This is a genomic window from Citrobacter sp. wls613 (assembly GCF_005281195.1).
Classification (GTDB): domain Bacteria; phylum Pseudomonadota; class Gammaproteobacteria; order Enterobacterales; family Enterobacteriaceae; genus Citrobacter; species Citrobacter gillenii.
Window position 1 is genome coordinate 256,622 of record NZ_SZXN01000080.1, and the last position, 56,756, is coordinate 313,377.

60 protein-coding genes and 1 pseudogene (1 of these 61 cut by a window edge) are annotated in these 56,756 nt (G+C 52.1%); 38 read left to right on the top strand and 23 right to left on the bottom strand.

The features are described 5' to 3' along the window. Positions 1–72: 72 nt before the first annotated feature. Genes csgG through csgD form a run of 4 tightly spaced genes read right to left on the bottom strand, consistent with a single transcriptional unit; the run spans position 73 to position 2,418 of the window. A complete protein-coding gene (csgG, locus tag FDX01_RS20185) occupies positions 73–906 on the bottom strand; it encodes a curli production assembly/transport protein CsgG (RefSeq protein ID WP_096757595.1) in 834 nt (277 codons plus the stop codon). Between the two features lie 25 nt (positions 907–931). Further along, on the bottom strand, positions 932–1,345 hold the full coding sequence (gene csgF / locus FDX01_RS20190) for a curli production assembly/transport protein CsgF (protein ID WP_096757594.1): 414 nt from the start codon (positions 1,343–1,345) through the stop codon (positions 932–934). 25 nt (positions 1,346–1,370) lie between these two features. After that, entirely contained in the window at positions 1,371–1,763 is a 393-nt protein-coding gene (gene csgE / locus FDX01_RS20195; protein WP_115258887.1) for a curli production assembly/transport protein CsgE, read from the bottom strand. A 4-nt stretch (positions 1,764–1,767) separates the two neighbouring features. Continuing rightward, entirely contained in the window at positions 1,768–2,418 is a 651-nt protein-coding gene (csgD, locus tag FDX01_RS20200) for a biofilm master transcriptional regulator CsgD (protein WP_115258886.1), read from the bottom strand. 763 nt (positions 2,419–3,181) lie between these two features. Here csgD and csgB point away from each other — a divergent pair. The 6 genes from csgB to FDX01_RS20230 all read left to right on the top strand — a co-directional run bounded on the left by csgB (position 3,182) and on the right by FDX01_RS20230 (position 7,063). After that, positions 3,182–3,637, top strand: a complete 456-nt coding sequence (gene csgB / locus FDX01_RS20205) for a curli minor subunit CsgB (RefSeq protein WP_137400356.1) — start codon at positions 3,182–3,184, stop codon at positions 3,635–3,637. 40 nt (positions 3,638–3,677) lie between these two features. Continuing rightward, positions 3,678–4,133, top strand: coding sequence for a curli major subunit CsgA (gene csgA / locus FDX01_RS20210; RefSeq protein WP_115258884.1), 456 nt, complete (start codon positions 3,678–3,680; stop codon positions 4,131–4,133). Between the two features lie 60 nt (positions 4,134–4,193). Then, a complete protein-coding gene (csgC, locus tag FDX01_RS20215) occupies positions 4,194–4,526 on the top strand; it encodes a curli assembly chaperone CsgC (RefSeq protein ID WP_096757589.1) in 333 nt (110 codons plus the stop codon). 150 nt (positions 4,527–4,676) lie between these two features. Further along, complete coding sequence (locus FDX01_RS20220; protein ID WP_115258883.1) at positions 4,677–4,997, top strand: type 1 fimbrial protein; 321 nt, start codon at positions 4,677–4,679, stop codon at positions 4,995–4,997. A 100-nt stretch (positions 4,998–5,097) separates the two neighbouring features. Further along, positions 5,098–5,640, top strand: coding sequence for an O-acetyl-ADP-ribose deacetylase (gene ymdB / locus FDX01_RS20225; protein ID WP_117341753.1), 543 nt, complete (start codon positions 5,098–5,100; stop codon positions 5,638–5,640). Beyond that, on the top strand, positions 5,624–7,063 hold the full coding sequence (locus FDX01_RS20230; RefSeq protein ID WP_174361566.1) for a phospholipase D family protein: 1,440 nt from the start codon (positions 5,624–5,626) through the stop codon (positions 7,061–7,063). The genes ymdB and FDX01_RS20230 overlap by 17 nt, the downstream gene beginning before the upstream one ends. Positions 7,064–7,078: 15 nt before the next feature. Here FDX01_RS20230 and mdoC read toward each other — a convergent pair whose 3' ends face one another. Beyond that, positions 7,079–8,239: a glucans biosynthesis protein MdoC gene (mdoC, locus tag FDX01_RS20235; protein WP_137400357.1), complete on the bottom strand. Its 1,161-nt coding sequence runs from the start codon at positions 8,237–8,239 to the stop codon at positions 7,079–7,081. A 271-nt stretch (positions 8,240–8,510) separates the two neighbouring features. On the opposite strand from mdoC, the gene mdoG reads away from it, so the two are divergent. The 3 genes from mdoG (at position 8,511) to FDX01_RS20250 (ending at position 12,873) form a co-directional block, all read left to right on the top strand. Then, positions 8,511–10,046, top strand: a complete 1,536-nt coding sequence (gene mdoG, locus FDX01_RS20240; protein WP_137400381.1) for a glucans biosynthesis protein MdoG — start codon at positions 8,511–8,513, stop codon at positions 10,044–10,046. Next, positions 10,039–12,567: a glucans biosynthesis glucosyltransferase MdoH gene (mdoH, locus tag FDX01_RS20245; protein ID WP_115258879.1), complete on the top strand. Its 2,529-nt coding sequence runs from the start codon at positions 10,039–10,041 to the stop codon at positions 12,565–12,567. Before mdoG ends, mdoH begins: the two co-directional genes overlap by 8 nt. Positions 12,568–12,645: 78 nt before the next feature. Next, a complete protein-coding gene (locus FDX01_RS20250; protein ID WP_096759434.1) occupies positions 12,646–12,873 on the top strand; it encodes a YceK/YidQ family lipoprotein in 228 nt (75 codons plus the stop codon). On the opposite strand, the gene FDX01_RS20255 is transcribed toward FDX01_RS20250, so the two are convergent. The 3 genes from FDX01_RS20255 to FDX01_RS20265 form a co-directional block, all read right to left on the bottom strand. After that, the gene (locus tag FDX01_RS20255; protein WP_096757583.1) at positions 12,874–13,248 is read right to left on the bottom strand and encodes a MysB family protein; all 375 of its coding nucleotides are present in this window, start codon (positions 13,246–13,248) and stop codon (positions 12,874–12,876) included. 81 nt (positions 13,249–13,329) lie between these two features. Then, positions 13,330–14,550 carry a multidrug efflux MFS transporter MdtG gene (gene mdtG / locus FDX01_RS20260; protein ID WP_137400358.1) on the bottom strand — a complete coding sequence of 407 codons (1,221 nt, stop codon included), beginning with the start codon at positions 14,548–14,550 and terminating at the stop codon, positions 13,330–13,332. Between the two features lie 153 nt (positions 14,551–14,703). Continuing rightward, positions 14,704–15,624, bottom strand: coding sequence for a Kdo(2)-lipid IV(A) acyltransferase (locus FDX01_RS20265; RefSeq protein ID WP_117341757.1), 921 nt, complete (start codon positions 15,622–15,624; stop codon positions 14,704–14,706). Between the two features lie 221 nt (positions 15,625–15,845). Between FDX01_RS20265 and FDX01_RS20270 the strand changes: the two genes are divergently transcribed. Next, complete coding sequence (locus FDX01_RS20270; protein ID WP_137400359.1) at positions 15,846–16,898, top strand: rhodanese-related sulfurtransferase; 1,053 nt, start codon at positions 15,846–15,848, stop codon at positions 16,896–16,898. Positions 16,899–16,957: 59 nt separating this feature from the next. Here the strand turns inward: FDX01_RS20270 and FDX01_RS20275 are convergent, their stop codons facing one another. From FDX01_RS20275 to mdtH, 9 genes and pseudogenes are all read right to left on the bottom strand, one after another. Then, the gene (locus FDX01_RS20275; protein ID WP_096757579.1) at positions 16,958–17,533 is read right to left on the bottom strand and encodes a YceI family protein; all 576 of its coding nucleotides are present in this window, start codon (positions 17,531–17,533) and stop codon (positions 16,958–16,960) included. Position 17,534: 1 nt separating this feature from the next. Further along, the gene (locus FDX01_RS20280; RefSeq protein ID WP_117341760.1) at positions 17,535–18,101 is read right to left on the bottom strand and encodes a cytochrome b; all 567 of its coding nucleotides are present in this window, start codon (positions 18,099–18,101) and stop codon (positions 17,535–17,537) included. 262 nt (positions 18,102–18,363) lie between these two features. Then, on the bottom strand, positions 18,364–18,477 hold the full coding sequence (locus FDX01_RS20285) for a YceO family protein (protein ID WP_096757577.1): 114 nt from the start codon (positions 18,475–18,477) through the stop codon (positions 18,364–18,366). A 50-nt stretch (positions 18,478–18,527) separates the two neighbouring features. Continuing rightward, positions 18,528–19,646 carry an N-methyl-L-tryptophan oxidase gene (gene solA, locus FDX01_RS20290; protein ID WP_137400360.1) on the bottom strand — a complete coding sequence of 373 codons (1,119 nt, stop codon included), beginning with the start codon at positions 19,644–19,646 and terminating at the stop codon, positions 18,528–18,530. Between the two features lie 114 nt (positions 19,647–19,760). Beyond that, entirely contained in the window at positions 19,761–20,015 is a 255-nt protein-coding gene (gene bssS / locus FDX01_RS20295; protein ID WP_096757575.1) for a biofilm formation regulator BssS, read from the bottom strand. A gap of 341 nt (positions 20,016–20,356) precedes the next feature. Next, the gene (gene dinI / locus FDX01_RS20300) at positions 20,357–20,602 is read right to left on the bottom strand and encodes a DNA damage-inducible protein I (RefSeq protein ID WP_137400361.1); all 246 of its coding nucleotides are present in this window, start codon (positions 20,600–20,602) and stop codon (positions 20,357–20,359) included. Positions 20,603–20,676: 74 nt separating this feature from the next. Further along, a complete protein-coding gene (gene pyrC / locus FDX01_RS20305; RefSeq protein WP_096757572.1) occupies positions 20,677–21,723 on the bottom strand; it encodes a dihydroorotase in 1,047 nt (348 codons plus the stop codon). Positions 21,724–21,828: 105 nt separating this feature from the next. Continuing rightward, a complete protein-coding gene (locus FDX01_RS20310; RefSeq protein WP_096757571.1) occupies positions 21,829–22,389 on the bottom strand; it encodes a lipoprotein in 561 nt (186 codons plus the stop codon). A 115-nt stretch (positions 22,390–22,504) separates the two neighbouring features. Further along, a pseudogene (gene mdtH, locus FDX01_RS20315) lies at positions 22,505–23,713 on the bottom strand (multidrug efflux MFS transporter MdtH). 258 nt (positions 23,714–23,971) lie between these two features. On the opposite strand from mdtH, the gene rimJ reads away from it, so the two are divergent. The 4 genes from rimJ to murJ all read left to right on the top strand — a co-directional run bounded on the left by rimJ (position 23,972) and on the right by murJ (position 28,025). Then, the gene (gene rimJ, locus FDX01_RS20320) at positions 23,972–24,556 is read left to right on the top strand and encodes a ribosomal protein S5-alanine N-acetyltransferase (RefSeq protein WP_115258871.1); all 585 of its coding nucleotides are present in this window, start codon (positions 23,972–23,974) and stop codon (positions 24,554–24,556) included. 35 nt (positions 24,557–24,591) lie between these two features. After that, positions 24,592–25,242 carry a YceH family protein gene (locus tag FDX01_RS20325; protein WP_096757568.1) on the top strand — a complete coding sequence of 217 codons (651 nt, stop codon included), beginning with the start codon at positions 24,592–24,594 and terminating at the stop codon, positions 25,240–25,242. A 1-nt stretch (position 25,243) separates the two neighbouring features. Then, positions 25,244–26,167 (top strand): Gfo/Idh/MocA family oxidoreductase, encoded by a 924-nt coding sequence (locus tag FDX01_RS20330; RefSeq protein ID WP_137400362.1) that lies wholly within the window; start codon positions 25,244–25,246, stop codon positions 26,165–26,167. A gap of 322 nt (positions 26,168–26,489) precedes the next feature. Then, positions 26,490–28,025: a murein biosynthesis integral membrane protein MurJ gene (gene murJ / locus FDX01_RS20340; RefSeq protein WP_137400363.1), complete on the top strand. Its 1,536-nt coding sequence runs from the start codon at positions 26,490–26,492 to the stop codon at positions 28,023–28,025. 83 nt (positions 28,026–28,108) lie between these two features. Here murJ and flgN read toward each other — a convergent pair whose 3' ends face one another. The 3 genes from flgN to flgA all read right to left on the bottom strand — a co-directional run bounded on the left by flgN (position 28,109) and on the right by flgA (position 29,581). Further along, positions 28,109–28,531 carry a flagella biosynthesis chaperone FlgN gene (gene flgN / locus FDX01_RS20345; RefSeq protein WP_115258870.1) on the bottom strand — a complete coding sequence of 141 codons (423 nt, stop codon included), beginning with the start codon at positions 28,529–28,531 and terminating at the stop codon, positions 28,109–28,111. Positions 28,532–28,534: 3 nt separating this feature from the next. After that, positions 28,535–28,828, bottom strand: a complete 294-nt coding sequence (gene flgM, locus FDX01_RS20350; RefSeq protein WP_096757564.1) for a flagellar biosynthesis anti-sigma factor FlgM — start codon at positions 28,826–28,828, stop codon at positions 28,535–28,537. 93 nt (positions 28,829–28,921) lie between these two features. Further along, on the bottom strand, positions 28,922–29,581 hold the full coding sequence (gene flgA, locus FDX01_RS20355) for a flagellar basal body P-ring formation chaperone FlgA (RefSeq protein WP_137400364.1): 660 nt from the start codon (positions 29,579–29,581) through the stop codon (positions 28,922–28,924). Between the two features lie 157 nt (positions 29,582–29,738). Between flgA and flgB the strand changes: the two genes are divergently transcribed. From flgB to flgL, 11 genes are all read left to right on the top strand, one after another. Next, positions 29,739–30,155 (top strand): flagellar basal body rod protein FlgB, encoded by a 417-nt coding sequence (gene flgB / locus FDX01_RS20360; RefSeq protein ID WP_096757563.1) that lies wholly within the window; start codon positions 29,739–29,741, stop codon positions 30,153–30,155. A 3-nt stretch (positions 30,156–30,158) separates the two neighbouring features. Beyond that, positions 30,159–30,563, top strand: coding sequence for a flagellar basal body rod protein FlgC (flgC, locus tag FDX01_RS20365; RefSeq protein ID WP_096757562.1), 405 nt, complete (start codon positions 30,159–30,161; stop codon positions 30,561–30,563). 11 nt (positions 30,564–30,574) lie between these two features. Then, positions 30,575–31,273 carry a flagellar hook assembly protein FlgD gene (gene flgD, locus FDX01_RS20370; protein WP_115258868.1) on the top strand — a complete coding sequence of 233 codons (699 nt, stop codon included), beginning with the start codon at positions 30,575–30,577 and terminating at the stop codon, positions 31,271–31,273. A 26-nt stretch (positions 31,274–31,299) separates the two neighbouring features. Continuing rightward, positions 31,300–32,592, top strand: coding sequence for a flagellar hook protein FlgE (gene flgE / locus FDX01_RS20375; protein WP_115258867.1), 1,293 nt, complete (start codon positions 31,300–31,302; stop codon positions 32,590–32,592). A gap of 20 nt (positions 32,593–32,612) precedes the next feature. Next, positions 32,613–33,368, top strand: coding sequence for a flagellar basal body rod protein FlgF (locus FDX01_RS20380; RefSeq protein WP_096757559.1), 756 nt, complete (start codon positions 32,613–32,615; stop codon positions 33,366–33,368). Between the two features lie 13 nt (positions 33,369–33,381). After that, positions 33,382–34,164 carry a flagellar basal-body rod protein FlgG gene (flgG, locus tag FDX01_RS20385; RefSeq protein WP_045441663.1) on the top strand — a complete coding sequence of 261 codons (783 nt, stop codon included), beginning with the start codon at positions 33,382–33,384 and terminating at the stop codon, positions 34,162–34,164. A gap of 57 nt (positions 34,165–34,221) precedes the next feature. After that, positions 34,222–34,920, top strand: a complete 699-nt coding sequence (locus FDX01_RS20390) for a flagellar basal body L-ring protein FlgH (protein WP_096757558.1) — start codon at positions 34,222–34,224, stop codon at positions 34,918–34,920. A 12-nt stretch (positions 34,921–34,932) separates the two neighbouring features. Then, positions 34,933–36,030: a flagellar basal body P-ring protein FlgI gene (locus tag FDX01_RS20395; RefSeq protein ID WP_096757557.1), complete on the top strand. Its 1,098-nt coding sequence runs from the start codon at positions 34,933–34,935 to the stop codon at positions 36,028–36,030. Next, positions 36,030–36,980 carry a flagellar assembly peptidoglycan hydrolase FlgJ gene (flgJ, locus tag FDX01_RS20400; protein ID WP_137400365.1) on the top strand — a complete coding sequence of 317 codons (951 nt, stop codon included), beginning with the start codon at positions 36,030–36,032 and terminating at the stop codon, positions 36,978–36,980. Before FDX01_RS20395 ends, flgJ begins: the two co-directional genes overlap by 1 nt. 64 nt (positions 36,981–37,044) lie before the next feature. Continuing rightward, the gene (gene flgK / locus FDX01_RS20405) at positions 37,045–38,709 is read left to right on the top strand and encodes a flagellar hook-associated protein FlgK (RefSeq protein ID WP_137400366.1); all 1,665 of its coding nucleotides are present in this window, start codon (positions 37,045–37,047) and stop codon (positions 38,707–38,709) included. Positions 38,710–38,723: 14 nt separating this feature from the next. Further along, the gene (gene flgL / locus FDX01_RS20410; protein ID WP_115258863.1) at positions 38,724–39,677 is read left to right on the top strand and encodes a flagellar hook-associated protein FlgL; all 954 of its coding nucleotides are present in this window, start codon (positions 38,724–38,726) and stop codon (positions 39,675–39,677) included. A gap of 78 nt (positions 39,678–39,755) precedes the next feature. Here the strand turns inward: flgL and FDX01_RS20415 are convergent, their stop codons facing one another. After that, entirely contained in the window at positions 39,756–40,955 is a 1,200-nt protein-coding gene (locus FDX01_RS20415) for an MFS transporter (protein WP_137400367.1), read from the bottom strand. 111 nt (positions 40,956–41,066) lie between these two features. Here FDX01_RS20415 and FDX01_RS20420 point away from each other — a divergent pair, with 111 nt between their 5' ends. Then, the gene (locus FDX01_RS20420) at positions 41,067–42,002 is read left to right on the top strand and encodes a LysR family transcriptional regulator (RefSeq protein ID WP_170974789.1); all 936 of its coding nucleotides are present in this window, start codon (positions 41,067–41,069) and stop codon (positions 42,000–42,002) included. Positions 42,003–42,042: 40 nt separating this feature from the next. Here the strand turns inward: FDX01_RS20420 and rne are convergent, their stop codons facing one another. After that, the gene (gene rne, locus FDX01_RS20425; protein ID WP_137400368.1) at positions 42,043–45,333 is read right to left on the bottom strand and encodes a ribonuclease E; all 3,291 of its coding nucleotides are present in this window, start codon (positions 45,331–45,333) and stop codon (positions 42,043–42,045) included. A gap of 712 nt (positions 45,334–46,045) precedes the next feature. Between rne and rluC the strand changes: the two genes are divergently transcribed. Continuing rightward, positions 46,046–46,999 carry a 23S rRNA pseudouridine(955/2504/2580) synthase RluC gene (gene rluC / locus FDX01_RS20430; RefSeq protein ID WP_170974786.1) on the top strand — a complete coding sequence of 318 codons (954 nt, stop codon included), beginning with the start codon at positions 46,046–46,048 and terminating at the stop codon, positions 46,997–46,999. A gap of 82 nt (positions 47,000–47,081) precedes the next feature. Here rluC and FDX01_RS20435 read toward each other — a convergent pair whose 3' ends face one another. Further along, the gene (locus FDX01_RS20435) at positions 47,082–47,666 is read right to left on the bottom strand and encodes a nucleoside triphosphate pyrophosphatase (protein WP_096757549.1); all 585 of its coding nucleotides are present in this window, start codon (positions 47,664–47,666) and stop codon (positions 47,082–47,084) included. A gap of 197 nt (positions 47,667–47,863) precedes the next feature. Here FDX01_RS20435 and yceD point away from each other — a divergent pair, with 197 nt between their 5' ends. From yceD to tmk, 11 genes are all read left to right on the top strand, one after another. Continuing rightward, the gene (gene yceD, locus FDX01_RS20440) at positions 47,864–48,385 is read left to right on the top strand and encodes a 23S rRNA accumulation protein YceD (protein WP_115258860.1); all 522 of its coding nucleotides are present in this window, start codon (positions 47,864–47,866) and stop codon (positions 48,383–48,385) included. A gap of 16 nt (positions 48,386–48,401) precedes the next feature. Further along, positions 48,402–48,575, top strand: coding sequence for a 50S ribosomal protein L32 (rpmF, locus tag FDX01_RS20445; protein WP_003036242.1), 174 nt, complete (start codon positions 48,402–48,404; stop codon positions 48,573–48,575). 122 nt (positions 48,576–48,697) lie between these two features. Then, positions 48,698–49,777, top strand: coding sequence for a phosphate acyltransferase PlsX (gene plsX / locus FDX01_RS20450; protein ID WP_096759432.1), 1,080 nt, complete (start codon positions 48,698–48,700; stop codon positions 49,775–49,777). A gap of 77 nt (positions 49,778–49,854) precedes the next feature. Further along, complete coding sequence (locus tag FDX01_RS20455; protein ID WP_137400370.1) at positions 49,855–50,808, top strand: beta-ketoacyl-ACP synthase III; 954 nt, start codon at positions 49,855–49,857, stop codon at positions 50,806–50,808. A 15-nt stretch (positions 50,809–50,823) separates the two neighbouring features. Beyond that, positions 50,824–51,753 (top strand): ACP S-malonyltransferase, encoded by a 930-nt coding sequence (gene fabD, locus FDX01_RS20460; protein WP_096757546.1) that lies wholly within the window; start codon positions 50,824–50,826, stop codon positions 51,751–51,753. A 12-nt stretch (positions 51,754–51,765) separates the two neighbouring features. After that, positions 51,766–52,500, top strand: a complete 735-nt coding sequence (gene fabG, locus FDX01_RS20465) for a 3-oxoacyl-ACP reductase FabG (RefSeq protein WP_096757545.1) — start codon at positions 51,766–51,768, stop codon at positions 52,498–52,500. A gap of 155 nt (positions 52,501–52,655) precedes the next feature. Continuing rightward, positions 52,656–52,892, top strand: coding sequence for an acyl carrier protein (acpP, locus tag FDX01_RS20470; RefSeq protein ID WP_000103754.1), 237 nt, complete (start codon positions 52,656–52,658; stop codon positions 52,890–52,892). A gap of 85 nt (positions 52,893–52,977) precedes the next feature. Beyond that, positions 52,978–54,219 (top strand): beta-ketoacyl-ACP synthase II, encoded by a 1,242-nt coding sequence (gene fabF, locus FDX01_RS20475; RefSeq protein ID WP_115258859.1) that lies wholly within the window; start codon positions 52,978–52,980, stop codon positions 54,217–54,219. Positions 54,220–54,347: 128 nt separating this feature from the next. After that, positions 54,348–55,157, top strand: a complete 810-nt coding sequence (gene pabC, locus FDX01_RS20480; protein ID WP_137400371.1) for an aminodeoxychorismate lyase — start codon at positions 54,348–54,350, stop codon at positions 55,155–55,157. Between the two features lie 2 nt (positions 55,158–55,159). Continuing rightward, positions 55,160–56,182: a cell division protein YceG gene (gene yceG / locus FDX01_RS20485; protein ID WP_115258857.1), complete on the top strand. Its 1,023-nt coding sequence runs from the start codon at positions 55,160–55,162 to the stop codon at positions 56,180–56,182. Further along, positions 56,172–56,756 carry the 5' portion of a dTMP kinase gene (gene tmk, locus FDX01_RS20490; RefSeq protein ID WP_137362073.1) on the top strand. It continues 57 nt past the right edge of the window, so 585 of the gene's 642 nt are visible here — the first part of the coding sequence; its start codon is at positions 56,172–56,174; its stop codon lies beyond the right edge, outside the window. The genes yceG and tmk overlap by 11 nt, the downstream gene beginning before the upstream one ends.

The following is a 56,756-nucleotide window of genomic DNA, read 5'->3' on the forward strand; positions in this document are numbered from 1 at the left end:
CTTCGTTGACCAGTAAATAATAAAAAGCGTGAGGTTACCCTCACGCTTGTCGTTGTCTTTTCATATTCAGTATCAGGATTCCGGCGGTACCGACAAATGACGGTATTTAACCAGAATATCGTTATCGACCTGTTTCTTATCCTGCAAGTCCCATAATCCGCGATCAATCCCGTCGTTAATCAGGAAAATAACCCCAGTTTCAATGGCTGACATCAGGCACAGCATAACGGGTTCGTTAGAGGTATAACCGATTTCACCTTCCAGCAGACGTTGGTAATCAATGAAGCGGAATACCCCAGCCTGGACTTCATAGGAGAGAATGGTTTTGCTGGTGTTCACCGAAGAAAGGATTTCACCCGTGCTGACGTTGACCACACGCAGGTTGACCGCAATCTGATCAAGTTGGTATTGCGTGTCTGCGCCAATACCGAAATAACGCGCGCCAACCCCACCAGACTTAACGTTGCTTTCATAACCGATGATAGACCCTTCCACCATTACGTTTGCGGCGGTCAGTGACTGAAGCGGAATACGGTTATTTACAGCAACGGTACCGTTTTCTTGCGCAGCACGAATAATTTTTCGTTCGTTAAGCAAGTTCTGTAATCCCTGACGCTCCAGCGGTACAAACCAGCGAGAATCCTTCAATGCGGTGACCAGCATCGCCGTGGCACTTTGCGGGACAGCCGTTGAGAAGTTACTTGCCGGGTAAGGCTTAAATTGACCCGTTTCATCTTGAATGTTGTAAACCGAGACAAAAATCTTGCCCGTAGGCATTGGCAGGTGCGTCAAGTCTTTATAGCTTTGGGCACGCGGCATTAATGTCGGTTTAGCGGCTTCTTGTGGCGGGGCTGTTAAGCATCCGCTGAGTAAGAATATTGCAACCAAAATAAGTAAGCGCTGCATGATTTTTTCCTTTCGTAGCTATAGCTTAGAAATCGGCTGACTGTGTTTGTAAACCCGACACTTCTATCGTCGATGTTTTGCCCGTTTTCCTGTCTGTGACATTGAGTTGCAGCTGTCCATCTCGGTTGGCGATATCAATGATAAAATCATTGGTTACCATCCTGCCCGGCTTACCGGTATTAATATTGGTAAGCAGACCGCCGAGAATTTGTGACTGGATGGCCTGGGTAAAGTTGTCCAGGGCCGATGGGGTTTCAAAACCGAAATCGTCACCACTTGGATCTTTATACGAGTTTTGCGCCTGCGCACTGTTCAGCAAAAAAGCGCCGTTATTTGGGTTGCCACCAAAGTTTGGATTGCGGAACTGGAACGTCATGTTTCCGGCCCAACTTAATGGTGAAATTAGCATGAGCAAAACCACTGCATGTTTGACACGCATGAAAGCCTCCGGACAAAATCATGTTTTAGAATTCATCACGCGCTAAATCGCTTGTGCTTAATAGTGTTTGATCTATTTGCCGACGATTTAATGCATCTTCTGTTTCAGCCAGAGCGAAGACGACTATTTTGTCGAAGTCTCTTTTCGTCGGGAATAAAAAAGTCTGGAAGATAACGTCCTGATTGATCGTTATGGTGATCCAACTTCCCCAACGTGCACTGGGCCTTTCATTGATGGTTAAGTTTCCTGTGTACTCACTTTCCCACTTGTCGCTAAACGCACGATAAAAATCATGGCCGATTGAAGAGACAGTGTGGTCGGTTAACAGTCCGGGAACCTCCACTTCTACAGCGGCGTGTAGATTCCCGGCAGCAAGGAATAAATTTGCTGCCACAATCCAGTTCAAATAGCGTTTCATGGCATTATCGCCTGAGGTTATCATTGGCCCACGAGACCGCCTGCGTACGGTTCTTCACAGCTATCTTTTTGAAAAGATTATAAAGATGCGTTTTTACCGTATTTTCACTGATAAACAGTGAGCGTGCGATTTCAATATTTGAGGCGCCGATACGCAGTTTATTAAGGATCTCTTTTTCACGATGTGTGAGTAGTGCTGACTCTGTACTGTTATAACGATAGTTTCCAGAATGTGTGATCAGGTAGCTGGCGAGCTTTTGCGAGAAGTAGCATTCACCGCGTAAAACGCCTTGTAACCCGGCCACCACACGCTGTTCATCTTCTGCTACGTAAAATACACCATTGATATGCGGCCAGTTTTCAATATCCCGGTACGGATAATCATCGGGTGTATTCAACAATAACGTCTTTATACTGTTGTTTTTTCTACTTAAGTTATCTTGCCAGTAATGGATCAGCTTTTTATCTGCCTCCATCATATCCAGTAAAACAATGCAGCTGGAGGAAATATCGTCCAGAGAACGTTGAATATTATGCAGTTTTCCGGTGAGCGCCAGCGATTGCTTTAAATGTTGTAATAATGCAGTTGCCTGCAGGGACGGTTTAGTGATCAACAATAATGTATGACCATGAATACTATGGACTTCATTAAACATGATGAAACTCCACTTTTATAGTCGCACACCTGACAGCTGCCTCTACTAAAATAGAGACACCAGAAGTACTGACAGATGCTGCACTGCTGTGTAGAAATAAAATATCGACCCAAAGGGGTGAAAATATTAAAACAAATGGACTTCAACTGATTTCAATCTAGCTATTACAAATCTTAAAGCAAGTGTTAAACTTGTTACAGGATGTAAATTTATATATTAAAATGTGATTTTAAGGTTTTTATTGAGTTTAGATTTGATAGGAAAGTTGTACACTTTACTGTTATTGTATAGATTTAAAAAATCATACAAATTATATTAATTGCATGATAAATAAGAAGTTTATTAATAGTTCTTTCGTTTTAGCTTTCTAATGAATTCTGAAGTTTTTGTCTCACTTTACGTTGAGTAATTTTCGACAGAAAAAAATGATGTTTGTCACGACTTACGCCAAGGCCTATCAACACCTCGCGCTGCGAGGGCCTGAAGTCGCTGAAGATTGGTTTTTTATGCTTCTGCATAGAAATGCACATCTCACGCTAAAGCCAAAATAAAATGTATACAGATAACAGCGTTATTGGCTGTTAATTAGTACTTTGGGGTGAATCTGAATATAAAAATACCACTCGCGGGTGAGTTATTTAAAATGTTTCAACGGACATACTCTTCATCGTAACGTGGCATTAACAAGTTTAAGTCATGTTAACAACAAAACTTGAGTGGTAAATAATTCAACTTCATGTACGACCAGGTCCAGGGTGACAACATGAAAAACAAGTTGTTATTTATGATGTTTACAATGCTGGGTGTGCCTGGAATTGTGTCCGCAACAAGTTATGACATGGCTAATGCAGAATATAACTTTGCGGTAAATGAATTAAGTAAGTCTTCATTTAATCAGGCAGCCATTATTGGTCAAGTAGGCGCTGGGAACAGTGCCAATACACGCCAGTCGGGCTCGAAGCTATTGTCGGTCATTTCGCAGGATGGTTCAAGTAACCGAGCGAAAATAGATCAGACAGGATCATATAATCTTGCATATATAGATCAGGCGGGTAGTTCCAATGATGCGAGTATAAAACAAGGTTCTTACGGTAATACGGCCGTTATTATCCAGAAAGGTTCGGGTAATAAAGCAAATATTACCCAGTACGGTACACAAAAAACAGCAGTTGTGGTGCAGAGACAGTCGCAAATGGCCATTCGCGTGACTCAACGCTAATCCATGAACGACTTTTAAATCAATCCGATGGGGGTTTACCATGAAACTTTTAAAAGTGGCAGCATTCGCAGCAATCGTAGTTTCTGGCAGTGCTCTGGCTGGTGTTGTTCCGCAATGGGGCGGCAACGGCAATCACCATGGTGGTGGTAATAATTTTGGTCCAGAATCATCAATGAGTATTTACCAGTATGGTTCTGGCAACATTGCGAATGCGCTGCAAAGTGATGCACGTAAATCTGATGTGACCATCACCCAGCATGGGCGTGGTAACGGGGCAACCGTCGGACAAGGTGCTGATGACAGTACCATTAGTCTGAAACAGTCAGGCTTCAGCAACAGCGCTGACATCAATCAGTGGAATGCTAAACGTGCGGACATTAACGTGACCCAATACGGTGGTCGCAACGGTGCGGTGGTTAATCAGACTGCGTCTGACTCCAACGTTCTGGTTCGTCAGGTTGGTTTTGGCAACAACGTCACGGCTAACCAACATTAATCCAGTCTGCTGACTGAGAATAAACAGGGCGAAAGCCCTGTTTTTTTTCGGGAGAATAGTATGCATACGCTATTACTTATTGCCGCGCTGTCAAATCAAATCACCTTTAATACAACCCAGCAAGGCGAAATGTACACCATTATTCCTCAGGTAACGTTAACGCAACCCTGTGAATGTCAGGTACAAGTCTTCGCGATACGTGAAGGGAAGGGGGGGCAAAGCCAAACGCAGCAGAAAACAAGCCTTTCGGTCCCTGCTAATCGGCCGATTGATTTAACTAAGCTGAGCTTTAATATTTCCGCTGAGGACTCAGTAAAAATTATTGTCACCGTTTCGGATGGGCAATCGCTGCATCTCTCACAACAATGGACAGACTCATCCGGTCATTCTTGAGGGACTGAAGTATTTGCAGGTCGGGTGTGGCTGGGAGCGCATTGCTGTTCTATGAATATAGAAACGTGAAGATGTTTTTATCGGGTCGTTAATCGCAGCGGTGAAGGATCATACCGATCCCTCAAGAGGACTAATCATTGAGGAACCTTTATGTGTACTTTAGCGAACAGAATTCTGAGTATTGGCATTGGTGTTTTTTCTCTTTTTACAGTATCCGTAAGTGCTCAACAAATCTCAGCGGGTGGGATTATTCATTTTCGCGGTGAAATAGTGGAACCGCCTTGTGAAGTTAGCACCCAGCAACAACAGATAGAAATGTCATGTATACGCGACGGCAAGATGCAAAGTAGCCGTTTTAATGCGCAACAGGTCACTCTGGTGCCGCAGAATGTTAAGCAAATTGCGAGCGCTAACATGCACTACCTCAATGAGCAGAAAACCCTCGCTATTCTTAACATTGAATATAAATAAGTCGTTCTGGCGTAGATATGCAGCCGTTTCGTTAAAAAGTGAGATTTCCTGGAAAACCCTGCTGTACACTGAAGAGAAGGTGTTTCGTCAGGGGAAGTTTATGCAATCGCGTGTTCATGTGGTACAGGGCGACATTACGACGATGGCTGTTGATGTGATCGTCAATGCTGCCAATTCGTCCCTATTGGGAGGCGGTGGTGTGGATGGGGCAATTCATCGCGCTGCCGGACCGGCATTGTTGGAGGCCTGCAAACAGGTTATCCAACAGCAGGGAGAATGTCCAACGGGTCATGCGGTCATCACTCTGGCAGGCAATCTTCCTGCGAAAGCGGTTATTCATACCGTGGGGCCTGTGTGGCAGGGGGGCGATCATCATGAAGCTGAACGTCTCGAAGAGGCCTATTTGAACACGCTGCAACTGGCCTTAGCCAATGGCTATCAATCCATTGCTTTTCCGGCGATTAGCACGGGAGTGTATGGTTATCCGCGCGCAGCAGCAGCGGAAATCGCCGTCAACACGGTGTTGAGGTTCACGACCCGCCGGGCGCTACCTGAGCAGATTTACTTCGTGTGTTTTGATGACGAAACGGCCCAACTTTATAACAGATTACTCACCCAGCAAGGCGATGATAACCCAGCCTGATATGACGCGGCTCGAGCGCGCAATTACTCCGCTTTGCGCCAGCCATCCTGAACAATGCGGCATCCTTGCGCTGGATGACAGTCTGGATGCGTTTGCCGCTCGCTATCGACTCACTGAAATGGCGGAACGCTCCCTGGATGTGCAGTATTACATCTGGGAGAACGACATGTCCGGGCTGCTATTGTTTTCGGTACTGCTGGCCGCAGCGAAACGTGGCGTGCAGGTCCGTTTGTTGCTGGACGACAACAACACGCCGGGTCTGGATGATACGCTGCAATTACTGGATAACCACCCGAATATCGAAGTCCGCCTGTTTAATCCTTTCTCTTTTCGCATCTTGCGTGCGGTGGGCTATTTAACCGATTTCGCCCGACTTAACCGTCGTATGCATAATAAAAGTTATACCGCCGACGGGGTGGTCACGTTGGTTGGCGGGCGCAATATCGGTGACGCCTATTTTGGCGCAGGCGAACAGCCGCTATTTTCTGATTTGGATGTAATGGCCGTAGGGCCGGTGGTGACCGAGGTTGCGGATGATTTTGAACGTTACTGGCAGTGTCAGTCCGTTTCAACACTCAAAAAAGTGCTCTCACTGTCAGAGCCTGAACCTACCCAGCGTATTGACCTGCCGGAGTCCTGGTATAACGATGATATAACTCGCCGTTACCTGAATAAGCTGGAAACCAGCCAGTTTATGGCCAGTCTCGATCGGGGGGCGTTGCCGCTGATTTGGGCCAAAACACGCCTGCTCAGCGACGACCCGCTAAAAGGTGAGGGGAAGGCTCCGCGCCATTCGCTATTACCTCAGCGCTTGTTCGATATTATGGGCTCACCTACCGAGCGTATTGATATTATTTCCGCCTATTTTGTGCCTACACGGGCGGGCGTGGCCCAACTGCTGCGTTTGGTGAGAAAAGGGGTCAAAATTGCCATTCTAACCAATTCGCTGGCGGCGAATGATGTGGCAATTGTTCATGCCGGCTACGCGCGCTGGCGAAAAAAACTGCTGCGCTATGGTGTGGAATTATATGAGCTTAAACCGACACGCGATCGCGCCACGGCTGTGCACGATCGCGGATTAACCGGTAATTCGGGCTCGAGTTTGCACGCTAAAACTTTCAGTATTGACGGGCGTAAGGTGTTTATCGGCTCGCTTAATTTTGATCCGCGCTCCACATTGCTCAACACGGAAATGGGATTTGTGATTGAAAGCGAAAGCCTGGCCGCACTGATTCATAACCGTTTTATGCAGAGTCAGCATGATGTTGCCTGGCAATTGCGTCTCGATCGCTGGGGACGGATTAACTGGGTTGACCGCCAGCAGGGTCATGAGCAGGTGCTGAAAAAAGAACCCGCCACCGGATTCTGGAAGCGGGTATTGGTGAAGCTGGCCTCGATATTACCGATTGAATGGTTGCTCTGAACGACGTAACCCAAGCTAACCGGTGACGGCCTTGTTTTTGTCCTGCTTAACCGGCGGTTTTCCTGAAAACAAAAACTTCAGAACCGGGATCCGGAGATGAATTTCGTACAGTATCACCGCGATCCCGACCACAAACAGCAGTCCACAGAGAAAGCCCAGCAGATTGGATGAGATGTGCGGTGTGATATAGGCGCCGAAAAACAGCGTTAACGGATGATGCACCAGATAAATAAACAGCGATGCATTGACAAAATAGGTTACGCGCGCTGACTGAAAATTCAATAAACGATAGCCGATCGAAAAGACCACGTTAACCATCAACAGCCCCAGAACCATGGTTACCACGTATTCAGTTTCATACATCCAGGCGTCGCCGTTGCCGTAACGTTGGTTGAGTAGGTACGCCACAAAGGCCGCTCCTGCACCGAGAGTGCAACCACGCGAGGGGGTGGTGAACAGCGCCTTCAGATTGGGATTAATGAATGCCAGCGCGCCGAGCATAAAGAAAGGCACATAAAACAGCGTTTGCATGACGACAAAATTAAACATGCCGTCGCTGAGGATCGAAGGGTAGAGAATAAAAATGGTTCGTCTGACGACGGCGTAGCCCACACCAAGCAAGGCAAAAATTAGCGTTAACTTTACCATTGACGCTGGGGCAGGGGGCGTTCCCTGCTGGCTTTCCTGACGCTTCTTAATTTGGGTAAATACCCACATGCTCACGGTCGTTAACACCACAAGGACCAGCAAAAACCACAGATGAGAAATGAGCTCCCAGGCAAGGGCGTTATATTTATCGTACCCGCTGAGCGTGTGCCAACTCTCTGCTTTCCCTTTTACATATTGCAGCATGATAAATTGCGGCAGGGTGAGCAAGGGAATCGCAGTCAACATCGGGATCCCCACGCGCTCAACACGCACTTTCCACCAGCGTTTTAATGGATAGCGTAAAAACAACATGTAGGAAAAATAACCCGAAATAACAAAAAACACCTGCATGCGAAACGCATGGATGAAGTCGTTAAACAAGGTTAGCCACCACGACGGTTCAGCACTGTTCACGTGCCAGGTGTGTGTGGAATAGATCAATGAGATATGGAATGGGATCCCCAACAACATCAGCCAGGCGCGGATGGAGTCAAGAAAATATTCACGCGGAGGGGATACAGAGCTCATAAACAGTTACGTATTCTCAGACTTTTCGTCTTATCCCTAAGACGAATAATGGTTACATTCGAGGGCAACCCTACACGAAGTCCAACAACCTGTCTCCAGGATAAGCACGCAAAGTGAAAACAGGCAGATGAACCTGATTAAACCATGAGCCAGCGCGCGAACAATACAGGGATTCAGTTGTCGGAATACCCGATTATCCATTAAAATGGATCGGATCAATATAAGCACACAAAGGGGGAAGTGCTTACTAATTATGAAACATAAACTACAAATGATGAAAATGCGTTGGTTGGGTGCAGCAGTCATGTTAACGCTGTACACATCTTCGAGCTGGGCATTCAGTATTGATGATGTGGCAAAGCAAGCTCAATCCTTAGCCGATAAAGGCTATGAGGCGCCTAAAAGTAACTTGCCCTCCGTTTTCCGCGACATGAAGTATGCGGATTATCAGCAGATCCAGTTCAATCACGATAAAGCCTACTGGAGCAATCTCAAGACCCCATTTAAGCTCGAGTTCTACCACCAGGGTATGTACTTCGACACGCCGGTCAAGATCAACGAAGTTACCGCCACAGCGGTAAAGAGAATCAAATACAACCCGGATTATTTTAATTTCGGCGATGTTCAGCATGATAAAGACACGGTAAAAGATCTCGGTTTCGCCGGGTTCAAGGTGCTGTACCCGATCAACAGCAAAGATAAAAACGATGAAATCGTCAGCATGCTCGGTGCCAGCTATTTCCGCGTCCTGGGAGCCGGTCAGGTTTATGGCCTGTCTGCACGCGGCCTCGCTATTGATACCGCACTGCCTTCCGGTGAAGAATTTCCCCGTTTTCGCGAGTTTTGGATCGAACGTCCAAAACCGACTGACAAACGTTTAACCATCTATGCATTGCTGGACTCCCCACGTGCCACCGGGGCCTATCGTTTTGTGATTATGCCAGGCCGTGACACGGTGGTGGACGTTCAGTCCAAAGTTTACCTGCGCGACAAAGTAGGCAAACTGGGTGTTGCGCCGCTGACCAGTATGTTCCTGTTCGGGCCGAACCAACCGTCTCCGGCGACCAACTATCGTCCGGAGCTGCATGACTCTAACGGTTTGTCTATCCATGCTGGCAACGGCGAGTGGATTTGGCGTCCGCTGAATAACCCGAAACACCTCGCGGTGAGCAGTTTTGCGATGGAAAACCCGCATGGATTTGGTCTGCTGCAACGTGGCCGCCAGTTCTCGCGTTTTGAAGATATCGACGACCGCTACGACCTGCGTCCGAGTGCCTGGGTAACGCCGAAAGGTGACTGGGGCAAGGGGAAACTTGAGTTAGTTGAAATCCCAACCAACGATGAAACCAACGACAACATCGTCGCTTACTGGACGCCGGACCAACTGCCTGAAGCAGGCAAAGAGATGAACTTCAAGTACACGCTGACCTTTACCCGCGATGAAGACAAACTTCATGCGCCGGATAATGCCTGGGTACAGCAGACGCGTCGTTCTACCGGTGATGTCAAACAATCGAACCTCATTCGTCAGCCTGACGGCACGATTGCATTTATCGTGGATTTTGCCGGCGCAGATATGAAAAAACTGCCGCAGGATACCCCAGTCACCGCGCAAACCAGCATTGGTGATAACGGTGAAATCGTTGAGAGTACGGTGCGTTATAACCCGGTCACTAAGGGTTGGCGTCTGATGCTGCGCGTGAAAGTGAAAGATGCGAAGAAAACCACTGAAATGCGTGCTGCGTTGGTCAATGCCGATCAGCCGTTGAGTGAAACCTGGAGCTACCAGTTACCTGCCAATGAATAAGACAACTGAGTATATTGACGCAATGCCGCTTTCGGATATCGAGAAAGCGGCACTGCCGAAAACTGACATCCGCGCCGTTCATCAGGCGCTGGATGCTGAGCATCGTACTTACTCGCGCGAAGACGATTCACCGCAGGGGTCTGTTAAAGCTCGCCTTGAGCAAGCCTGGCCGGATTCTCTGGCCAAAGAGCAGTTAATTAAAGACGATGAAGGACGCGACCAGCTGCAGGCTATGCCGAAGGCTACGCGTACATCTATGTTTCCCGATCCCTGGCGTACCAATCCGGTAGGCCGTTTTTGGGATCGTCTGCGTGGACGCGATGTTACGCCGCGTTATCTTTCTCGTTTGACGAAAGAAGAACAAGAAAGTGAACAGAAATGGCGTACCGTCGGGACGATTCGCCGCTATACGCTGCTTATCTTAACGCTGGCGCAAACGGTCGTTGCGACCTGGTATATGAAGACCATTCTTCCGTACCAGGGCTGGGCGTTCATTAATCCGGCAGACATGATGGGGCAGGACCTGTGGGTCTCCTTTATGCAATTGCTGCCCTATGTGCTCCAGACCGGTATCCTGATTCTGTTTGCGGTATTGTTCTGCTGGGTTTCGGCAGGGTTCTGGACCGCGCTGATGGGGTTCTTGCAACTGCTGATTGGCCGCGATAAGTACAGTATTTCCGCGTCAACGGTGGGGGATGAAGCATTAAACCCTGAGCACCGCACCGCGTTGATCATGCCTATCTGTAACGAGGACGTTGACCGCGTATTCGCGGGGCTGCGCGCCACGTGGGAATCGGTGAAAGCCACGGGTAATGCTGCGCATTTCGATGTCTACATCCTGAGCGACAGCTACAACCCTGATATCTGCGTGGCGGAACAAAAAGCCTGGATGGAGCTGATCGCTGAAGTGCAGGGCGAAGGACAGATTTTCTACCGCCGTCGTCGTCGTCGTGTGAAGCGTAAAAGCGGTAACATTGATGACTTCTGCCGTCGCTGGGGGAATCAGTACAGCTACATGGTCGTCCTGGACGCTGACTCGGTAATGAGCGGCGATTGCCTGACCGGCCTGGTGCGTCTGATGGAAGCGAACCCGAATGCCGGTATTATTCAGTCGTCGCCAAAAGCGTCCGGTATGGACACGCTGTATGCACGCTGCCAGCAGTTTGCTACGCGCGTGTATGGGCCGCTGTTTACCGCCGGGCTTCACTTCTGGCAGCTCGGGGAGTCGCACTACTGGGGTCACAACGCGATTATTCGCGTGAAGCCGTTTATTGAGCATTGTGCGCTCGCACCGCTACCGGGTGAAGGCTCGTTTGCGGGTTCGATCCTCTCCCATGACTTCGTGGAAGCGGCGTTAATGCGTCGTGCAGGCTGGGGGGTGTGGATTGCCTACGATCTGCCGGGTTCTTATGAAGAGCTGCCGCCAAACCTGCTTGATGAACTGAAGCGTGACCGTCGTTGGTGTCACGGCAACCTGATGAACTTCCGTCTGTTCCTGGTCAAAGGGATGCATCCGGTTCACCGTGCGGTGTTCCTGACGGGCGTGATGTCTTATCTGTCTGCCCCGCTGTGGTTTATGTTCCTCGCGCTTTCAACCGCATTGCAGGTGGTGCATGCGCTGACGGAGCCGCAATACTTCCTGCAGCCGCGTCAGTTGTTCCCGGTGTGGCCGCAGTGGCGTCCTGAGCTGGCGATTGCGCTGTTTGCCTCAACCATGGTGCTGCTGTTCCTGCCGAAGCTGCTGAGTATTTTGCTCATCTGGTGCAAAGGGACGAAAGAGTACGGCGGTTTTGTCCGCGTGACGCTGTCGCTGCTGCTGGAGGTGCTGTTCTCCGTGCTACTGGCGCCGGTGCGTATGTTGTTCCATACCGTCTTCGTGGTCAGTGCTTTCCTCGGTTGGGAAGTTGTTTGGAACTCGCCGCAGCGTGATGATGACTCCACTCCGTGGGGTGAAGCGTTTATGCGTCACGGCTCCCAGCTGCTGCTGGGTCTGGTCTGGGCGGTCGGTATGGCTTGGCTGGATCTGCGCTTCCTGTTCTGGCTGGCACCGATTGTCTTCTCCCTGATCCTGTCGCCGTTTGTGTCGGTGATTTCCAGCCGTTCAACGATAGGGTTACGTACCAAGCGCTGGAAGCTGTTCCTGATCCCGGAGGAGTATTCTCCTCCGCAGGTGCTGGTGGATACGGATAACTACCTGGTAATGAATCGCAATCGCTCGCTGGATGACGGCTTTATGCACGCGGTGTTTAACCCGTCATTTAACGCACTGGCTACGGCGATGGCGACCGCGCGTCACCGCGCTAGTAACGTGCTGGAGATTGCCCGTGACCGTCATGTCGAGCAGGCGCTGAACGATACACCTGAGAAACTGAATCGCGATCGCCGCCTTGTGCTGTTGAGCGATCCGGTGACTATGGCGCGTTTACATTATCGCGTCTGGAACTCGCCGGATAAGTATTCGTCGTGGGTTAATTATTATCAGGGGATAACCCTGAACCCGCTGGCACTCAGGAAGAAATAGAACGCCTGAAATGTGAAAATACCGGCCTGGTGCCGGTATTTTTTTATGCGGATGACAATGTTGTTAATGAGGGTTCAGGTGCGAATACTTGCGGTTGGAATCATGGTCATCTTGCTGAGCGGGTGCGGCAGTATTATTAGCCGCACGATCCCGGGGCAAGGTCACGGAAATCAATACTATCCCGGCGTGCAGTGGGATGTCCGGGATTCAGCATGGCGCTATGTCACCCTGATCGATCTGCCTTTTTCACTGGTGTTTGATACGCTGCTGTTGCCCCTTGACATCCATCATGGTCCCTACGAGTAATTACCGCTCATCCCATTCGTCGGCTGCCGTCTGACCTTCCTCGGTATCCAGAGGTGGTTCAAGCTGGAATTCGCCTTCATCCCACTCGTGGAGGGTATTTTCCTCCAGCCACTCCTGGCGAATTTCAATCTCATCATAATCGCCATCAAAGACGCTTTGTGCCGCTTCACCGCTCAGCATCGGCAGACATTCGCCTTCCTCATCTTCGTCGGCGAAAAACTCAGCCTGCCACATGATGTCACCATCCTGTAGCACATACTTTTGTACGTTCAACTGCTGAACACTGGCGTCGTCCGCATCTAGGTCGGGGTTATCAGCCAGAAACTCTTCACGGGCAGCATCAATGGCTTCTTCCAGCGTGGCATACATGGTCATCAGCGTCTCCCTTTGATTTAATAAGGTATTCAGGGAAATAATAGTTGATTCTCCGCTAGTGCAAGTATGAATGCACAAAAATCATTGCGTGCGCTGGGTTTCGCGACGTCGGCGCAGGCTGTTCCAGGAGTAGATCGCGTTAAAAAAGACCACTCCCGCGGTCACGCAGAAGACCGCGCGAAAACCATAGTTGGCTGAAATAGCTGCGCCCATCAGTGGCCCCGTCACGTTGCCAATATCACGAAATGACTGGTTGTAGCTGAAAATACGCCCGGCTATTTGGTTGGTTGAGTTATAGACCAGCAGCGTTTGTACGGCAGGGAGCAGTGCGCCGTCGGCGGCTCCCAGCAAAAAGCGCAGGACGCCGAGCTGCCAGGGCGTCTGGACGAATGACATGGGGATGAGCAGCAATACGGAAATGACCAGAGCGACAATCAGGATCTTCTCCGGGCCTATGCGGTCGCCTAATTTGCCCAGCCTTGGCGCGCTGAGTAAAGCGGCCACGCCGGGAACGGAAGCGATCATGCCGCTGATAAAAGCGATATTGCCGACGTTACCCGCCAGTTCCCGCACATACAGTGTCAAGATAGGTGCGATGGATCCGGTTGCGACCTGAATGATCAGTGTGGTGACGAACAGACTCAGTACCAGCTTTGGATTTTTTAAGGATCCGACGACCTCCCGAATGTGCAACATCTCTTTTTTGCTGACCGATTGAAAATGCTCACGAATAAAAAATAACGTCAGCATAAAACAGAGCAGCAGCACGCTGGCGGTAATAAAGAAAACGGGGCGCAATCCGTATTGGTCGGCAAGCAAGCCTCCCGCCAGTGGGCCCAGCAGTGCGCCACTTACGCCGCCGGTTGAAAGTGTTCCCAGCGCCCAGCCGCTTTTATTGCGCGGCACCTGGGTGGCGATCAGCGCATTCGCATTGGGAATGAACCCACCAAGCAGTCCCAGCAGCGCACGCAGGATCAAAAATTGCCAGATATTTTGCGCCAGCCCCATTAGCAGCATCACGACAGCCATCCCCAGCGCTGAGCGCAGGAGCATGATTTTCCTGCCTTTGCGATCTGCAAGGCCGCCCCAGAAAGGTGAAGCGATAGCTGAAAAAAGAAACGTAATGCTGAACACCAGACCCGACCACATGTTCAGGGCACCGTGTCCCGTCACGCCGAGGCTTTCGACATACAGGGGTAAGAAAGGCATCACCAGGCTAAATGCTGCACCGGTTAAAAAGCAACCGAGCCAGGCAACCGTGAGATTACGCTTCCAGTTGATGGAGACATCTGAGGGTGACATAGCGATCCGCAGTGTGGCGCGCTGTTTGCGCTATCGTGTAAAAATAAGTAAGCAGACTAATTATGCGCCTGGTTGATAGTCGCTGCAATGTGCAGAGCAGTAAAACCTAAACAGGGGGGCGAGATGTTGCAGCCCGCGGGCTGCAACAAAGGGTCAGTACAAGGAAGGTGCGCCTTCAGGGCGTGTTTTGAACCGGCGATGTAGCCACATATATTGCTCCGGCGCCATCATGATGCATTTCTCAATAATTTTGTTCATCCACGCGGCGGTGGTTTCAGCATCGTCCAGCGGCGGCGAACATTCCGGCGGCAGCATAATCAACTGATACCCTTTGCCGTCAGGTTTACGACGAGGGACAAACGGCACCAGACACGCATTGGACATCCGCGACAGCATCCACGTCCCAGAGGTGGTTGCAGCCTGCTCTACAGCAAACAGCGGCACAAAGACGCTGGAGCGTGGGCCGTAGTCGTGATCCGGGGCATACCAGACCACTTCACCTTTCTTCAGAGCCTTGACCATCCCTTTTAGATCTTTACGATCGAGCATTGATTTATTGGAGCGCATACGCCCCCAGGTTTGCAGCCAGTCGAGCAGCGGATTGTCGTTGGGGCGATACACCCCGATACCGGGTTCCTGTAAACCAAACTGACGCGCGCCTAATTCAAGCGTCAGAAAGTGCAGACCCACTAACAGGATCCCACGCTGCTGTGCCTGAACATCACGAATATGCTCCATGCCGATCACTTCGGTCCAGCGCGTAATACGACGGTCGGACCAAAACCAGGCCATGCCGGTTTCCACTACGCCCATGCCGACGGACTCAAAGTTTTTTACCACCATCTGCTGACGCTCTTGTTCGCTCATCTGTGGGAAGCACAGCTCCAGATTTCGCGAAACAATCTTTGCCCGGCGTCTCATCACATGTAACGCCAGCCGACCTAATGTACAGCCCAGCTTATAGAGGAACGGATAGGGTAACTGCACGATCAACCAAAGGATGCCAATACCTAGCCAGGTTAACCAATAACGTGGATGCAAAAGTGCAGCCGAGAACTTGGGTAAATTCGTCATGTCTATCCTGTCATTAAACGACCAATGCCCTGTATTGTCGCATTTTTTCGCGCGTATCAAAAATTTGTGACGGGAGAATGGCTGGTTTTTCGTCAATTGTTGTGACGCTTTTATCATGAAGTATGAAATGTAGCGTAAAATGTGTGGATGTAAATTGGCGATGTTTGCTTTATGATGCCGGCCGATTTTCATCTTTTTACTGACTGCAGGAAACGTACACCATGCCAGTGTTACACAACCGCATTTCGAATGACGCGCTCAAAGCTAAAATGTTGGCGGAATCTGAGCCGCGCACCACGATTTCATTTTATAAATATTTCAACCTCGTTAATCCTCAGGATACGCGTGATGCGCTGTACCAACTGTTCACCGAGCTGAACGTTTTCGGGCGCGTATATCTGGCGCACGAAGGCATTAACGCACAAATCAGCGTGCCGCAAAGCAAGGTTGAGGCATTCCGTCAGCAGCTGTACGCGTTTGATCCTGCGTTTGCCGGGCTGCGACTTAACATTGCGCTGGACGATGACGGAAAATCGTTCTGGGTACTGCGCATGAAAGTCCGTGAACGTATTGTGGCAGATGGCATCGATGATCCTGCTTTTGATGCCAGCAACGTTGGTGATTACCTGAAGGCGGCAGAAGTGAACGCCATGCTTGACGATCCTGACGCGGTGTTTATCGATATGCGCAACCACTATGAGTATGAGGTGGGGCACTTCGAGAACGCCATGGAGATCCCGGCAGATACGTTCCGCGATCAGTTGCCGAAAGCCGTTGAAATGATGCAGGAACATAAAGATAAAAAAATCGTAATGTACTGCACGGGCGGTATTCGCTGTGAGAAGGCCAGCGCCTGGATGAAATACAACGGGTTCAGTAAAGTCTGGCACATTGAGGGCGGCATTATTGAATATGCCCGTAAAGCTCGAGAACAGGGACTTCCGGTACGCTTCATCGGTAAAAACTTTGTTTTTGATGAGCGGATGGGGGAGCGGATCTCCGAAGATGTTATCGCACATTGTCACCAGTGTGGTGTGGCGTGCGATAGCCATACCAACTGCAAAAATGACGGCTGCCATCTGCTGTTTATCCAGTGCCCGGCCTGCGCCGAGAAGTACAAAGGGTGCTGCAGCGATCTGTGTTGTGAAGAGAGTTCGTTGCCTGAAGAGGAACAACGTCGCCGTCGCGCAGGTCGTGAGAATGGCAATAAAATTTTTAATAAGTCCCGTGGCCGTCTGAATACTAAACTGGGTATTCCGGACCCTGCGCAATAAAATGATGCCGGATGAGGGCTACAGCCTCATCCGGCTTCCATTTTGGCAGCATTGAGATGCTATTTCTGCTGAACACCTTCTACCGAGATGATTAAGTCTACTTCCTGTGAAGCAGGCCCCAGGTCGGTGGTGATGTTAAAGTCCTTCAGCTTAATCTTCCCTTGTGCTTCAAAGCCTGCACGCGTGCCACCCCACGGATCGCCACCCTGACCAATAAGCTTCGCGTCCAGCGTGACCGGTTTGGTGACGCCATTCAGCGTCAGATCCCCGGTAATATCCAGGTCGTTACCCGCTTTCTTCACGCTGGTGGAGGTGAAGGTCGCCTGCGGGAATTTGGCGACGTTAAGGAAATCTGCGCTGCGCAGATGCTTGTCACGCTCGGCATGATTAGTGTCAACGCTGTTGGTGTTAATGGTGACGTTCACTTTATCGGCGGCTGGATTTTTTTCATCGAAGGTAAACGATCCGTCGAAGTCTTTAAAGGTGCCGTACAGCCAGCTGTATCCCAGATGCTGAATACGAAAATTAACAAAGGCATGTTGTCCTTCTTTGTCGATTTTGTAATCTGCCGCGATGGCCGAACCGGTGGTAAACAGTAAAGATGCGAGAGTCAGTCCCAGCAGGTTTTTTTTCATTTTAAGCTCCATAGTCAGATGACGATTTTCCCAACATGCGATTAAGGGTATCGTCGTTGTCGATAAAGTGGTGTTTCAGGGCCATCAGCCCATGTAAAAGAGAGAGGACCACAACGCTCCAGGCAAGCCACAGGTGCAGGCTTCCGGCGAGATCGGCCTGCGCCCCGGCGTTGGCGAGCGTGGCGGGGATCTCAAACCAGCCAAAGACGCTGATGGGTTTGCCGTCTGCGCTCGAAATTAAATACCCACTGATGACAATGGAGAACAGCAGCAGATATAAACTGAGGTGGCCCAGGGCCGCAGCCAGACGAGTTAAGCGAGAATAGCTTTTCAATGCCGCAGGAGGAGGAGAGAACAGCCGCCAGACCACGCGAATCACCAGCCCCATCATCAGCAATACGCCGATGCTTTTATGCAGTTCAGGTGCCTGGTGGTACCAGCCATCGTAATAGCTGAGTGTGACCATCCATAAACCCAACGCAAACATGCCATACACGGCAAGCGCGACCAGCCAGTGTAAAACGGCTGACACCACACCATAGCGCTGTGGACTATTATTGAATTGCATAAATACACCGATAGATATTTCAGAAGTGAATGAAAATGGCCTGTAAAAGACATTAATGCAACTAATAAATAACAATAGTGATGATATTTATTCTTAATTCAATAAATTTGATGTGATGATGAGTTGATCATCAGGTGTTTAGAGAAAGATGGGCGGGTAGAGCCTGATGTGAGGTACTTTGCAGGGTTTCTGATTATTCAATTAATCACAATAAAAATTAAAGAAATCTCAATTGCTGTCAATTATTGTCAGCAGGCTAAGATCAGAAAAACATAATATATATTACATCCATGATTGCCAGCAGCGACCATAAAATAATGTAGAGCATAAAATGCTCGCGTATATTATTCACCAGATAGTCAACGATGCGGCGCATCACTATTATTCCTTCAATAAAATGGCCCCAGTGGCGAGGCCATATCATGGTTATCGTTTAAAACGGCTCAGTTTGAATGGTGCCAGGTCGAAGGCCGACGGCTTGTCCTGGGCAAAATCAGCCGCAATCTCCCCCAGTACCGAGGCAAACTTAAAGCCGTGACCGCTTAGCCCGGTAATAATAAGCGTATTATCATGTCCGGGTAGCGTATCAATAATAAAGTCTTCATCCGGAGAGTTATCGTAGGTGCACGACGCACCGTGCAGACAACATCCCACGCCGGGCAGAACAGAACGCAGGAACGGGAAAGCCTCTGAACCATCGCTGGCGACAGCGGCAAACGCTTTGCGCTCTTCGGCTGAGTGAATAACCTGCCCGCCGTTATGTTTACCAATCTTCAGTTCGTCGTTCTCGGCCGGGAAACCGTAATACTGATCGCCATTAGGCAATTCGCCGGTGAAGGCCGGGAAATTGTTTTTAACGCTGTAGCGCCCGTCAGCCTGATACCACGCGAACACTTTGCGCACTGGCTGTATCGGCAATTCCGGTACTAATGCCTGTACCCAGGTGCCGGCACTCACCAGCGCTTTTTTCGCGTGATAGTCGCCGTCTGCGGTCTCAACCGTTACGCCATCATCATGATGGTGAATCGCGGTAACCGGGCATTTAAACAGCTGAGCGCAGCCTGCTTCCTCAGCCAGGCGAATCCAGGTCTTAATGGCCAACTCACTGCGCAGAAAACCTGAATCGGCCTCAAACAGGCCGATATAGTTTTCCGGGACACGAATTTCGGGCCAGCGGGCCATGATGGCAGCGGCATCCAACTGTTCAACGTTGAGCTGCCACTGTTTTGCGCTTTGCGCCACGTTAGATAAGAACGTGGAATCTGCCGGGCCGAGGTTGACAACGCCAGAACGGACAAACACAGGTTCTTCATTATGCTGGGCGAGTTCATCCCACAATGTCTGCGCACGCAGGACCAACGGAACGTATTTTTCACCTTCGCCATAGGCATGACGAATTAAGCGTGTATCGCCGTGATGGCTACCCTGTTGGTGCGGCGGCATATGTGCATCGATCATCAGTACATTCAGACCGGCGCGCGTGGCATAGTATCCGGCGGCGGCGCCTACGGAACCGCTGCCAATAATGATTAAGTCGTATTTCATCCGCTTCTCTCTGCAATCGCGATAGTAGCAGGGTAAATAACTGACCCGCATTATTCAACTATCAAATAAGAAAGGCACCGTTAAGGTGCCTTTTGAAGGTTGGGTGCATCAGATTTAATGACGCTGATACTCATTAGCGGGGAAATCACCTGATTCAATTTTGGCGATTCCGGCTTCTAATATCGAAATAAATTGCCTGGCAACATCAGTGGTTAACCAGAGCGTTTGACCAACTTCAGTCCCATTTGGGTCTGGACGATTCGGGGTCTGGTAGTGCAAACGCAGCATCAGCGCATCATAGCTATCAACGGTGCTGATGTCCCATCCTACAAGCGGATGAGTCTGAATGACTTCATTATTCTTTTCCATCATGCCCCCTAATTCGTGTTACTAGACAACGGTTTTCGAGGTTCAATGCGTTTTTTTCTGAAGCAAGTTCAGTATATCAATAAATAAGGGTATTCACTGAAAATTTAAAGAGGACAGGGCATAATTTTTTTGTTTTAAGTGTTATCTGAACGATAAACCGGCATGTCATTCATATTTTTTTAGCATGTTGTGCAGTTATTTTGTGGTTTTGACTAAAAGTTAATCAGCATGTAAATAAACATTAACTGTTTTGTTGAGAGAGATTGCTCGAAATCTTTATGATACGGGAAAATAAAAAAAGCCGGGGCGACCCGGCAAAAAACATCACTGCATATCATTTTTTATTCATTAATGAACCAGTCATCCGCGCTTTCCCATGTCTCTTGCAGGATCTCGCTGATGCGTTCTTTGTCCTCTTTTGTCGCGCCAATGACCGACAGATTGTTTGTGCCGGCATAACGAACGGTGACGTTACCGTCGTTATCCGGAAAATGATGGTGAATACGACGGGAGAGTTCACCTGACAACGCGTCAATGGCGCCAGCAGGCAAAGGTGAAGTTTTGGCAATAGTGACTTCAATACGCATAATAGCCCCCTGTTGAATATACTGGTTATTTATACAGTTAACTTCGCCAGTTGACAACAGGTTGCGACTTTTTTTTAGCGTTTCACTGACCAGCGTACTGTTTCACCGCCGAGGAAAGGCACCAGCGTGTCTCCCTCCAGCGCGATACTTTCCGGTATCTGCTGCTCTTCTTTAACCAGTTCAATAAAGGTGTCGTTAACCGGCAGTCCGTAGAAGCGAGGACCGTTAAGCGAGCAGAAGGCCTCGAAATGGGCCAGGGCGTTCATCTCTTCGAAGACGGTGGCATAACTGGCGAGTGCGGTAGGGGCATTAAAGCACCCCGCGCAGCCGCAGTTGGATTCTTTACGATGACGCGCATGCGGCGCCGAGTCAGTGCCGAGGAACGCCCGGCTGAAACCACTGGCGACCAGTTCGCGCAGCGCCTGCTGGTGGACGTTTCGCTTGAGAATAGGCAGGCAATACAGATGCGGACGAATGCCCCCGACCAGCATATGGTTGCGGTTAAACATCAAATGCTGCGGGGTAATGGTCGCTGCCAGCAGATCATTGCCGTCACGCACGTAGTCGGCGGCGTCTTTAGTGGTGATATGTTCAAACACCACTTTCAGCGCGGTCAGACGCGACCGCAATGGCTCCATCACCGTGTCAATAAAGCGTGCTTCGCGATCGAATATATCAATCTCCGCATGCGTGACTTCACCGTGCACCAGCAAAGGCATGCCGAGTTTTTCCATCCGTTCCAGAACCGGCATGATGGCATCAATAGAGGTCACGCCGTGAGTAGAGTTGGTGGTGGCGTTAGCCGGGTAGAGTTTGGCGGCGGTGAAAACACCTTCGTTGAACCCGCGCTCCAGTTCGTTGGGATCCAGCGTGTCCGTCAGATAGCAGGTCATTAACGGGGTGAAATCGTGTCCGGCAGGTACGGCGTCCAGAATACGCTGACGGTAAGCGATGGCTGCGTCAACAGTAGTGACGGGCGGTGCCAGGTTCGGCATGACAATTGCGCGTCCATAAATTTCACTGGTATAGGGCACGACAGTTTTCAACATGTCGCCATCGCGAAAGTGAAGATGCCAGTCGTCTGGGCGGCGGATCTTTAATACCTGGGATGGTGCAGTCATCAATATGCTCCGGCTGAGGATAGTCTTTTTTGCCGGAAACAAAGGATAAGCGGAAACGTTTTCGTTTGCACGAAAAAAAAGGGCGCTGATGCGCCCTTTGGTGTGTTAATCGGTGAACGGGATGATGATTTCACCCGGTTTTACTTCAATTCCTTTTGCCAGCTTTTTCGCCAGCGCTTCGCCTTCACTGCTGTCTTCACGCAGGACGTATGCCGGTTGCTGGTTGAAATAATTGCGCAGCGACTGGTTTAAATACGGCATCAGGGTTTGCAAAACCGACTGCATTTTTTCTGGCGTGACGGTCGCATCAACCACTTCCATCTCTTGCAGATAAATCGCGCCTTTTTCTTTATTGAACACCGGTAATGCTTTTAACTTGAGCTTCATTGTCGCTTTCTGGCTGCCAAATAGTGAGTTCATGTCCAGGTTGGCGTCGCCGGTCAGGGTCACTTTATTGGGTTCTTCACGACCGATCTGGCTGGTCAGATTGCTCAGCACGATGTGGGCTTCAGCAACGCCGGGCAAACCGATATCTTTCGAAAAATTATTATGCTTTGCCAGCGCCTGGTTAATTTCTTGCTCGCTTACCGTGTATTGTGTGAGTTGATTACAACCAACCAACAGGCCGCTGACAATGAGTGCAGCAGCAAAAAAAAACTTTTTCATGGGGTTCCTCAACATGATGCTTATGGCGTAATCGTGACACAAAGCAGCATCCAGTACCAGCGCCCCGGACACCAGCAGAAAAAACTGAAAAGGTGTCCGGGCTGAGGGTTACGCGTCAGGCATCAGGCTCCAGCATGCCACGCGTCGTGCGTTTGTGGCTGAACTGCCAGCCCAGCGCCAGGAAGGTGATAATGCCGATAACACCCAGCATCATCCACGGTAACTCGGGCTGCGACAGTGCCTTACCCATATCAAACAGCCAGCCGCCGCCGATGTAGCCTATGGCGCCGCCGATGGCGAGTCCCAGCCGACTAAAGCCCATATAGCTCCCCCGAGCCCGTGCACTCGCCAGCGAGGCACTGAGCGTTTCACGTGCTGGCTCAGCAATAATGGAGCCGATATAGAACGTGCAGATCAGGGTGAAGAGCTGCTGTAGGTTTCCGACCAACCCAATAGGCATCATGCTGAGTGACATGATTAACAGACCGGCCATCAGGCGGTGTTTAAGGCGAAAACGTTTTTCGCTCCAGCGGGCAATCGGGTAGAGCAACGTTAACGAGAGGCACGCCTCGATGGCATACATCCATTTGACGGCCGCCGGGGATCCGGCAATGTCGTTAACCATAATCGGCAGCATCAGCATCACCTGGACTGCCAGCATGTAGTAACCTGCCAGCGTCAGCACGTAAGTGACAAATCGCTTGTCACGCATCACGTGGTTCATCCCTTCACGCACCGGAATTTTCACTGTCGATAGTTTCCACGCAGGAAGCAACCAGGCGTTAAAGGCGGCGCACAGGATGAAGATAATGGCCCCGGTGGCGCAGACCAGCCTGAAGTCATACTGTAACAGCCAGCTTCCCAGTAATGCCCCAATGACCGCCCCGGCGCTGTCCTGCATCATCAGGATGGAGAAGAAGCGCCCGCGCTTTTCCGGGCGGATAAGTTTGACCACCAGCGCCGAACGGGGGGGATCGAACAGCGTGCCGCCCAGCCCGGAGAGAAAACAGGAAAACCACAGAAGTCAGGGTTCATGGGCGATTCCCATCGTCGCAAACCCGGCGGCGCGCATCAGCATGCCGGTGACAATCATCGGTTTTGCGCCAAAACGGTCGGCAATGGCCCCGCCAAAAATTCCCAAACCCTGCTGAATAAATTGACGTAACCCGAGCGCGATGCCGACCATCACGGCGGCCCAACCCATTTGGTCGACGAAACGAATCGAGATCAGCGGGAAGACGACGAAGAAGCCCAGCACGACCAGCATATTATCGATAAGCAGGAAATATTTACCCAGGTTCCTCGCCTGCGAGACTTGCGACATTTCCCCTCCAGGGAAAAACTCGTCACTCTGTTTAGAGTTTTAACGGTAAGCCTGTCTATTCTGCGGGGTTGTCTGACCTTTTCCCACCCTCGGCGGGACAATATTTTTTTATCAAAAGTCGGTCTTGATAGAGAGTTTTCATCAAAATGTGTGAATAATTCAAGAAATGGTGTTTTGCTCTTTTCATCGGGCATATTTGTACAGGTATAGTATCGCGAATAGCGTATTGAAAACGGTGCGGGAAGGAGTAGGTATAGAATGTTTGGCTATCGCAGTAACGTGCCAAAAGTGCGCTTAACCACGGACCGCCTGGTCGTGCGTTTAGTGCATGAGCGTGATGCCTGGCGTCTGGCAGATTATTACGCAGAGAATCGTCATTTCTTAAAGCCCTGGGAGCCTATTCGCGATGAAAGCCACTGCTATCCCTCTGGCTGGCAGGCGCGTCTGAGTATGATCACCGAGTTTCATAAACAAGGCTCTGCCTATTACTTTGCGCTGCTCGACCCGGAAGAGAAAGAGATTATCGGTGTTGCAAATTTCTCCAACGTTGTGCGTGGATCGTTTCATGCCTGCTATCTCGGCTATTCCATTGCGCAAAAGTGGCAAGGGCAGGGATTGATGTACGAGGCATTGGTTGCAGCCATTCGCTATATGCAGCGTACGCAGCATATTCATCGCATTATGGCGAACTATATGCCACACAATAAACGTAGCGGCGATTTGCTGGCGCGGCTTGGATTTGAAAAAGAAGGTTATGCCAAAGACTATCTGCTGATAGATGGGCAGTGGCGCGATCATGTGCTGACGGCGTTAACAACATCAGAATGGACCCCCGGTCGCTAAGTTTCAGCTGTATTGGCTGATGAATGGAGAAGACGATGAAATATGAATTAACCGCTACCGAAGCACGCGTGATTGGCTGTTTGCTGGAAAAACAGGTGACTACGCCGGAACAATATCCGCTCTCCGTGAATGGTGTCGTGACCGCCTGTAACCAAAAAACCAATCGTGAACCGGTGATGAATCTGTCGGAATCGGAGGTGCAGGATCAGCTCGATAATCTGGTGAAACGCCATTTCTTGCGTACGGTGAGCGGATTCGGCAATCGTGTGACCAAGTACGAACAGCGCTTCTGCAATTCAGAGTTTGGTAACCTTAAGCTCAGCGCCGGTGAGGTGGCCTTGATCACCACGCTGTTACTGCGCGGTGCGCAGACGCCGGGCGAACTGCGTAGTCGCGCATCCCGCATGTATGAATTCAGTGATGTGGCGGAAGTGGAGTCAACGCTGGAACAGCTGGCCACCCGCGAAGATGGTCCTTACGTGGTCCGTCTGGCGCGTGAACCGGGAAAACGCGAAAGCCGCTATATGCATCTGTTCTGTGGCGACGTCGATCTGACGATGGTGACAACCGCCGATGAGCCTCAGGCGGCATCCAGCGATTTGCAGGCGCGCGTTGAGGTGCTGGAAAGCGAAGTCGCTGAGTTAAAACAGCGGCTCGAATCCTTGCTGGCGCATCTGGGAGAGTAACGTGAAAAAACTTCGTATCGGTGTCGTCGGGTTGGGCGGCATCGCGCAAAAGGCCTGGCTACCCGTGTTGGGCGCCGCTGCGGACTGGACGTTACAGGGGGCCTGGTCACCTTCGCGTGAGAAAGCAGAACGGATTTGTGCAGCCTGGCGCATGCCGTATGTTGATTCATTACAAAACCTGGCGGCAACCTGTGATGCGGTTTTCGTACACTCCAGTACTGCGACGCACCATGCGGTAGTCAGCGAATTGCTTCATGCCGGGGTCCACGTTTGCGTGGATAAACCGCTGGCGGAAAACCTGCGTGATGCGGAACAACTGCTGGAGCTGGCGGCGCGAAAAAAACTGACGTTGATGGTCGGATTTAACCGCCGGTTTGCGCCGCTGTATCGCAAGTTAAAGTCGCAGTTAAGCCAGCCAGCCTCCATCCGCATGGATAAGCATCGCAGCGATAGCGTCGGGCCACACGATCTGCGTTTTACGCTGCTGGATGACTATCTGCATGTGGTGGACACCGCGCTGTGGCTGGCAGGGGGAAAGGCACAGCTAAATAGCGGCACGCTGTTAACCAACGAGTCCGGAGCAATGCTGTATGCAGAACACCATTTCTGCGTCGACCGGCTGCAGATAACGACCAGTATGCATCGCCGTGCGGGCAGTCAGCGCGAGAGCGTGCAGGCGGTTATCGACGGTGGGTTAATTGATGTCACGGATATGCGTGAATGGCGTGAGGAGCGCGGACACGGTGTCGTTCAGCAACCGATACCCGGCTGGCAAACGACGCTGGAGCAGCGAGGCTTTACCGGATGTGCGCGCCATTTTATTGAATGCGTGCAAAATCAGACAGTTCCTGAGACAGCGGGTGAGCAGGCTATTCTGGCGCAGCGCGTGGTGGAAAAGCTGTGGCGGGATGCGATGGACGAATAACCCCCTGTAACATCTGGCGGTAGTAATTCAGCATAATCCAGGTACTATACCCAAAATAATTCGAGTTGCAGGCAGGCGGCAAGGGAGTGAATCCCGTTAGCTTACTCAGGTAAGTGATTCGGGTGAGCGAGCGCAGCCAACGCACATGCAGCTTGAAGTATGACGGGTATATATGCCCACTCAAAATAACACCTCTTTTCAACCATAGGCTGGCTTGTAGGCCTGATAAGACGCTGCGGCGTCGCCATCAGGCACAGTGACATTGCCGGATGGCGATGTTGGTTATACGGGGTTTTGCCTCAGAGTCTGGAATACAACATAGATGAATTTATTAAAGTCACTGGCAGCCGTCAGCTCAATGACGATGTTCTCACGCGTGCTGGGTTTTGCGCGTGATGCGATCGTCGCCAGAATCTTTGGTGCAGGGATGGCGACCGATGCCTTTTTTGTGGCATTCAAACTTCCTAACCTGCTGCGTCGAATTTTTGCTGAAGGCGCATTTTCTCAGGCATTTGTCCCTATTCTGGCTGAATACAAAAGTAAGCAGGGCGAAGACGCCACCCGCGTGTTTGTTTCCTACGTGTCTGGCTTGCTGACGCTGGCGTTGGCCGTTGTGACGGTTGCCGGGATGCTTGCCGCGCCGTGGGTGATCATGGTCACCGCGCCAGGCTTTGCCGATACTGCTGACAAATTTACGCTGACTACCCAGCTGTTGCAGATAACCTTTCCTTATATTCTGTTGATTTCGCTGGCCTCGTTGGCGGGTGCGATTCTGAATACCTGGAACCGTTTCTCTATTCCGGCGTTTGCGCCGACGTTTCTCAACATCAGCATGATCGGTTTTGCGCTGTTTGCCGCTCCGTATTTTAATCCGCCGGTGCTGGCGCTGGCGTGGGCCGTGACCGTCGGTGGTGTGCTGCAACTGGTATATCAACTTCCGCACTTGAAGAAAATTGGCATGCTGGTGCTGCCGCGCGTGAATTTTCGTGATGCGGGCGCGATGCGCGTAGTGAAGCAGATGGGGCCGGCGATCCTCGGCGTTTCCGTCAGCCAGATTTCCCTGATTATCAACACGATTTTCGCGTCATTTCTGGCTTCAGGTTCGGTTTCCTGGATGTACTACGCTGACCGTTTGATGGAGTTCCCGTCAGGTGTTCTGGGCGTCGCGCTGGGCACTATTCTGCTGCCCTCGCTGTCAAAAAATTTTTCCAGCGGTAACCATGATGAATATTGTCGCCTGATGGACTGGGGTTTACGTCTGTGTTTCCTGCTTGCTTTGCCCAGTGCGGTGGCATTGGGGATCCTGGCAAAGCCGCTGACGGTTTCATTGTTCCAGTACGGTAAGTTTACCGCTTTTGATGCGTCCATGACCCAGCGCGCGCTGGTAGCGTATTCGGTCGGTCTGATTGGCCTGATCGTGGTGAAAGTATTGGCCCCCGGATTTTATTCCCGTCAGGACATTAAAACGCCGGTGAAAATTGCCATCGTGACGCTGATTATGACCCAGGTGATGAACCTGGCGTTTATCGGTCCGTTGAAACATGCCGGGCTGTCGCTGTCGATCGGTCTGGCGGCCTGTCTGAACGCCTCGCTGCTGTACTGGCAGTTGCGTAAACAGAAAATATTCACGCCACAGCCGGGTTGGGCCTGGTTCCTGGCGCGTCTGGTGATCTCTGTGCTGGTGATGTCTGCGGCGCTGGTGGGGATGCTGTACATTATGCCGGAGTGGTCTCAGGGGACGATGCTGTGGCGTCTGCTGCGCTTAATGGCGGTGGTGTTGGTCGGCATTACTGCTTACTTTGCCGCGCTGGCCGTGCTGGGCTTTAAAGTGAAAGAGTTTGTGCGCCGAACGGCATAATGAACATACTGCCGGATGAGGGGAGCACCTTATCCGGCCTGCAAAACACGCAGGCCTGAAAGCTACGAGCCGTCAGGCATTCGTCAAATTGAGAACTTCTTTCCGCCGCGATGGGCTGAAGATGTTTGGCCGTTAGCGCCATAAAGCGTGGGTTCCTGATGCGGTTTAAGCACCTCGAGCGCCTGTTGATTGCGCTCGATTTGTCCTTCCAACAGCCAACCATTATGCTGGTTGAGATCGCGTAAATGCTGCGTTTTAGTGGTAATCGTCTGCCAGCGTTGGGCAATATCATCATTAGCGCTGCGCGTCGCGTCGTGCTCAAGACGTCGCTGCTGCTCCAGGTAATCCAGGGTTGCCAGCAAAGAACTTTTTTCTTCTGTAATACGCTGTAGCTGGCTACCGTGAATGTGGCCTGCGGAAAGTTGCTGCTGCTCAGCATCCATCACCGTTTTCAGGTCATTCAGGACAGTCGTCATCTGATCAAGTATTTCTGACAAACGCGTCATACTTTATTTACTCTGTAAGTAGCTCTGCGCCTCGCGGATCAGCGAGTCGGCAATTTTTCCGGTATCCATTTTCAACTCACCGTTACGGATGGCGGTTTTCAGTGCTTCAACGCGCTCCATATTGATGTCGTTGGTGCCGGGTTGCATCAGCTTTGCCTGCGCGTCGCTCAACATGACGCTAGTGCTGTTGGTCGTGGACGTTTTTTCCTTACGCGTTTTTTGGACCAACGTGTCGCTGGCTTCGCGCGGTTGGACAGTACTAACTGGCTTCAATGGTGAGGTACGATCAATACTCATTTTTTTTATCCTCATCGAGGGGTTACGCTATAGCGGCCCGCTTTAATCATTGGTTGATTATCTATCGGCATCCGCAAAAAAATCTTTAACCTATTATAGGTTAATAAGAATATTCCCATCAGAATCGACGACGCCGCTGACGATCTGGCCTGAAAGCATCCGTACCCTGGCGTTCTGGGCAACCGCCGCATTATTCAGTGCCTTACCTTCCGCATTCACGCGAAAACCGTCCCCATTGGCGATAACCAACACGCGCTGACCCGCTTTTATCCGCCATGCTTGACGCAGCATGGTGAGCTGGATCGGCTGGCCAGCGACCACATCACGCAGACTCACCGCTTCCTGCACCTGGTTAATGTCCAGCACGGTACGTGGCGGCAGTTGGTCCAGACGACCGCGTTTTAGCGTTACGCTGGCTGAGTTAAGCGCGCTTCCCCGGGCTATGGGGGCAGCGGCAACCACGTAGTCGCCCGTGGCCTGCACGTTCACCTGTAGGTAACGTTTTTCATTGCCGCATCTCGCCAGCACATTCACATTGCCCCATAACTTCGCGCTACCGGCCACGCTGAGTGCCGGTTGCTCACAGGCAGGCAGTAGGTTGGGTGGGGTCCGGAGGGTAACGACCACCTCGTCACTGAACCCTGCCAGTCGCTCGGAAAACCACGCCGTAAGCTGCGAATTCAGGTCTTGCGCCAGCGTCAGGGGGCTGAACAGCAGTGCGACCACCGCTATTCCGCGTTTGAACGTTTGCATCAATACCTCTCGCTTTTTCAGGCTGTGGCTGGATTTTACCTGTGTGACGCCGCCATCAACGCAACAAATAGCGACGCATTTTGCGCTTATTCCAGCGATAACGCGCGCGTAATGGGATTTAAGCTGTCGGCTGAATTTTGTCATTTGCGGAGGAGATATGCTCGATAAGCTCGACGCCGCCTTACGTTTTCAACAGGAAGCGCTGAATCTGCGCGCCCAACGCCAGGAAGTATTAGCGGCCAACATTGCCAACGCCGACACGCCGGGGTATCAGGCGCGCGACCTGGATTTCGCCAGTGAATTAAAAAAAGTCATGGTGCGTGGACGGGAAGAAACCGGCGGTGTCTCGTTGACGCTGACCTCTGCACAACATATTCCGGCCCAGACACTTTCTGCACCTTCGACGGAGTTGCTTTATCGCATTCCGGACCAACCGTCGCTGGATGGCAATACGGTGGATATGGACCGCGAGCGTACGCAGTTTGCCGATAACAGTCTGAAGTATCAGATGGGGCTCACCGCATTGGGTGGACAAATCAAGGGCATGATGACCGTGCTGCAAGGAGGGAACTAATTCGTGGCGTTGTTAAATATTTTTGATATCGCAGGTTCGGCGCTGACCGCGCAATCCCAGCGTCTGAACGTGGCAGCGAGCAATATGGCGAATGCGGACAGCGTGACGGGACCTGACGGTCAACCGTATCGCGCGAAGCAGGTTGTTTTTCAGGTTAACGCCGCGCCGGGTGCGGCTACCGGTGGCGTAAAAGTCGCTGATGTGATTGAGAGCCAGGCGCCGGACAAGCTGGTTTATGAACCGGGTAATCCGCTGGCCGATGCGAACGGTTACGTCAAAATGCCCAATGTGGATGTGGTCGGAGAGATGGTCAACACCATGTCAGCCTCACGCAGCTATCAGGCAAACGTCGAAGTGCTCAATACCGTAAAAAGTTTGATGCTTAAAACGCTGACGCTAGGCCAGTAAAGGAGCCGCACATGTCAATTTCGGTAAAAATGAATGACCCGAGCAGCACGGGCGTGAATGCAGCCAGTAACAACAGTTCACTGACGGGCAGCAATGCCGCCGATCTGCAAAGCAGCTTTCTGACGCTGTTAGTCGCGCAGCTAAAAAACCAGGATCCGACCAACCCCCTGCAAAACAACGAACTCACCACCCAGCTGGCGCAAATCAGTACCGTCAGCGGGATTGAGAAGCTGAATACTACGCTGGGGTCGATTTCTGGACAGATAGACAACAGTCAGTCGCTGCAGGCCAGTACCTTGATTGGTCATGGCGTGATGATTCCAGGTACCACGATCCTGACCGGGAAAGGGACGGAAGAGGGGGCGACCACCACCACGACACCGTTTGGCGTTGAGCTGCAGCAGCCAGCCGATAAGGTCACTGCCACCATTACCGATAAAGACGGCAAGGTCGTGCGCACGATCGATATTGGTGAGCTGAAGGCGGGGGTTCACACCTTCACCTGGGACGGCACCATGACGGATGGCACGGCGGCCCCGAGCGGTTCCTACAACGTGGCGATATCCGCCAGCAATGGGGGGACGCAGCTTGTGGCGCAGCCACTTCAGTTTGCGTTGGTGCAGGGGGTTATTCGCAGCAACGGCGGTAACACGCTGGACCTCGGCACCTATGGAACCACCACCCTCGACGAAGTACGGCAGATCATCTAAGCCTTCACACTTATCAGGAGTAAGTCATGGCCTTTTCTCAAGCGGTCAGCGGTCTGAACGCTGCAGCGACCAACCTCGATGTCATCGGTAACAACATCGCCAACTCCGCGACCTACGGGTTTAAATCCGGTACCGCTTCCTTTGCGGATATGTTTGCCGGTTCTAAAGTGGGCCTGGGCGTTAAAGTTGCGGGTATTACCCAGGACTTTACCGATGGCACTACTACCAACACCGGCCGTGGGCTGGACGTTGCCATTAGCCAGAACGGTTTCTTCCGTATGGTCGACAGCAATGGGTCTGTTTTCTTCAGCCGAAACGGTCAGTTCAAGCTCGATGAAAACCGTAATATCGTCAACATGCAGGGGCTGCAGTTGACGGGCTATCCGGCCACCGGCACACCGCCGACGGTACAGCAGGGCGCAAACCCGGCACCGATCACGATTCCGAATACGCTGATGGCGGCGAAATCCACGACCACCGCGTCTATGCAGATCAACCTGAACTCCACTGACAAGATTCCGGCGAATAAACCTTTTAGCGCAAGTGATGCGGACTCGTACAACAAAAAAGGCACCGTGACCGTATTTGATAGTCAGGGTAATGCCCATGACATGAATGTTTTTTATGTCAAAACGACGGATAACAAATGGGATGTTTACACCCAGGATGCCAGCGTGGCGGGTTCTCCCGCGACTAAAAATGCGGTGATGAACTTCAGCGCTAATGGCACGCTGGCCTCGGTGAATAACTATATTCCTGGGACCGTTCCGGTTGATCCGTTAAATCCTACAGGGCCAAAAATCCCTGTGGAAGGCCCCGCCAACGCCCAGCCGCAAATTCAGATAACCACCGGTGCTATCAATGGCGCGGTCCCTGCGGGTTTCTCTCTGAGTTTCCTCAATTCCATGCAGCAGAATACCGGCGCCAATAACATCGTTGCGACGAATCAGAACGGCTACAAACCGGGCGATCTGGTGAGCTACCAGATTAACGATGACGGCACGGTGGTGGGTAACTACTCCAACGAACAGAAGCAACTTCTGGGACAGATCGTGCTGGCTAACTTTGCCAACAACGAAGGTCTGGCTTCTCAGGGCGATAACGTCTGGGCCGCGACACAGTCTTCTGGCGTCGCGCTGCTGGGCACCGCGGGCACCGGTAACTTCGGCAAGCTGACGAACGGCGCGCTGGAAGCATCGAACGTGGATTTGAGTAAAGAACTGGTGAACATGATCGTCGCCCAGCGTAACTATCAGTCGAACGCGCAGACCATCAAAACCCAGGATCAGATCCTCAACACGCTGGTCAACCTGCGCTAAGCGCTTGACGGGATGGCTTAATGGATCACGCAATTTATACCGCCATGGGCGCGGCCAGTCAGACGCTGAACCAACAGGCGGTGACGGCCAGCAACCTGGCAAACGCCTCAACGCCGGGTTTCCGCGCGCAGCTTAATGCGCTACGTGCGGTACCGGTTGAAGGGCTCTCTTTACCGACGCGTACGCTGGTGGTGGCCTCAACGCCAGGGGCTGATATGACGCCAGGTCAGATGGACTACACCTCCCGCCCGCTGGACGTTGCGCTGCAACAGGACGGCTGGCTGGCGGTGCAGACCGCTAACGGCAGTGAAGGGTACACCCGTAATGGCGCAATTCAGGTAAGCCCCACCGGTGAACTGACCATTCAGGGACACCCGGTGATTGGCGAAGCCGGGCCAATAGCGGTACCGGAAGGTTCAGAAATCACCATTGCTGCTGACGGGACGATTTCTGCGCTGAACCCAGGCGATCCGGCGAATACCGTGGCGCCTGTCGGGCGTCTGAAGCTGGTGAAGGCGACGGGAAGTGAAGTGCAGCGTGGTGATGACGGTATGTTCCGTCTGAGCGCGGCGGCACAGGCGACCCGTGGTCCGACGCTTCCGGCCGATCCCAGCATCCGCGTGATGTCGGGCGTGCTGGAGGGCAGTAACGTCAAACCGGTTGCCGCGATGAGCGACATGATCGCCAGCGCCCGTCGCTTCGAAATGCAGATGAAGATTATCAGTAGCGTGGATGATAACGCGGGTCGCGCCAACCAACTGCTGTCGATGAGTTAATACAGGACATTTTATGATCAGTTCATTATGGATCGCCAAAACCGGCCTGGATGCACAGCAAACCAACATGGATGTGATTGCCAACAACCTGGCAAACGTCAGCACCAATGGTTTCAAGCGTCAGCGTGCGGTGTTTGAAGATCTGTTGTACCAGACGATTCGTCAACCGGGCGCGCAGTCTTCTGAACAGACCGTACTGCCTTCGGGTTTGCAAATCGGTACCGGTGTGCGTCCGGTGGCGACCGAGCGTTTACACAGTCAGGGCAACCTGTCACAGACCAATAACAGCAAAGATGTGGCGATTAAAGGCCAGGGCTTTTTCCAGGTCATGTTGCCGGATGGTACTTCTGCTTATACGCGTGACGGCTCTTTCCAGGTGGATCAGAACGGCCAACTGGTGACGGCAGGCGGTTTTCAGGTTCAGCCAGCGATCACCATTCCAGCGAACTCGCTCAGCATCACTATCGGGCGTGATGGCATCGTCAGCGTAACCCAGCAAGGACAGGCGGCGCCGGTACAGGTAGGCCAGCTCAACCTGACCACCTTTATGAACGATACCGGCCTGGAAAGCATTGGTGAGAACCTGTACACCGAGACGCAATCTTCAGGTGCGCCGAACGAGAGCACGCCAGGGCTTAACGGTGCGGGTCTGCTGTATCAGGGCTATGTTGAAACCTCTAACGTCAATGTGGCGGAAGAGCTGGTGAATATGATCCAGGTTCAACGTGCTTACGAAATCAACAGCAAAGCGGTGTCGACTACCGATCAGATGCTGCAAAAACTGACGCAACTCTAACGTGTTGTCCGGTGGGGTGAAAACCTCACCGGCACACTGATGTAGAAGATGAAGGCAATGCGAAAAAACGCGCTTCACCCATATCCGATTACGGCCCTGCTGGTGGTGTCACTGACAGGATGTGCCTGGATCCCGGCCACGCCGCTGGTTCAGGGGGCGACCTCTGCCCAGCCGATACCTGGCCCAACGCCGGTGGCGAATGGATCAATTTTTCAGTCTGCGCAGCCAGTTAACTATGGCTACCAGCCGCTATTTGAAGACCGCCGTCCGCGCAATGTTGGCGATACGCTAACTATCGTATTGCAGGAAAACGTCAGTGCGAGCAAAAGCTCTTCTGCTAACGCCAGCCGTGATGGCAAAACAAACTTTGGTTTCGACACGGTGCCGCGCTACCTGCAGGGACTGTTTGGCAACGAGCGTGCTGACGTAGAAGCGTCCGGTGGGAACTCCTTTAATGGTAAAGGTGGCGCCAATGCCCGTAACACCTTTAGCGGTACGCTGACCGTGACCGTCGATCAGGTTCTGGTCAACGGCAATTTACACGTTGTGGGTGAAAAGCAGATCGCCATAAACCAGGGCACTGAATTTATCCGCTTCTCCGGGGTGGTTAACCCGCGCACCATCAGCGGCAGCAACTCTGTTCCGTCAACCCAGGTGGCGGATGCACGTATTGAGTATGTCGGTAACGGCTATATCAACGAAGCGCAGAATATGGGCTGGTTGCAGCGTTTCTTCCTTAATTTGTCACCGATGTAAGCGAGGCTTTCTGTGTTTAAAACTCTTGTTGCAATGGTCCTGATGCTGGCAACTACATTGGCCCATGCCGATCGTATTCGCGATCTGACCAGCGTTCAGGGTGTGCGTGAAAACTCGCTGATTGGCTACGGGCTGGTGGTAGGACTGGACGGCACGGGTGACCAGACCACCCAGACGCCGTTCACCACCCAAACGCTCAATAACATGCTCTCTCAACTGGGGATCACCGTGCCGACCGGCACCAATATGCAGTTGAAAAACGTGGCGGCGGTGATGGTGACTGCATCCTTTCCGGCGTTTGGACGTCAGGGACAAACCATTGACGTTGTGGTCTCTTCAATGGGTAATGCCAAAAGCCTGCGCGGCGGGACGCTGCTGATGACCCCGATGAAAGGGGTTGATAGCCAGGTGTATGCGCTGGCGCAGGGCAATATTTTAGTCGGCGGCGCCGGTGCTGCGGCGGGCGGCAGTAGCGTTCAGGTGAACCAACTCAATGGTGGGCGGATCACCAACGGGGCCACTATTGAACGCGAACTTCCTAGCCAGTTTGGTGGCGGAAACACCCTCAATCTGCAGCTGAATAATGAAGACTTCACCCTGGCACAGCAGATAACCGACACCATTAACCGTTCGCGTGGGTTTGGCAGCGCCACGGCGCTGGATGCGCGTACGATTCAGGTGCGTGTGCCGAGCGGCAATAGCTCGCAGGTGCGCTTCCTCGCTGATATCCAGAATATAGAAGTGAACGTAACGCCGCAGGATGCGAAGGTGATTATCAACTCCCGTACGGGATCGGTAGTGATGAACCGCGAAGTTACGTTGGACAGTTGCGCGGTCGCGCAGGGCAACTTGTCTATCACGGTGAATCGCCAGGCCAACGTCAGTCAGCCTGATACGCCGTTTGGCGGTGGGCAAACCGTGGTTACCCCGCAAACCCAAATCGATATGCGTCAAAGCGGCGGCTCGTTGCAGAGCGTGCGCTCCAGCGCCAATCTGAACAATGTGGTTCGCGCCCTCAATGCGCTCGGTGCCACGCCAATGGATTTGATGTCAATTCTGCAATCCATGCAAAGTGCGGGTTGTTTACGCGCCAAACTGGAAATTATCTGATGATTGGCGACAGCAAACTGCTGACCAGCGCCGCCTGGGATGCGCAATCGCTGAACGAACTGAAAGCGAAGGCGGGTCAGGATCCGGCGGCAAATATCCGTCCGGTCGCCCGCCAGGTTGAAGGGATGTTTGTCCAGATGATGCTGAAAAGCATGCGTGAAGCGCTGCCAAAAGATGGCGTCTTTAGCAGCGACTCGACGCGCTTGTACACCAGCATGTATGACCAGCAGGTAGCCCAGCAGATGACAGCAGGCAAAGGTCTGGGGCTGGCTGAAATGATGGTTAAGCAGATGACCGAAGGCCAGGGGACGCCTGCGGATGATGCGCCGCAGGTACCGATGAAGTTTTCACTGGAAACGGTGACCAGCTATCAAAACCAGGCACTGACGCAGATGGTGCGTAAAGCGCTACCGAAAGCGGCGGAAGGGAACGATGAACCGCTGTCGGGCGACAGTAAAGACTTCCTTGCTCAGCTATCGCTACCAGCAAAACTGGCGAGTCAACAAAGCGGGGTACCGCATCATCTGATCCTGGCGCAGGCGGCACTGGAATCCGGTTGGGGGCAACGCCAAATCCGCCGTGAGAACGGTGAGCCGAGCTTTAACATTTTCGGCGTGAAGGCTTCGGGGAGCTGGAAAGGGCCGACCACCGAAATCACCACTACCGAATATGAAAACGGTGAGGCGAAAAAAGTGAAAGCCCGATTCCGTGTCTATAGCTCGTACCTTGAGGCGCTGTCGGATTATGTCGGGCTGATATCGCGTAATCCGCGCTACGCCGCGGTAACCGGTGCGGCGACTGCCGAACAGGGTGCGCAGGCCTTGCAGAATGCAGGCTACGCCACCGATCCGCACTATGCGCGTAAATTAACCACCATGATCCTGCAGCTGAAGTCGATGAGCGAGAAAGTGAGTAAAACTTACAGTAGCAATCTCGACAATCTGTTTTAAATAACTCAAGTCTACCCATCCGCTGCCGATAATAACGAGTATTGAAGGATTACAAGGAACCTCCATGTCCAGCTTGATTAACAACGCCATGAGTGGTCTTAGCGCAGCGCAGGCCGCGTTGAACACAGCCAGTAATAACATCTCCAGCTATAACGTGGCAGGGTATACCCGCCAGACGACCATTATGGCGCAAGCAAACAGCACGCTGGGTGCGGGGGGCTGGGTTGGCAATGGCGTCTATGTTTCTGGCGTGCAGCGTGAGTATGATTCATTTATCAGTAATCAGTTACGCGCTGCGCAGAACCAAAGCAGCGGTCTGACAACGCGTTATGAGCAAATGTCGAAAATCGATAACCTGCTCGCCAGCAAGACCAGCTCTATTTCTACCTCGATGCAGGGCTTTTTCACCAGCTTACAAACGTTGGTCAGTAACGCAGAAGACCCGGCGGCGCGTCAGGCATTGATTGGCAAAGCAGACGGCTTAGTCAACCAGTTTAAAACCACCGATCAGTATCTGCGCGATCAGGATAAACAGGTTAATACCGCGATTTCCGCCAGTGTTGACCAGATCAATAACTACTCGAAGCAAATTGCCAGTCTCAACGATCAAATCTCTCGTCTGACCGGCGTCGGCGCGGGCGCTTCACCGAACGATCTGCTGGACCAGCGCGACCAGTTGGTGAGCGAATTAAACAAGATTGTCGGCGTTGAAGTCAGCGTTCAAGACGGCGGCACCTATAACGTCACCATGGCGAATGGCTATTCGCTGGTGCAGGGCAGTAGCGCACGTCAGCTTGCTGCCGTACCGTCCAGTGCCGATACCACCCGCACCACCGTGGCCTATGTCGATGGGGTTGCGGGTAATATTGAAATTCCAGAAAAACTGCTCAATACCGGCTCACTGGGTGGGTTGCTGACGTTTCGTTCTCAGGAACTGGACCAGACGCGTAATACGCTGGGCCAATTGGCACTGGCTTTTGCCGACGCCTTTAACACACAGCATAAAGCCGGTTTTGATACTGATGGTGTTGCGGGTAAGGATTTCTTTGCTATCGGCGATCCGTCGGTGACCAGTAATGCTAAAAACACCGGCAAAGCGGAGTTAACCGCTGAAGTTGATGATAGTTCGAAAGTGCAGGCGACTGACTATAAAGTTGTGTTTAACGGTGGCAAATGGCAAGTCACGCGCCTGGCGGATAATACGACGTTTGAAGCAAAACCGGATGCCAGCGGTAAACTGGATATTGATGGCCTGAAAGTGAAGGTGACGAATAAACCAACCGGAGCTAACGATAATGACAGTTTTATTCTGAAGCCGGTTAGCGACGCTATCGTCAATATGAAAGTGATGGTGACCGACGAGTCAAAAATTGCCATGGCGTCAGAGAAAAAGACCGATCCTGCTGCGGAGACGGGCGCAAGCGACAACCGTAACGGTCAGAAACTGTTGGATCTACAAAATAAGGCCACCGTCGGGAATAAAACCTTCAACGATGCCTATGCCACGCTGGTAAGCGATGTCGGTAACAAAACCGCGACGCTGAAAACCAGCAGCACCACGCAAAACAACGTGGTCACGCAGCTCTCTAATCAGCAGCAGTCCATCTCCGGGGTGAATCTCGACGAAGAGTACGGCAATTTGCAGCGCTATCAGCAGTACTACCTGGCTAACGCCCAGGTGCTGCAAACCGCGAATGCGTTGTTTGATGCACTGATTAATATTCGCTAAGGGAGAGGGAATCAATGCGTATCAGTACCCAGATGATGTACCAGCAGAACATGCGTGGCATCACCAACTCTCAGGCGGAATGGATGAAATTCGGCGAGCAAATGTCGACGGGTAAACGGGTCATTAATCCGTCTGACGATCCGATTGCCGCCTCACAGGCCGTGGTGCTGTCTCAGGCTCAGGCACAAAACAGCCAGTACACGCTGGCGCGCTCTTTCGCCACGCAAAAAGTCTCACTGGAAGAAAACGTGTTGGGACAGGTAACGACGGCTATTCAGAGCGCGCAGGAAAAAATTGTCCATGCTGCTAACGGGACGTTAAGTGATGATGACCGTGCATCGTTGGCAACTGATTTACAGGGGATCCGCGATCAGCTGATGAACCTGGCGAACAGCACCGATGGCAACGGGCGCTATATTTTCGGTGGATATAAAACAGAAAGTGCACCATTTGCCCAGGCTGATGGTACCTATACTGGCGGAACCCAAAACGTGACCCAGCAGGTCGATGCTGCCCGTACCATGGTGATTGGCCATACCGGGGATAAAATATTTGCCGAATTGACCAGTAATGCGGTGCCGGAACCCGCGGGTGGAACCCAGGAAAAGAGCCTGTTCAAAATGCTGGATACCGCTATTGATGCCCTCAAAACGCCGGTTGCTGGGGATGATGTGGCAAAAGATAAAGCGGCAGCCGCTATTGATAAAACCAGCCGTGGCCTGAAGAACTCGCTTAATAACGTCCTGTCTGTGCGTGCTGAATTAGGCACACAACTCAGTGAGTTGAGCTCGCTGGATTCACTGGGTACCGATCGCGCATTAGGGCAAACTCAGCAGATGAGTAACCTGGTGGATGTCGACTGGAACGCAGCGATTTCGTCCTATGTTATGCAGCAGGCTGCGCTGCAGGCATCCTATAAAGCGTTTACCGATATGCAGGGAATGTCGTTGTTCCAGTTAAATCGTTAACGCCTTTTTTTGAAACATATCATGAAACTGGATATGTTTGTCTGCCCGCGCCACTTACACCCCGGCGCGGGCATTTTTTTAGGCCGTTTTTGTCCGACTCACCACAGTGTTATCTGTCAGTCTGATCATCAGAGCAATCGCGCCGCTGACGGTTGCCAACCCGACAACGCCTTGCCAGTTTGCCAGGGCGTAAACTTGGGTGCCGAGAACTGAACCCAGCGCCATGCCAAAGAACACCAGGGTAAACAGCAGGGCGTTCAGGCGGCCCCGCGCCTGAGGCTCAAGGCTATAGACCAGATTCTGGTGAGCTACCAGGCTGGATTGTAGCCCAAGATCAAAGCCGACCGCAGAAAGGGCTATTAGCAGCCACTGTCCCTCAACCGGCAGGGCGGGCAGTAAAAACATCAGCGCGAAAGAAAGCGTCACTAATAATGCCCCCAGTTGCGTGACCTTTTCGCCGCCAACTCTGTCAGCAAGATGTCCAGCTAGCGGTGCGGCAAGCGCACCTGCTGCTCCTGCAATACCAAAACCCCCGGCTACTGCGCTGCCCATGTGATAATGCTCGGATAACATCACCGCCAGTGTTGACCAGAAGGCACTGAAGGCAATTGACAGGAATCCCTGTGCCAACGCCGCCCGGCGCAGTACAGGATACCGTTGCCAGAGTTTGGCCATTGAGAGCATTAACGACGGATAGCTCAGCGTGGAATTGGCCGCAAAGTGAGGCAGCATTTTCCACATCACCACAGTAATAATGGCAATACTGATGGCGGCGAGTTGATACATCTCGCGCCAGCCAAACGCTTCGCCCACCAGACCACTGACGGTGCGGGAGAGCAAAATGCCCAGCAACAGGCCGGTCATCACCGTACCGACCGTTTTTCCCTGTTTCCCCGCGGGGGCGAGTATAGCTGCTGCGGGAACGATGTCCTGCGCCATGGTTGCCGCCATTCCCATCAGCAAGCTAATCAACAGCAGTGAATGCAGTTGCCCGCTAAAGCTGCAGGCCAGAAGCAGCACGGCAAGTGAGATGCTTTTCAGCAAGATTAAAGTCCGGCGGTCATAGCGGTCGCCAAGCGGCAAGAGAAACAAAATCCCCAGCGCGTACCCGGCCTGGGTAAGCGTCGGCACCAGCCCCATACCGGTGAGACTTAAGGTCAGGTCCTGACCGATCAGCGGCAGAAGAGGCTGGGCATAGTAGATAGCCGCCACGCTGAAACCGGCGCCAAGTGCCAGTACAAAGATGACCCAACGGGAAAGTGCGGTAGATGTGTTCACAAATGATTCCTCAATCACAGGATGTACGGCTATTTTTATCTTTCGCTCATTGGCACGGTAGCGGGCGTGGTGGTAAAACAGTTATACGGTTGACGTATGATGAAAGTGGTTATCTTGAAAAATGAGCGTATAGACAGAGTGGAGCTGATGCGGACGTTTGTGCGCATCGTTGAGGCAGGATCGCTCTCTGCGGCGGCAAAACAGATGGGGACCACCCAGGCGACCGTCAGTCGGAGACTGCAATCCCTGGAAACGCTGCTGGGTGTGAAACTGATTTTACGCACCACCCACGCGATGAAATTGACCGATGACGGAGAGCGGGGATATCAGCATGCTAAGCATATTATCGATGCTTGGTTAGCGCTGGAAGATGGGCTGAATATCACGGAGGATGAACCCGTCGGTACGCTGCGGGTACGAGCGCCTCATGCGTTTGGTCAGCAACAACTGCTTGAACCGCTGCTGCAATTTCTGGCCCGTTATCCGCAGTTATCGGTGGAGTGGATGCTCAATGACAAAACGGTGGATTTCCTTAGCGACAATATTGATTGCGCGATCCGAGTGGGTGCGGAAGTTGATCCGGCAACGGTCTCCGTTCTGCTGGCCGAAGTGCCCCGAAGCATTGTGGCCAGCCCGGCATTGCTGGCGCAGTATGGCGATACTACGCATCCCGAACAGTTATCAACGCTGCCGTGGATTGCTGTAAACACGTTTTATCAGCATAGTGTGTCGCTGCGCCATCAACAGCGAAATGAACCCATCACGATAAATATCTCTCCCCGATTAAGCACGGACAGTATTTATGTTGCCAGAAATGCGGCTCTGGCAGGGCTGGGGGTAGCCATTGTGTCAAGCTGGATGGTGGAAGACGATATTGTTCACGGGCGTTTAGTCGAGCTATTCGCAGACTGGCCTGCGGCATCGCTGCCGGTGCATCTGGTGTATCCCTGGGCGCGTTATTATCCGGTCCGACTGCGTAAATTTCTGGCGCTGATGAAGGATGTGATGCCGCAGCTGACGGGAATGAAACAAATCGATAAGAAATAAAAAAGCCGACCCGAAGGTCGGCTTTGATGTTGATTACGGCTTACTCAACAGGCTGCGGGCGTGTGGCTGGGGCAGTAGCCTGATGCGTGGCGCTGTGACCGCCTGCGGCACCTTTGCCTTCGAAGTCGAAAGCAGGGCGCTGCCAGTCGCTCTGACGCGGCGCTTCTGGTTCGTAGTCCGGCGCAGGTGCGCGGGTCATCGGTGCGGTTGCGTGGCTGTGAACCGTTACGGGTACAGCGGCAACAGACGCAGGTTCTACCACAGCTTCAGCGACAACGACTGGTGCAACCGGTGCGACTTCTTCCTGCGTAACCGGGGCAATTGGCGCGGTCTCGATAACCGGTTCAGCAACGTCTGGCTGGGCGACAGCGACGTCAACCTGGACAGGTTCTTCGGTAATCGGTGCTTCTACCACGTTTGCTACGGGCTCAGCTTCAGCAACAACCTCTTCTGCAACCGGGACGTCAGCGTCAACGATGAACTGCGGTTGTTCCTCAACAGCCGTCTCGATAACCTCCGGATGTGTGGTTTCAACCGCCACAACCTGAGGTTCGACAACGACGGTTTCGGTGACTACCGGCGCTTCTGTGACCGCGACAGATGCCGCTACGGTTTCCACTGCTGGTGCAACGACCGCTGCAATGGTTTGCTGCTCGGCGATAACCGGCTGCACCTGGGCCACTTCCTGCTGATGCTGCTCTTCAACCTGCAGTTCCTGCGCACGGGCAACAGGGTAGCGGATCCAGACTTTACCAGAGGCTAATTCTGGAGATGCACAGGCGACAGTAATCGGCATTGGCGACTGTGTCGGGTAACGTTCGTCACGATAGCGACGACGACGCTGTCCGCTTACACGCAGATGGCGAGGCGAGCGGCGAGAACGACGCGGCATACCGTTGCTATCACGTGCATCGTTGTTATCACGCGCGTCGTTGTTATCTTCATGCTCGGTAGTGACAACGGCAGGCAGATCGACTTTCGCCAGTTCAGTTCGCTGGGCAACAGCGGCCTGAACCACAGGCTCAGCCACAACCGTTTCGGTAACCACGGCAGCGGTTACGGCTTCGGTTTCGACGGTTGCGCTATCGGTGTAACGAACCTTCTGGTTCAACTGACGCTGTTTACGGCGAGTCTGAGGCTGGCGAACGCGCTCTTCCTGATCCGTTTCCTGTGCCGGTTGTTCAACCAGGTTCAGTTCTTTAACTTCCTGCGGTGCCTGACGCTTGTCGTCGTTACGACGGCGGTTGCGTTCACGACGCGGAGCCTGCTGTTCGTCACCTGACTTCGCTTTATCAGCAACATCAGTGGATTGCTGGCGGGTATCGCGCGCTTCGGCATTCTGCGGCTGGCGACGGTTACGGCGATTTTCATCGCGGTTTTCGCTGCTATCAGAACGTTCATTACGGTTGTCACGATCGCGGTTATCACGTTCGCCACGGTTATCGCGATTATCACGACGATCGTTACGATCGTTGCGGTCACGGCGATTGTTCTGACGAGGCTTACGACGATCCTGCTGGCGTTCAGAAGATTTCTCTTCCGCTTTCGGTGCTGGCTGCTCAACCGGCTTGGCTTCTTCATTGCCACCAAAGATGGACTTCAGTGCGCCGAGGAAACGACCAAACAAACCAGGCTGTTCGGATCCTGCTGCGACTGCGGCTGCTTTTGGTGCGGCAGCAACGGCTGTAACGGCAGGCTCCTGCAGAGCAGGTTCTGGCGGTACGTCTGGCATGGCGAAGGTCGCCAACGCAGGCTGTTCCGGCTGTTTACGCTCGACGTACTCTTCTTCCGTCGGTAACGCCATCTCTTCTTCGTGCAGTTTCGGCAGCAGATAGCTCAGGGTCGATGTCTCTTCACCTTTGCGAACACGCAGAACAGAGTAGTGCGGTGTTTCCATTTGATCGTTGGGCACGATCACACAGCGTACGCCGTTCTGTCGGGTTTCAATGGCATTGACCGCAGTACGTTTTTCGTTAAGCAGATAAGACGCAATCGGCACCGGGACAATCGCATGGACTTCCTGGGTGTTTTCCTTCAGCGCTTCTTCTTCAATCAGGCGCAGAATAGACAGCGACAGCGATTCGTTATCACGCACTGTACCTGTGCCGGAGCAACGCGGGCAGACGTGATGGCTGGATTCGCCTAATGACGGGCTAAGACGCTGACGGGACATCTCCAGCAAGCCGAAGCGAGAAATATGGCTAATCTGGATACGCGCACGGTCCTGACGAACGGCTTCACGCAGACGGTTCTCAACGGCACGTTGGTGACGAACCGGCGTCATGTCGATGAAGTCGATAACAATCAGGCCGCCGAGGTCACGAAGACGCAGCTGGCGAGCGATTTCATCGGCCGCTTCAAGGTTGGTATTAAATGCGGTCTCTTCGATATCGCCGCCGCGCGTGGCACGTGCGGAGTTGATATCAATTGCGGTCAGTGCTTCGGTGCTATCGATAACGATAGAACCCCCAGAGGGCAGACGTACTTCACGCTGGAACGCAGACTCAATCTGAGACTCGATTTGATAGTGGCTGAACAGCGGGATTTCACCGGTGTAGAGCTTAATTTTGCTGCTGAAATCCGGACGACCCAACGCGGCGATGTGCTGACGCGCCATCTCCATGACTTTTGGGTTATCAATGAGGATTTCGCCGATATCCTGACGTAAATAGTCGCGGAATGCGCGAACGATGACATTACTTTCCTGATGGATCAGGAACGGAGCAGGGCGGCTGTCAGCGGCCTTTTTAATCGCTTCCCAGTGCTTCAGACGGAAACTCAGGTCCCACTGCAGCGCTTCTGCGGATTTACCAACACCCGCAGTGCGTACGATGAGCCCCATGCCATCAGGCAGTTCCAGGCTTGCCAGCGCTTCTTTGAGTTCTGTCCGGTCATCGCCTTCGATGCGACGAGAGATACCACCCGCACGCGGGTTGTTAGGCATCAGAACCAAATAACTACCCGCCAGGCTGATAAAGGTGGTCAGTGCAGCACCTTTGTTGCCGCGTTCTTCTTTATCAATCTGAACAATCACTTCCTGACCTTCGCGCAACACATCTTTAATGTTGGGACGGCCATGGGAGTTGTAGTTAGCGGGGAAGTATTCGCGGGCAATTTCTTTTAACGGGAGGAAACCGTGACGTTCAGCGCCATAATCAACAAAAGCGGCTTCCAGACTCGGTTCAATACGGGTAATTTTACCTTTATAGATGTTGGCTTTTTTCTGCTCGTGTCCAGGACTTTCGATATCCAGATCGTACAGACGCTGCCCATCTACTAGGGCGACACGCAACTCTTCCTGCTGAGTCGCGTTAATTAACATTCTTTTCATCGTAACTTACTCATTATTCTTACATTGACGACTAAGCTGCGGGCAGAGTAATGCCTTTCCGGGTGTGAACCGATGGCCTCGTGTCTATTCGCGTCGCCAACCTCACGGTTATCGTCAGCTCAAAGAGGCGCAGAGTGTCGGTTGCCTGTATTTCATACGGAAACACAGCGCAATTATCAGGGGAACAGTCTGGGTGTTACTCTCCAGAAACGCTTCCATTATGCTCGTCGTCTTTCACGCTATCGGTGCGTTGGCTTCATCTACTCACCCCAGTCACTCACCACAGTCACTCACCGGAGTAAATTCTTGGGGGTTCCCAGACTTGCCGTCTTCCTACAACGCGAAATTCATAGAGCACTTACCGGTAAGGACTGCAACCCGCAGCCCGCTAACTGCCTGAAAGATCAATACGTCTTACGCCATTGCTGCGTTGATGATCGGTCGGGCAAAATTGGGTCATTCCGGAAAAGTTCTTGTTTTAACAAGATTCAACACGGAGACGACCTCATTATTCCACTGCTAACCTTGTTATAGCAAGATGACTTTTGCCATTTACCACCCGGTTACTCACAGTTTTTACACTTCCGTACAGTGATTGGTTTAATAACCACCAAATCGAAACTGTCAAACCTGTGTAATAGGGTATAGCAGTTAATATAAGCATAGAAAAATGTGTGGCGCGAATCTTGATGGCTATTTAAAATCGGCACCCATGAAAACAGAGACTCCAGCCGTAAAAATTGTTGCCATTACTGCCGACGAAGCAGGGCAACGCATCGACAACTTTCTGCGCACCCAGCTCAAAGGCGTGCCAAAAAGTATGATTTATCGCATTTTGCGTAAGGGCGAAGTGCGTGTGAATAAAAAACGCATCAAACCCGAGTACAAGCTCGAAGACGGAGATATTGTGCGTATTCCGCCAGTGCGTGTCGCTGAGCGCGAAGAAGAAGCTATTTCACCGCATCTGCAGAAGGTCGCCGCGCTGGCCGATGTTATTCTGTATGAAGATGACCATATTCTGGTGCTCAACAAACCGTCAGGCACGGCCGTGCATGGCGGCAGTGGATTAAGCTTTGGGGTAATTGAAGGTCTGCGAGCGTTACGCCCGGAGGCACGTTTCCTTGAATTGGTGCATCGCCTCGACCGTGACACGTCTGGCGTGCTGTTGGTTGCCAAAAAACGTTCCGCACTGCGTTCGCTGCATGAACAGTTGCGCGAAAAGGGAATGCAAAAAGATTACCTGGCGCTGGTAAGAGGTCAGTGGCAGTCGCATGTCAAAACCGTACAGGCGCCGCTGTTAAAGAATATTCTGCAAAGCGGTGAGCGAATCGTGCGGATAAATCAGGAAGGTAAACCGTCGGAGACGCGATTTAAAGTAGAAGAGCGCTATGCGTTTTCCACGCTTGTGCGCTGTAGTCCGGTAACCGGGCGGACCCACCAGATTCGCGTGCATACCCAGTATGCTGGACATCCTATTGCTTTTGACGATCGCTATGGCGACCGTGAGTTCGACAAGCAGTTGGCCGGTACGGGGCTGAACCGACTGTTTCTGCACGCCGCAGCATTGAAGTTTACTCATCCGGGGACCGGTGAGGTCATGCGTGTTGAAGCCCCGATGGATAATCAGCTAAAACGCTGCCTTGAAATATTACGCAGCAAAGCCTGATGCGCGTTGCTTATCAGGCCTACCATTGCGTTATGCGCCGTAGGCCTGATAAGACGCACCGCGTCGCCATCAGGAAGATTAATCAGGCTTTCAGCGGATTCATCTCTTCTCTGCGTAGCATCTGACACAACGCAATCAGCGGCAGGCCAACCAACGTATTAGGATCGCGGCCCTCCAGACGCTCAAAGAGCGCAATACCTAATCCTTCGCTTTTAAAACTGCCGGCACAATGTAACGGACGTTCTTTGCGTACGTAATCGTCAATTTCCGTCTCGCTTAAATGACGGAAATGAACATCGAACGGTTCGACTTCGGTTTGTAAATGTCCGTTTGCAGAATTATACAGCGCCAGTCCGGTGTAAAACGTCACAATATTGCCGCTGGCTTTGGTTAATTGTTGTCTGGCCTTTTCTTCTGTTAACGGTTTTCCGGTTATTTCTCCATCAAGTACACAGATTTGATCGGATCCAATGATGAGGTGTGATGTGTAGCGGTGGGCAAGAGATTGCGCTTTTTCCTGGGCCAGACGTAACACCAAATGCCGAGGTGTTTCGCCAGGCTGCGGTGTTTCATCAACCTCAGGTGCTGCACATTCGAACGGGATGGCCAGTTTTTCAAGCAAGGCGCGACGCCAGGGAGAGGTAGACGCAAGAATGAGTTGAGGCATATTTTTTCCCTCGCATATAGCGTAATGATGAGAGCCATTTTAAACTAGGGCTCTCGACCTTCAAGTTGGCTGCTATGGCCAGACTTGAGTGATTTTAAGTCGATGACCCGCAATGTGTGCGAATTATTGGCAAAAGGCAACCTCAGGCTGCCTTTTTCTTTGACTCTATGACGTTACAAAGTTAATATGCGCGCCCTATGCAAAAGGTAAAATTACCCCTGACTCTTGATCCGGTTCGTACGGCTCAAAAACGCCTCGATTATGAAGGTATCTATACTTCTGATCTGTTAGAGCGCGTCACCGATTTTGTAGTCAGTGTGGACAGTGATGTGGAATGCTCCATGTCGTTCGCGATCGATAACCAACGTCTTGCCGTTATTACCGGTGATGCGAAGGTCTCGGTTACGCTCGCATGCCAGCGTTGCGGGAAACCGTTCCCACTCCATGTCCACACAACATATTGTTTTAGTCCTGTCCGTTCTGACGAGCAGGCTGAAGCACTGCCGGAAGCGTATGAACCGATTGAGGTTAACGAATTCGGTGAAATCGATCTGCTTGCAATGGTTGAAGATGAGATTATCCTCTCCTTGCCGGTAGTTCCGGTGCATGATTCTGAACACTGTGAAGTGTCCGAGGCGGACATGGTCTTTGGTGAATTGCCTGATGAAGCGCAAAAACCAAATCCATTTGCCGTATTAGCCAGCTTAAAGCGTAAGTAATTGAGGAGTAAGGTCCATGGCCGTACAACAGAATAAACCAACCCGTTCCAAACGTGGCATGCGTCGTTCTCATGACGCTCTGACCGCAGTCACCAGCCTGTCTGTAGACAAAACTTCTGGTGAACAACACCTGCGTCACCACATCACTGCCGATGGTTTCTACCGCGGCCGTAAGGTAATCGCTAAGTAATCACGCATGGCTCAATGAATTTCCCACCTCGGTGAGAAAGACAAAGAGAACCAGCGTGATGAAGCTTAGTGAGGCTTTCCCCGGGTAACTGGGGAAACACCTAGCCGAGCAGCGACGATACCTTGACACGTCTAACCCTGGCGTTAGATGTCATGGGGGGTGATTTTGGCCCTACCGTGACAGTGCCTGCAGCACTGCAGGCACTGAATTCTAATTCGCAACTCACACTTCTTTTAGTCGGGGATCCCGATACAATCACGCCATTACTTGCCAAAGCTGACTTCGAACAACGTTCACGTCTGCAGATTATCCCTGCTCAGTCAGTTATTGCCAGTGATGCCCGGCCCTCGCAGGCTATCCGCGCCAGTCGTGGTAGCTCTATGCGTGTTGCCCTGGAGCTCGTGAAAGAAGGTCGTGCAGAAGCCTGTGTGAGCGCCGGTAATACGGGCGCGCTAATGGGACTGGCGAAGTTATTACTCAAACCCCTTGAGGGGATTGAGCGACCTGCGTTGGTGACGGTGTTGCCGCATCAGCAGAAGGGCAAAACGGTGGTGCTGGATCTCGGCGCTAACGTTGATTGCGACAGTACGATGTTGGTGCAATTTGCCGTCATGGGTTCCGTGCTGGCAGAAGAGGTGGTTGGGATTGCCAGCCCTCGCGTTGCATTGCTTAATATCGGTGAAGAAGAAACTAAGGGTCTCGACAGTATTCGGGATGCTTCTGCTGTGCTAAAAACAATCCCTTCCATTAACTATATCGGCTATCTTGAAGCCAATGAGTTGTTGACTGGCAAAACCGATGTGTTGGTTTGTGACGGCTTTACAGGCAATGTCACATTAAAGACGATGGAAGGTGTTGTAAGAATGTTCCTTTCACTGCTGAAATCTCAGGGTGAGGGCAAAAAACGGTCGTGGTGGCTGCTGTTATTAAAACGTTGGTTACAAAAAAGCCTAACGAGGCGATTCAGTCACCTCAACCCCGACCAGTATAATGGCGCCTGTCTGTTAGGATTGCGCGGCACAGTGATAAAAAGTCATGGTGCGGCCAATCAGCGAGCATTTGAAGTCGCGATTGAACAGGCAGTGCAGGCGGTGCAGCGACAAGTTCCTCAGCGAATTGCCGCTCGCCTGGAATCTGTATACCCAGCTGGATTCGAACTGCTGGATGGTGGCGAAACGACACGCTCGCGGGCGCGCAGATGATAGTGCGGTCGAGAGCGTAGCCTACCTACCCGTGATTTGTTCGTAGCGGTATATAACCAAAAAGTGACTGAGCGTACATGTATACGAAGATTATTGGTACTGGCAGCTATCTGCCTGAACACGTGCGTACTAACGCCGATTTGGAAAAAATGGTCGAGACATCTGATGAGTGGATTGTCACTCGTACAGGTATCCGTGAACGCCATATTGCCGCGCCCAATGAAACCGTTGCGACGATGGGCTTTGCCGCCGCAAACCGCGCACTTGAAATGGCTGGCATCGATAAAGATCAAATTGGTCTGATTGTGGTTGCGACCACATCATCAACGCACGCTTTTCCGAGTGCGGCGTGCCAGATCCAAAGTATGCTGGAAATTAAAGGCTGCCCGGCGTTTGACGTCGCGGCTGCCTGCGCCGGTTTTACTTATGCCCTGAGCGTGGCTGACCTGTACGTTAAGTCCGGCGCAGTGAAGCACGCGCTGGTGATCGGGTCTGATGTGCTGGCGCGTACTTGTGATCCGACCGATCGCGGGACGATCATTATTTTTGGTGATGGTGCTGGCGCGGTGGTACTGAGTGCCTCAGAAGAGCCAGGCATTCTCTCCACACATTTGCATGCTGATGGTCGCTATGGCGAACTGTTGACACTGCCGAATGCCGATCGTGTGAATCCGGAGAACCCGATTCATCTGACCATGGCGGGTAACGAAGTCTTTAAAGTGGCGGTTACCGAGCTTGCACACATCGTTGATGAAACGCTGGCAGCGAATAATCTCGACCGTTCTGCCCTGGACTGGTTAGTACCGCACCAGGCAAACTTGCGCATTATCAGCGCGACGGCGAAAAAGCTGGGCATGTCGATGGATAATGTCGTGGTTACGCTGGACAGACATGGCAATACGTCAGCCGCTTCCGTTCCATGTGCGTTGGACGAAGCCGTCCGCGACGGGCGAATTAAAGCCGGTCAGCTGATATTGCTTGAGGCCTTCGGGGGTGGATTCACCTGGGGCTCGGCGCTGGTTCGTTTCTAGTATAAGGATTTTAACATGACGCAATTTGCATTTGTGTTCCCGGGTCAGGGATCTCAAACCGTTGGGATGTTGTCTGAAATGGCTGCAGCCTACCCCATTGTTGAAGAAACTTTTGCTGAAGCTTCAGCTGCGCTGGGCTATGATCTGTGGGCACTTACCCAGCAGGGACCAGCAGAAGAACTGAATAAAACCTGGCAAACGCAGCCAGCGCTGTTAACGGCCTCTGTTGCATTGTACCGCGTGTGGCAGCAGCAGGGTGGTGCAACGCCTGCGCTGATGGCCGGGCATAGCCTGGGTGAATACTCCGCGTTGGTATGCGCGGGTGTCATCAACTTTGCTGATGCCGTACGCCTGGTTGAACTGCGTGGCAAATTCATGCAGGAAGCGGTGCCGGAAGGTACGGGCGGCATGTCTGCTATCATCGGCCTGGACGATGCGTCCATCGCGAAAGCCTGTGAAGAGTCAGCAGAAGGTCAGGTTGTATCACCGGTTAACTTTAACTCACCGGGCCAGGTGGTGATTGCCGGGCATAAAGAAGCCGTAGAGCGTGCAGGTGCAGCCTGTAAAGCCGCAGGTGCGAAACGTGCTCTGCCGCTGCCGGTTAGCGTGCCGTCTCACTGCGCGTTGATGAAACCAGCAGCAGAAAAACTGGCCGTTGAACTGCAGAAGATTACTTTTAACGCACCGACCGTTCCGGTTGTGAACAATGTCGATGTGAAGTGCGAAACCCACGCAGACGCGATCCGCGATGCGCTGGTTCGCCAACTGTACAGCCCGGTTCAGTGGACCAAAACCGTCGAGTTTATGGCGTCCCAGGGCGTAGAGCATCTGTATGAAGTGGGGCCGGGTAAAGTCCTCACGGGTCTGACAAAACGTATTGTTGATACCCTGACTGCTTCGGCATTGAATGAGCCGGCGGCGCTGACTGCGGCGCTTGCGCAATAAAAGAGGAAAACCATGAGTTTTGAAGGAAAAATCGCGCTGGTTACCGGTGCAAGCCGTGGCATTGGCCGCGCAATTGCTGAAACACTCGTTGCCCGTGGCGCGAAAGTGATCGGCACTGCAACCAGCGAAAGCGGTGCGCAGGCCATTAGCGATTACTTAGGTGCAAATGGTAAAGGTCTGGTGTTGAATGTGACCGATCCTGCATCTATCGAATCTGTTCTGGGAAATATTCGCGCAGAATTTGGGGAAGTCGATATTCTGGTTAATAATGCCGGGATTACTCGTGATAACCTGTTAATGCGCATGAAAGATGACGAGTGGAACGATATCATCGAAACCAACCTGTCATCTGTTTTCCGTCTGTCAAAAGCGGTAATGCGCGCTATGATGAAAAAGCGTCATGGTCGTATTATCACTATTGGTTCTGTGGTTGGTACCATGGGAAATGCGGGTCAGGCCAACTACGCTGCGGCGAAAGCGGGTTTGATCGGCTTCAGTAAATCACTGGCGCGTGAAGTTGCGTCTCGTGGCATTACTGTAAACGTTGTTGCTCCGGGCTTTATTGAAACGGACATGACGCGTGCGCTGACTGATGAGCAGCGTGCGGGTACGCTGGCGGCAGTTCCTGCGGGGCGCCTTGGCTCCCCAAATGAAATCGCCAATGCGGTTGCATTTTTAGCTTCTGACGAAGCAAGTTACATCACAGGTGAGACTTTGCATGTCAACGGCGGGATGTACATGGTTTAACCACGAGATAAAAAAATTTGCGTTATTAGGGTGAATGCCCTCAAAATAACGCAAAATCGTGGTAAGACCTGCCGGGATTTAGTTGCAAATTTTTCAACATTTTATACACTACGAAAACCATCGCGAAAGCGAGTTTTGATAGGAAATTTAAGAGTATGAGCACTATCGAAGAACGCGTTAAGAAAATTATCGGCGAACAGCTGGGCGTTAAGCAGGAAGAAGTAACCAACAATGCTTCCTTCGTTGAAGACCTGGGCGCAGATTCTCTTGACACCGTTGAGCTGGTAATGGCTCTGGAAGAAGAGTTTGATACTGAGATTCCGGACGAAGAAGCTGAGAAAATCACTACCGTTCAGGCTGCCATTGATTACATCAACGGTCACCAGGCGTAAGTGAACATCTCCAGGCGGTCATTCGACCGCCTGAGTTTTATCTTTTTATCCCACTTGAATTATTTTCCCTCCCTGGAGGACAACCGTGTCTAAGCGTCGTGTAGTTGTGACCGGACTGGGCATGTTGTCTCCTGTCGGCAATACCGTAGAGTCTACCTGGAAAGCTCTCCTTGCCGGTCAGAGTGGCATCAGCCTGATCGACCATTTCGATACTAGCGCCTATGCAACGAAATTTGCTGGCTTAGTAAAGGATTTTAACTGTGATGACATTATCTCGCGCAAAGAACAGCGCAAGATGGATGCCTTCATTCAATATGGAATTGTCGCTGGCGTTCAGGCCATGCAGGATTCTGGTCTCGAAATTACGGAAGAGAACGCTCACCGTGTTGGCGCCGCTATTGGCTCCGGTATTGGTGGTCTCGGTCTTATCGAAGAAAACCATACCTCGCTGGTAAACGGTGGACCACGTAAGATCAGTCCATTCTTCGTTCCGTCGACGATTGTTAACATGGTGGCCGGTCACTTGACCATCATGTACGGCCTGCAAGGGCCAAGCATCTCCATCGCTACCGCCTGCACTTCAGGCGTGCATAACATCGGTCATGCCGCGCGTATCATTGCATACGGCGACGCAGACGCGATGGTTGCGGGTGGTGCTGAAAAAGCCAGTACACCGCTGGGTGTGGGTGGTTTTGGCGCAGCGCGTGCGCTGTCTACGCGTAATGATAACCCGCAAGCGGCAAGCCGCCCGTGGGACAAAGAGCGTGACGGTTTTGTGCTGGGCGACGGCGCAGGTATGGTGGTACTGGAAGAGTACGAGCATGCAAAAGCGCGTGGTGCAAAAATTTACGCTGAAGTGGTCGGTTTTGGGATGAGCAGCGATGCTTACCATATGACTTCGCCGCCGGAAAACGGCGCGGGTGCTGCACTGGCGATGGTCAACGCATTACGTGACGCGGCTATCGAACCCGGTCAGATTGCCTATGTCAACGCACATGGCACGTCTACACCAGCAGGCGATAAAGCGGAAACTCAGGCAGTGAAATCTGTCTTTGGTGATGCGGCACGTAGCGTGATGGTCAGTTCGACCAAATCCATGACCGGACACCTGTTGGGTGCGGCGGGCGCGGTAGAGTCTATTTTCTCTATTCTGGCGCTGCGCGATCAGGCGGTTCCACCAACCATCAACCTGGATAACCCGGATGAAGGTTGTGACCTGGACTTTGTTCCGCACGAAGCACGTCAGGTCAGCGGCATGGAATATGCTCTTTGTAACTCCTTCGGCTTTGGTGGTACTAACGGTTCGGTGATCTTTAAAAAGATCTAAGTCCCGCAGGTAACTTACCTGGCGTCATAAAAAAGGTCCGCTTGCCGGACCTTTTTTTATTCGATTTTTCGACCTTGTCCTGGCTTTGTCATCCTGCCAAACTAGCGGACCACGAATAAGGAGCCACCATGTTCTTAATTAATGGCCGTGAGCAGGGCACGTTGGTTGCAAGCGATCGTGCGACGCAGTTTGGTGACGGATGTTTTACCACTGCGCGAATTGTCGATGGTAATGTGTGTTTTCTTTCGGCGCATCTCCAGCGTTTAGACGACGCATGCAAAAAATTGCTGATCCCCTTCGATAAGTGGTCAGAACTGCAAGATGAAATGCAAATGCTGGCGGTCGGGCATACACGTGGTGTACTGAAAGTGATCATCAGTCGTGGTAGCGGGGGCAGGGGCTATAGTGGCACGAACTGTCATTCGCCTACGCGTATTCTCTCTACTTCTGCCTTTCCCACACATTACGCTTGTTGGCAGAACGATGGGATTGTTCTGGCTGTAAGTCCTGTGCGTCTGGGGCGCAATCCGATGCTTGCCGGAATTAAACACTTGAACCGACTGGAGCAGGTGCTGATTCGTTCTCATCTTGAGCAGACAGACGCCGATGAAGCGCTGGTTCTTGACAGTGAGGGATGGGTTACGGAATGCTGTGCGGCTAATGTGTTCTGGCGTAAAGACGATGTCGTTTATACTCCTCGACTGGATCAGGCTGGCGTGAACGGCATTATGCGACAATTCTGTATGCGGATGCTGGCACAATCACCGTTCAAGATTGTCGACGTGTATGCGCGGGAAGAGGACGTGATGCAGGCGGATGAGATGGTTGTCTGTAATGCATTAATGCCGGTGGTTCCTGTGCGTGCCTGTGGTGACAGGATGTTGTCTTCACGTTTGTTATTCGATTTTTTAGCCCCACTTTGTGAGCACCCAAATTAGTCATGAAAAAATTGTTACGCGTTGTTGTTTTATTGCTGGTTGTGCTGGGCATTGCCACGGGTGTGGGAATGTGGAAAGTTCGCCATCTGGCGGACAGTAAATTATTGATTAAAGATGAAACGATTTTTACGCTGAAAGCGGGCACGGGTCGTCTGGCTCTGGGTGAGCAGCTGTATGCAGATAAGGTGATTAATCGTCCACGCGTATTCCAGTGGTTACTGCGTATTGAACCCGACCTTTCGCATTTTAAAGCCGGGACCTACCGGTTGACGCCTGATATGACCGTACGGGAAATGTTGCAACTGCTGGAAAGCGGAAAAGAAGCACAGTTCCCATTACGTCTGGTTGAGGGCATGCGCCTGAGTGATTACCTTAAACAGCTGCGCGATGCGCCCTATATCAAGCACACATTGAGCGACGACAACTACGCTACCGTTGCCGAGGCGCTGAAGCTGGAGAACCCGGAATGGGTGGAAGGTTGGTTCTGGCCGGATACCTGGATGTATACCGCCAACACCTCGGATGTGGCGCTGCTGAAGCGTGCGCACCAGAAAATGGTCAAAGCTGTTGATACTGCCTGGGAAGGGCGTGCCGAAGGTCTACCGTATACCGACAAAAATCAGCTGGTGACCATGGCCTCTATTATTGAAAAAGAAACCGCTGTCGCCAGCGAGCGCGATCAGGTGGCCTCGGTGTTTATAAACCGTTTACGTATTGGCATGCGCTTACAGACCGATCCGACCGTGATTTACGGGATGGGCACACGGTATAATGGTAAATTGTCGCGTGCCGACCTGGAAACGCCGACTGCGTATAACACCTATACCATTACCGGGCTGCCGCCAGGCCCGATTGCTATGCCGGGCGAAGCCTCATTGCAGGCCGCCGCGCATCCGGCAAAAACACCGTATCTCTATTTCGTGGCTGACGGTAAAGGTGGTCACACGTTTAATACCAATCTTGCCAGCCACAACCGCTCTGTGCAGGATTATCTGAAAGTGCTTAAGGAAAAAAATGGGCAGTAATTATATCGTCATCGAGGGCCTGGAAGGCGCCGGAAAAACTACCGCGCGGGATGTAGTGGTGGAGACACTTGAGCAACTCGGTATCCGCGACATGGTGTTTACCCGCGAGCCAGGTGGGACTCAGCTGGCAGAGAAATTAAGAAGCCTGGTGCTGGACATCAAGTCGGTCGGTGACGAAGTGATTACCGATAAAGCGGAAGTGCTGATGTTCTACGCCGCACGTGTTCAGCTGGTCGAAACCGTCATTAAGCCTGCGTTGGCAAAAGGTACCTGGGTGATTGGCGACCGTCACGATCTGTCGACCCAGGCCTATCAAGGCGGTGGCCGTGGCATCGACCAAACGATGTTGGCCACTCTGCGTGATGCGGTACTCGGTGATTTTCGCCCGGACCTGACGCTCTATCTGGATGTGACGCCTGAAGTGGGTTTAAAACGTGCCCGTGCTCGTGGTGAGCTGGACCGCATTGAACAGGAGTCTTTTGACTTCTTTAATCGCACCCGTGCCCGCTATCTGGAACTGGCGGCGATAGATCCCAGTATCCGTACCATAGATGCCACGCAGCCGCTTGAAGCT

Excerpts from the sequence above, each read along its gene's own strand:
- csgG (WP_096757595.1), bottom strand. The coding sequence starts at position 906 with ATGCAGCGCTTACTTATTTTGGTTGCAATATTCTTACTCAGCGGATGC.
- csgF (WP_096757594.1), bottom strand. The coding sequence starts at position 1,345 with ATGCGTGTCAAACATGCAGTGGTTTTGCTCATGCTAATTTCACCATTA.
- csgE (WP_115258887.1), bottom strand. The coding sequence starts at position 1,763 with ATGAAACGCTATTTGAACTGGATTGTGGCAGCAAATTTATTCCTTGCT.
- csgD (WP_115258886.1), bottom strand. The coding sequence starts at position 2,418 with ATGTTTAATGAAGTCCATAGTATTCATGGTCATACATTATTGTTGATC.
- csgB (WP_137400356.1), top strand. The coding sequence starts at position 3,182 with ATGAAAAACAAGTTGTTATTTATGATGTTTACAATGCTGGGTGTGCCT.
- csgA (WP_115258884.1), top strand. The coding sequence starts at position 3,678 with ATGAAACTTTTAAAAGTGGCAGCATTCGCAGCAATCGTAGTTTCTGGC.
- csgC (WP_096757589.1), top strand. The coding sequence starts at position 4,194 with ATGCATACGCTATTACTTATTGCCGCGCTGTCAAATCAAATCACCTTT.
- FDX01_RS20220 (WP_115258883.1), top strand. The coding sequence starts at position 4,677 with ATGTGTACTTTAGCGAACAGAATTCTGAGTATTGGCATTGGTGTTTTT.
- ymdB (WP_117341753.1), top strand. The coding sequence starts at position 5,098 with ATGCAATCGCGTGTTCATGTGGTACAGGGCGACATTACGACGATGGCT.
- FDX01_RS20230 (WP_174361566.1), top strand. The coding sequence starts at position 5,624 with ATGATAACCCAGCCTGATATGACGCGGCTCGAGCGCGCAATTACTCCG.
- mdoC (WP_137400357.1), bottom strand. The coding sequence starts at position 8,239 with ATGAGCTCTGTATCCCCTCCGCGTGAATATTTTCTTGACTCCATCCGC.
- mdoG (WP_137400381.1), top strand. The coding sequence starts at position 8,511 with ATGATGAAAATGCGTTGGTTGGGTGCAGCAGTCATGTTAACGCTGTAC.
- mdoH (WP_115258879.1), top strand. The coding sequence starts at position 10,039 with ATGAATAAGACAACTGAGTATATTGACGCAATGCCGCTTTCGGATATC.
- FDX01_RS20255 (WP_096757583.1), bottom strand. The coding sequence starts at position 13,248 with ATGACCATGTATGCCACGCTGGAAGAAGCCATTGATGCTGCCCGTGAA.
- mdtG (WP_137400358.1), bottom strand. The coding sequence starts at position 14,550 with ATGTCACCCTCAGATGTCTCCATCAACTGGAAGCGTAATCTCACGGTT.
- FDX01_RS20265 (WP_117341757.1), bottom strand. The coding sequence starts at position 15,624 with ATGACGAATTTACCCAAGTTCTCGGCTGCACTTTTGCATCCACGTTAT.
- FDX01_RS20270 (WP_137400359.1), top strand. The coding sequence starts at position 15,846 with ATGCCAGTGTTACACAACCGCATTTCGAATGACGCGCTCAAAGCTAAA.
- FDX01_RS20275 (WP_096757579.1), bottom strand. The coding sequence starts at position 17,533 with ATGAAAAAAAACCTGCTGGGACTGACTCTCGCATCTTTACTGTTTACC.
- FDX01_RS20280 (WP_117341760.1), bottom strand. The coding sequence starts at position 18,101 with ATGCAATTCAATAATAGTCCACAGCGCTATGGTGTGGTGTCAGCCGTT.
- FDX01_RS20285 (WP_096757577.1), bottom strand. The coding sequence starts at position 18,477 with ATGCGCCGCATCGTTGACTATCTGGTGAATAATATACGCGAGCATTTT.
- solA (WP_137400360.1), bottom strand. The coding sequence starts at position 19,646 with ATGAAATACGACTTAATCATTATTGGCAGCGGTTCCGTAGGCGCCGCC.
- bssS (WP_096757575.1), bottom strand. The coding sequence starts at position 20,015 with ATGGAAAAGAATAATGAAGTCATTCAGACTCATCCGCTTGTAGGATGG.
- dinI (WP_137400361.1), bottom strand. The coding sequence starts at position 20,602 with ATGCGTATTGAAGTCACTATTGCCAAAACTTCACCTTTGCCTGCTGGC.
- pyrC (WP_096757572.1), bottom strand. The coding sequence starts at position 21,723 with ATGACTGCACCATCCCAGGTATTAAAGATCCGCCGCCCAGACGACTGG.
- FDX01_RS20310 (WP_096757571.1), bottom strand. The coding sequence starts at position 22,389 with ATGAAAAAGTTTTTTTTTGCTGCTGCACTCATTGTCAGCGGCCTGTTG.
- rimJ (WP_115258871.1), top strand. The coding sequence starts at position 23,972 with ATGTTTGGCTATCGCAGTAACGTGCCAAAAGTGCGCTTAACCACGGAC.
- FDX01_RS20325 (WP_096757568.1), top strand. The coding sequence starts at position 24,592 with ATGAAATATGAATTAACCGCTACCGAAGCACGCGTGATTGGCTGTTTG.
- murJ (WP_137400363.1), top strand. The coding sequence starts at position 26,490 with ATGAATTTATTAAAGTCACTGGCAGCCGTCAGCTCAATGACGATGTTC.
- flgN (WP_115258870.1), bottom strand. The coding sequence starts at position 28,531 with ATGACGCGTTTGTCAGAAATACTTGATCAGATGACGACTGTCCTGAAT.
- flgM (WP_096757564.1), bottom strand. The coding sequence starts at position 28,828 with ATGAGTATTGATCGTACCTCACCATTGAAGCCAGTTAGTACTGTCCAA.
- flgA (WP_137400364.1), bottom strand. The coding sequence starts at position 29,581 with ATGCAAACGTTCAAACGCGGAATAGCGGTGGTCGCACTGCTGTTCAGC.
- flgB (WP_096757563.1), top strand. The coding sequence starts at position 29,739 with ATGCTCGATAAGCTCGACGCCGCCTTACGTTTTCAACAGGAAGCGCTG.
- flgD (WP_115258868.1), top strand. The coding sequence starts at position 30,575 with ATGTCAATTTCGGTAAAAATGAATGACCCGAGCAGCACGGGCGTGAAT.
- flgE (WP_115258867.1), top strand. The coding sequence starts at position 31,300 with ATGGCCTTTTCTCAAGCGGTCAGCGGTCTGAACGCTGCAGCGACCAAC.
- FDX01_RS20380 (WP_096757559.1), top strand. The coding sequence starts at position 32,613 with ATGGATCACGCAATTTATACCGCCATGGGCGCGGCCAGTCAGACGCTG.
- flgG (WP_045441663.1), top strand. The coding sequence starts at position 33,382 with ATGATCAGTTCATTATGGATCGCCAAAACCGGCCTGGATGCACAGCAA.
- FDX01_RS20390 (WP_096757558.1), top strand. The coding sequence starts at position 34,222 with ATGCGAAAAAACGCGCTTCACCCATATCCGATTACGGCCCTGCTGGTG.
- flgJ (WP_137400365.1), top strand. The coding sequence starts at position 36,030 with ATGATTGGCGACAGCAAACTGCTGACCAGCGCCGCCTGGGATGCGCAA.
- flgK (WP_137400366.1), top strand. The coding sequence starts at position 37,045 with ATGTCCAGCTTGATTAACAACGCCATGAGTGGTCTTAGCGCAGCGCAG.
- flgL (WP_115258863.1), top strand. The coding sequence starts at position 38,724 with ATGCGTATCAGTACCCAGATGATGTACCAGCAGAACATGCGTGGCATC.
- rne (WP_137400368.1), bottom strand. The coding sequence starts at position 45,333 with ATGAAAAGAATGTTAATTAACGCGACTCAGCAGGAAGAGTTGCGTGTC.
- rluC (WP_170974786.1), top strand. The coding sequence starts at position 46,046 with ATGAAAACAGAGACTCCAGCCGTAAAAATTGTTGCCATTACTGCCGAC.
- FDX01_RS20435 (WP_096757549.1), bottom strand. The coding sequence starts at position 47,666 with ATGCCTCAACTCATTCTTGCGTCTACCTCTCCCTGGCGTCGCGCCTTG.
- yceD (WP_115258860.1), top strand. The coding sequence starts at position 47,864 with ATGCAAAAGGTAAAATTACCCCTGACTCTTGATCCGGTTCGTACGGCT.
- rpmF (WP_003036242.1), top strand. The coding sequence starts at position 48,402 with ATGGCCGTACAACAGAATAAACCAACCCGTTCCAAACGTGGCATGCGT.
- FDX01_RS20455 (WP_137400370.1), top strand. The coding sequence starts at position 49,855 with ATGTATACGAAGATTATTGGTACTGGCAGCTATCTGCCTGAACACGTG.
- fabD (WP_096757546.1), top strand. The coding sequence starts at position 50,824 with ATGACGCAATTTGCATTTGTGTTCCCGGGTCAGGGATCTCAAACCGTT.
- fabG (WP_096757545.1), top strand. The coding sequence starts at position 51,766 with ATGAGTTTTGAAGGAAAAATCGCGCTGGTTACCGGTGCAAGCCGTGGC.
- acpP (WP_000103754.1), top strand. The coding sequence starts at position 52,656 with ATGAGCACTATCGAAGAACGCGTTAAGAAAATTATCGGCGAACAGCTG.
- pabC (WP_137400371.1), top strand. The coding sequence starts at position 54,348 with ATGTTCTTAATTAATGGCCGTGAGCAGGGCACGTTGGTTGCAAGCGAT.
- yceG (WP_115258857.1), top strand. The coding sequence starts at position 55,160 with ATGAAAAAATTGTTACGCGTTGTTGTTTTATTGCTGGTTGTGCTGGGC.